The sequence below is a fragment of the Burkholderia perseverans genome (genome assembly GCF_022870505.1).
GTDB lineage: Bacteria > Pseudomonadota > Gammaproteobacteria > Burkholderiales > Burkholderiaceae > Burkholderia > Burkholderia plantarii.
The window spans coordinates 3077812-3133537 of the sequence record NZ_CP045093.1 but is presented as its reverse complement, the minus strand read 5'-3'; the positions used below and the strand labels follow the sequence as shown (position 1 = coordinate 3133537).

The following is a 55726-nucleotide window of genomic DNA, read 5'->3' as shown; positions in this document are numbered from 1 at the left end:
TGCCGGCGTCGGCAGCGTGGATCCCGGCGAGAATCCGGATCAGCGTCGATTTGCCGGCGCCGTTCTGGCCGATCAGGCCATGCACGGTGCCGCGCGGCACCGCCAGCGACGCGCCGCGCAGCGCGGCGGTGCCGTCGAAGCGCTTGACGATGTCGCGCAGTTCGAGCGCGGGCGCGGCGGCGGGCGGGGAAGCCGGGTCGGTCATTTCGATGCGGGCGCAACCGTTCCGGTCTGGCCGAGCGTCTGTTGCAGCGAGCCCGCGTTGTCCTTGGTGACGAGCAGCGACGGCACGTAGGTGTAGGGCGGCAGCGTGTGGTCGCCGGCCAGGTAGCGCGCGACGTTGTCCACGGCGGTCTTGCCGATCAGCGCCGGCTGCTGGGCCACCACCGCGCCCGCGCTCGACTTCGGATCCTTGACGAGCGCCACCACGTCGGGGCTGCCGTCCACCGCGTAGGTGCGGATCTCGTTGCGGTGCGCGGCGTCCACGGCCTGCGTGGCGCCCACCTGCGGCACGTCCCAGGCCGACCAGATCGCCGCGATCTGGCCTTTCGGGTATTTGGTCAGCAGCTGGCTGACCTGCGCGTAGGCGTTCTGCACGGTGTTCGGGATTACGTCGCGCAGTTCGGGCTCGACGATGTGGACCTTCGGGTAGTACTTGAGCACGGCCTTCAGCTGGTCGTAGCGGATCGCGCAGACGGGCACGCCGTAGAAGCCGTTGAAGACCAGGATGTTGCCCTCGCCGTGGATGTCGTTGACGAGCTTCAGCGCGAGCTGTTCGCCGATGAAGAAGTTGTCGGAGGTGGTGTCGTTGAGGCTCGCGGGCGAGGCCGTGTCGATCGTGAACAGCGGGATGCCGGCCTGGCGGATCTTCTGCAGCCACGGCTCCAGCACCGAGGCCGTGCCGAGCTGCTCGACGATCGCGTCGGGCTTTTGCGCGATCAGCGTCTGGATCTGCGCGATCTGGCGGTTGTCGTTGCGGCCCGCGTCGAGCGCGATCGGCGTGCCGCCGAGCCGCTTCACCTCATCGATCGCACCCTGGTAGGCCTTCAGGTCCCAGTAGTGATCGGTGCCGGCCGCCGTGATGCCGATCCGCTTGCCTTTCAGCGACGGCACGGGCGCCGTGTCGGCGGCGTGCGTGGCTTGCGCGGTGGCGATGGTGGGCGACAGGGCGAGCGCGGTGGCGAGGGCGGCGCTGAGCATGGCGGCCGGCGCGAGCGGTGCGAAGCGGGAGCGCAGGGCGTGGAAGCGAATGATCATCGAGGCGCGGAAGGAGTCGGGAAAACAGCGGGGCCGGCGGCTGGCCGACCGGATCAGCAGCAATCTAATCAGCCTGCCCGCACCCGCGAAACCATCGATTTGCGCTTTGGTTATCAGGGTGGGCGTGATGTGCTTTGCGCGTGAGGGGCGCGGTGCTTTTTCGAATCGGTGTGAAGCAGAGAACGGGATGAGGCAGGCGAGCCGGCGTTCCGTTCGCCTCGGTGCATGGGTTCGTGAATCGTGCGTCGGCCGGCCCCGGCCGTTGGTCCGCACCGGCATCCGCGGCTCGCGCGGCGCCGTGCGGGCCGGCGTGCCGCGTTATCGCGGCGGCATCGATGCACCGGCCGCCACGCGCCGCGCGGCGGCCTGCGCGACGCGGCGCGTGGTCCACTGCACCGTCATCGCCACGGCGGCGGCCAGCGCGAACGCGAGCGCCGTCGAGACGTGGCCGAGCGTGAACGCGAGCACGAGGCAGAAGCCGAGGAACGAGAAGCGGCCGAGCACCATGCCGCGCAGCAGCGCGATCACGAAGTCGCTGCCGTGGGCGCGATGCGAGGACACCGCCAGCACGCTGCCGAGCAGCGGGAACACGGCCAGCAGCCCGCTCCATGCCGGGCCGGCGCGGCCCGCGAGCGCGGTCACGGCCAGCGTCAGCAGCGCGCCTGCGGCCATCCGGCCGGCCAGGTCGCGGCGCGTGAGCGGCAGGCTGGCGGCGCCATGCGACGCGCGCGGCAGGAAGCGCTGGCCGAACGCCACGGCCGCGATCGCCACGCTCACCGCCAGCAGCGGCGAGCCGGGCAGCCGCGCAAGCAGCAGCGCGGCCGCGAGCCAGGTCGCCAGCGCGGCGGCGAGCGCCACCGGCCAGCGGCGGGTGCGGCAGGTCCAGGCGTAGGCGAAATTGAAGGCTTCGGAGGCGAGGATCGCGGCCAGCGACAGCACGGCCGCCTGCGCGCCGAACGCGGGGCCGTGGCCGAGTACCAGCAGGAACAGGATCGGCCCGGCCACCACCGGCAGCCCGGCGAGCCAGCCCGCGATCGACGGTCCCCACCACGAGCCCGACATCGAGACCACGAGCAGGAACAACGGGACCAGCGTGAGCTTGAGCGCGAGCATGAGGGCGGGCCGGGTAAAGCCCGATGATACCCGGCGTCGCGAGGTTTGCCGCTGCGTCTGGCGTGGCGCTTGCCGCCGGATTTGGCGACGGGTTTGGCGTGGCGCCGGCTGCTGCATCCGCTGTCGTACGGGCTGTCGCGATGCGCCATCTGCTGTCATGATTGCGGCCTGAAGCACGCGGGTCAGCCGTGCTCTCCCGGGCCGGCACGAGGTGCCATGCCGTGCCGCGTCGCCTCATCAAGGAGCCTTCTTCATGCCGCATCCGTCCCGGCTGCTGTTCCTGCCCGGCGCATCGGGCGATACCGCGTTCTGGCAGCCGCTCGCGCAGCGCCTCGAACACGGCGCCGAGCGCGAGGTCATCGCGTATCCCGGCTTCGGCGCCGAGCCGCCCGATCCGTCGATCCGCAACCTCGACGATCTGCTCGACCGCGTGCTGGCGCGCCTCGACCTGCCGAGCGCGCTGATCGCGCAATCGATGGGCGGCGTGCTCGCGATACGCGCCGCGCTGGCGCGCCCCGAACTCGTCACGCATCTGGTGCTGTGCGTGACGTCGGGCGGTGTCGACGTCGAGGGGCTCGGTGCCGAGGACTGGCGTACCGCGTTCCGGGCGGCCGGCGCGCCGCTGCCCGACTGGTTCGTCGCCTATCGCGGCGACCTGACGGACCGGCTGCCCGGCGTCACGCAGCCGACCTTGCTGATCTGGGGCGACGACGATCCGTTCAGCCCGCCCGCGGTCGGCGAGCGGCTGCTCGGCACGCTGCCCGATGCGCGGCTGCATGTGGTGCGCGGCGGGCGCCATGATCTCGCGAACGCGCATGCGGCCGCGCTCGCGCCGCTCGTCGACGCGCATTTGCGGCGCTGACCCGCCGGCCGGTTGCCGTTTCGTTTGCGGCTGTCGCGTCGATTGTCGATGCGGGCGTCATGTTCGTTTCGTGCCCGCCGGCATGCGTCCGCGAGCGGGTTCATTTTGTTTCCGCCGGCCGCGTGTGCCCGTGCGGATGCGCGTGTTTCGCGATTGCCTGCCACGCCCGCTCTCGTGAGCCGGCTCGTCTGACCTCCGGCCGCTGCGTGTGTCCCGGCGAATGGACGCGTTTCGCCGTTGCCTGCCACGCATGTTTCGCGAGCGGGGGCGTGTGGTGGTTACGGGCCCCGCATGCCTGGGTCGATGCGCCCGCGCCTCGTCTCCGCCGGCCATGCAGGTTCCTGAGAGCGCGCCATGCTCCGCCGTCTCCGGGCATGCATTGCGTCCGCGCCTCTCACAACCCCCTCGCCGCGCCACCGTCGCCACCTTCCACCAGCACGCCGTTTCGCCGGGCCCGGATCTTGCGCGATTCCCTGGCCGGCACGCGTCCGTCCCCACTGGACGCGCGCCGCACGTCATATCGATCGGCGGATTTGTAGTTTTTGCAGGCCCGAGGCACGCCTGCGGAAGATCGGCACCGCACCGGCGCCCGGTCACTGCCATCCGCCGCGATCGATACCGATTCGAGCGCCGACGGTGCGTTGCCGCGTCCGCTCGCCCGCAGCATGGCGAGCGAACGCGCGACGCGCGTGCCGATCGGCCGTTTTTGACCCCACAACCGGAAGTGGAGGAATCGCATGGCCAAATCGAAAGCGACCCAGGATGCCGATGTCATCGGCCACGGTGGCGAACTGCATCAGCAACACACGGGTCGCGGCAAGCAGGATCCCGACGTGTTGACGACCAACTTCGGCGTTCCGATCTCCGACAACCAGAACAGCCTGCGCGCGGGCGAGCGCGGTCCGACGCTGCTCGAGGATTTCGTGCTGCGCGAGAAGATCTTCCACTTCGACCACGAGCGGATCCCCGAGCGCATCGTGCATGCGCGCGGCAGCGGCGCGCACGGTGTGTTCAAGTGTACGCGCGCGATTCCCGAACTCACGCGCGCGAACCTGTTCCAGAAGGCCGGCGAGGAGACCGAGGTGTTCGTGCGCTTCTCGACGGTGGCGGGCGGCGCGGGCTCGGTGGACACGCCGCGCGACGTGCGCGGCTTCGCCGTGAAGTTCTACACGCGCGAGGGCAACTGGGACCTGGTGGGCAACAACATCCCGGTGTTCTTCATCCAGGACGCGATCAAGTTCCCGGACCTGATCCACAGCGTGAAGATGGAGGCCGATCGCGGCTATCCGCAGGCGGCCTCGGCGCACGACACGTTCTGGGATTTCGCGAGCCTGACGCCCGAAAGCACCCACATGCTGATGTGGGCGATGTCCGACCGCGCGATCCCGCGTTCGCTGCGCATGATGCAGGGCTTTGGCGTGCATACGTTCCGCTTCGTCAACGCGAAGGGCGAGGGCCGCTACGTGAAGTTCCACTGGACGCCGGTGCTCGGCGTGCAGTCCACCTGCTGGGACGAGGCCGTGAAGATCGCCGGGGCCGATCCCGACTATCATCGCCGCGACCTGTTCGAGGCGATCGAGGCGGGCGACTTCCCCGAGTGGGATCTCGGCATCCAGGTGTTCGACGAGGCGTGGGCCGCGAAGCAGCCCTACGACGTGCTCGATGCCACCAAGCTGATCCCCGAGGAGGAGATCCCGGTCGAGACGATCGGCCGGCTCACGCTGAACGCCAACGCGAAGAACTTCTTCGCCGAGACCGAACAGGCCGCGTTCCTGCCGTCGAACGTGGTGCCCGGCATCGACTTCACCAACGATCCGCTGCTGCAGGGGCGCCTGTTCAGCTACCTCGACACGCAGAAGTCGCGGCTCGGCACCACCAACTTCCACCAGATCCCGATCAACGCGCCGCGCTGCCCGTTCCACAACATGCAGCGCGACGGGATGATGCAGACCCAGGTGCCCACCGGCCGCGCCAACTACGAGCCGAATTCGCTCGCGCAAGCGGGCGAGGACGGCGGCCCGCGCGAGGCGCCGGCCGAGGGCTTCACCACCTTCGAGGCCAACGCCGAGCGCAACGATCCGTCGGAGAAGCTGCGCGTGCGCGCCGAGCTGTTCGCCGACCACTACAGCCAGGCGCGGCTGCTGTTTCGCTCGCTGGAGCCGATCGAGCAGGCGCATCTGGCCTCGGCGTTCGTGTTCGAGCTGTCGAAGGTGTCGCTCGAACACGTGCGTTCGCGGATGGTCTCGCGGCTGCGCAACGTCGACGAATCGCTCGCGCAGCGCGTGGCCGACGGCCTCGCGATTCCGCTGCCCGACGCCGCGCCGCCGGCACGCGAGCCGATCGACATGAAGCCGTCGCCGGCGCTGTCGATCGTCGCCAACGCGAAGCACACGCTGCAGGGCCGCAAGGTCGGCATCCTGTTCGACGAGGGTTCGGACAAGGCCGCGATCGAGGCGCTGGTGGCGTCGATCGAAAAGGCCGGCGGGCGCGCCATGCTGATCGCGCCGAAGGTGGGTGGGGTGCCGGTGAAGGGCGGCACGCTGACGGCGGACGGGCAACTGGCCGGCTCGCCGTCGGTGCTGGTCGATGCGGTCGCGCTGGTGCTGACCGAGGATGCCGCGCGCAAGCTCGCGCAGGATTCGGCGGCCGTGTCGTTCGTGCTCGACGCGTTCGCCCACCTGAAGGCGATCGGCCACACGCCGGGCGCGCAGCCGCTGCTGGAGCGGGCCGGCATCCAGCCCGACGCCGGCGTGACCGACCTCGGCGACGCGTTCGTGAAGGCGGCGGCCCGGCGCTTCTACGATCGCGAGCCGAAGGTGCGCGATCTGGCGTGACGAACCACGCGTGTTAACGAAAAAGGGTTAACGAAAAAGCGGCGCCCGGTGGAAACCGGCGCCGCCTTTTTGCTGCTTTCCTACGCTTGATTCAGGTCGCGCTTGCCGAACGGCAGCCTCAGATGCCGACCTGGATCACGCCGGGAATCTCGACGTCGGGATTGACGTCGGCGTCGTAGTCCACGCCGGCGATCTCGAAGCCGAACAGGCGCAGGAACTCGTGCTTGTAGCCGGCGAAATCGGTGACTTCGTAGAGGTTCTCGTTGGTGACGTGGTCCCACAGCGCCGCCACCTTGGCCTGCACCTGCGGGTCAAGTTCCTTGTAGTCGGCACGCAGGCGGCCGTCTTCGTCCACATGCGGGGTGTTACCGTACATCGTGTCGTGCAGCAGCCCGTACACCTGCTCGATGCAGCCTTCGTGCGTGCCGGTTTCCTTCATCACCTTGAACAGCAGCGACAGGTACAGCGGCATCATCGGGATCGCCGAGCTGGCCTGCGTGACCACCGCCTTCAGCACCGACACGCGCGCATCACCGCCGAGCGGCGCGAGCGATTCGCGCAGGCCGATCACGGTGCGGTCGAGATCCTTCTTGGCCGCGCCGATCGAGCCGTTCCAGTAGATGTCGTGCGTGATCTGCTCGCCGAGATAGGTGAACGCCGTGGTCTTCGCGCCTTCGGCCAGCAGGCCGGCCTCGCGCAGCGCGTCCACCCACATCTTCCAGTCCTCGCCGCCCATCACGGCCACCGTGTTGTCGATTTCCTCCTGCGTGGCCGGCTCCAGCACTGCCTCGCGGATCACTTCCTTGTCGGTGTCGAGGCCGCGGAACTGCACCGTCTTGCCGATCGGCTTCAGCGTGGACTGATGCACCACGCCCGTCTTCGGATGCGTGCGGCGCGGCGAGGCCAGGCTGTAGACCACCAGGTCCACCTGGCCGAGGTCGGCCTTGATGGTCTCGAGCGTCACGCGCTTCACTTCGTCGGAAAACGCGTCGCCGTTGATCGTCTTCCCGTAGCGGCCCTCGGCCTTCGCGAACTTCTCGAACGCGGCCGTGTTGTACCAGCCGGCCGTGCCCGGCTTGCTGTCGCTGCCGGCGCGCTCGAAGCACACGCCGAGCGTGTCCGCGCCCGACGCGAACGCCGCCGAGATGCGCGCGGCGAGGCCGTAGCCCGTCGACGAGCCGATCACCAGCACCTTCTTCGGACCGTTGGCGATCGGGCCTTGCTTGACCACGTAGTCGATCTGTTCTTTGACGTTGGCCTCGCAGCCGACGGGATGAGTGGTCACGCAGATGAAGCCACGCACGCGCGGTTTGATGATCATGAAAGCCTCTGAATGCGGGGAAGTCGTAGTTCGAAGAACGGAAACGCCGTGCATTGTAATGGATGCCCCGCGACGCCGCGAACGATTGCGGCCGATTCATCCGGCCCCGGCCGGGCGCGGGGCGTGGCGGTCGCGCCCGGCTGGGCATGGCGCGGCCGTGTGCGCGGTCGGTCTGCGAACCCGCCTCGCCCCGGGGCCGCGCGGCTGGCTCATTTCGTTATGTCGGGACTCGGTCCGGCGTCCGGTTCGCGACCGGATCGAGGCTGGGAGGGGGGCCCGGATGCGTCGCCGGTTTGGTGCCCGGGTGCCGTGCCGATGCCGCCCGCGCGCATCGCCGCGGCGATTTCGTGCCGGCCCTGCGCGTGCAGGCCCGCCGCGGCGCCTTCCCGGTCGCGCGCGTCCTTGTTCTGGCTCAGCTTCGCCTTGCCTTCGAGCCGCGTGATCTCGATCTCGATGCCGACGATCGCCGCGAGCAGCGGCTCCAGATAGTCGGCCGGCGCGTCGCCCATCCTCCACGGCACCGGCTGCGCGGCCTCGTGCGTGCGCGTGAGGCGGGCCACCACGCCGCGCACGTAGCGCGGGTCGTCGCGCACCGTGAGGCGGCCGTGGGCGTGGACCACCGCGTAGTTCCAGGTCGGCACCTGGCGATGCGCCTCGTGCTTGCCCGGATACCAGTTCGGCGAGACGTAGGCGTCCATCGCGCGGAAGATCACGAGCACCGGGGCGCCGTCGCGCAGCTGCTGCCAGACCGGATTGGCGCGCGCCACATGCGCGTGCAGCACGCCGTGCGGGCCGGCCTGCGCGTCGAGTTCGAACGGCAGGTGGTTCGCGTCGAGGCCGTCCGGGCCGTGCGTGACGAGCGCGCCGAACGGATGCGCGGTGATCAGCGCGTGCAGCGCCTCGGGGCGCGCTTCGGCGAAATGGGCAGGCAGATACATGGCGGCTCCGGGTGGGGAAGGGGTGGTGGCCCGGTTGGGAATGGCTGCATTCTGCGCCGCTGCTGGCTTATGATGAAGGGCCAGTTTTTTGATATTTCAGTAGACCAGAATCGATGGCACGCACCGCCAAGACACCTGAAATCCCGTCGCTCGGCCCGCTCGACCGCGCGGCGGGCCAGTTGAGCCGCCAGCTCGCGCAGCGCCTGCGCGATGCGATCGGGCGCGGCGAGCTGCGCGCCGGCGAACCGCTGCCGGCCACGCGGCCGCTGGCGGAGGCGATCGGCGTGGCGCGCGGGACCGTGACCGAGGCGTTCGAGCAGTTGATCGCCGAGGGGTTTCTGGTGGCGCGCGGGCGTACCGGGACGTGGGTGGCGGCGGCCGTGATGCCGACGGCGAGCGGTGCGTCGGGCGTGGGGGTGGTGCCGCGCGCGCCCGATGGTGGGCCGCATCGGCCGGCCCGGCGCGGGCGGATGGGCGGCCAGGTGGATTTTGCTTCCGGGCGAGAGTCGATGGTCGGCGGCGATCGGCTCGGCACGGCGGGATACGTCGCGCAGTCGGTTCACGCTGGCGGGGGAGAAACTGAGGCCGACGGCGATCGGCTCGGCGATACGGCGGCATATGTCGCGCCGTCGATTCACGTCGCCGGGCGGCTGGCAGCGGCTGGTGGCGGCGCATCGCTGGCTTTGCCGCCTTCAAGGGGCGAACCGGCGACACCCACTCGCCTGCCCGGCCCAGCCGCCGCGTTCGCGGCGATCGCCGCCGATTTCGAGCCGCTGCCGCCGGTGCCGTTCGCGGTGTCGGTGCCGGGCGGCCCGACGCTGCCCGACGCCGCGTGGCGGCGGCTCGGCAACCGCCTGCGCGCGCGCGGCGCCGCGGTGCCGTCCGGTTATGGCGATCCGCGCGGGGTGGCCGCGCTGCGCGAGGCGATCGCCGGCTACGTGCGCCGCTCGCGCTCGGTGCGCTGCGACGCCGACCAGGTGATCGTGACGAGCGGCACGCAGCAGGGGCTGTTTCTCGCGAGTCAGGTGCTGCTCGGCGCCGGCGATGCCGCCTGGGTCGAGAATCCGGCCTATCGCGGCATCACGGCGATCCTGGAGAGTACCGGCCGCCGCGACGCGATCGTGCGCGTGCCGGTGGATGCCGAGGGGCTCGACGTCGAGGCCGGCTTGCGCCTCGCGCCCCACGCGCGCGCGGCCTTCGTCACGCCCTCGCACCAGTATCCGCTCGGCATGCCGCTCAGCGTGGCGCGCCGTGCCGCGCTCGTCGACTGGGCGCGGGCGGCCGACGCGTGGATCGTCGAGGACGATTACGACAGCGAGCTGCGCTACGCCGGCCATCCGTTCCCGGCCATGCAGGGGCTCGACCCGCAGCGCGTCGTCTATCTCGGCACGTTCAGCAAGATCCTGTTTCCGTCGCTGCGGCTCGGCTACGCGATCGTGCCCGGCGCGCTCGCCGCCGCGTTTCGCGGCGCACGCGTGCTGATGGACCGCCACGCGCCCGAGGCCGACCAGCACGTGCTGGCCGCATTCATCGCCGAGGGCCATCTTGACCGCCACATCCGGCGCGTGCGCGGCGTCTACGCGGCGCGCCGCGCGCGATTGATCGCGACGCTCGACGCGGCGCTGCCGCCCGCGCTGGCATGGCGCGCGCCGAGCGATCAGGGCATGCATCTGGTGCTGTGGCTCACGCCCGGCTTCGACGATCGGCGCGTGGTGGCGCTCGCGCGCGAGGCCGGCGTGGCGGTGCGGCCCGTGTCGCCGATGTACGCGCCGGGCACCGCTCGGCCGGGGCTCGTGCTGGGCTTTGGCGGGTTTGACGAGGCGCGCATGGACGAGGCGGCGCTGAGGCTCGCGGCGGTGATCGGGCAGGCAGCGCGGGAGTTTGGCCTCGGCTGAGGGGTTGCCGGCGGCAGCCGCGCACGGGGGGCCGGGGCAAGCGGTGAGTCGGGCTGGCAAGGCGCGCTTGCTGCCGGCCTTGCCGCGTTTCCTCGAACCGGAGGGCCTCGAAATCAGCCGATGAAAACCGGCAAAGGCGGCACGCGGGACGAACCGCGCGCGGCCTCTACTCGCCGGCCGATTGGCGCCGGCCGAACACCGGCAGCCGCCAGCCGAAGTAGAGCGACGACAGCCGGATCGCCACGCATGCGCCGATCGCAAGCCACGGCGCGAACACCGGCAGCCAGTTGGTGCGCAGCGAGACTACCTCCACGGTGGCGCCGACGAGCGCGGCCAGCGCGTAGATCTCGCGCTGCAGGATGGCCGGCACGCGCGAGAGCAGCACGTCGCGGATCACGCCGCCGCCCACCGCGCTGAACATGCCGAGCAGGATCGCCACCTCGGCGCTGCCGCTGTAGGCGAGCGCCTTCTGCGCGCCCGACACGGCGAACAGCCCGAGCCCGATCGCGTCGAACAGCAGCACCGGATAGCGCAGCCGGCGCACCTTCTGGTAGGCGGCGATGGTCAGCGCGGCCGCGCCGAGCGAAACCGCCAGATAGCTCCAGTTCGCGAGGCCCGCCGGCGGCACGGCGCCGATGCAGATGTCGCGCACGATGCCGCCGCCGCACGCCACGATGAACGTGACGAACACCACGCCGAACAGATCGAGCCGGCGCTGGCGCGCGGCCACCGCGCCGCTGATCGCGAACGCGAACGTGCCCGTCAGGTCGAGCACGGTGTAGGCGACGTGGCCGTTCATGGGCGCGGGGCCGTCGTGGCGGCAGCCGTTTCCGCGTGGGCGGAGGCCGGCTGCGCGGACGTGCGGGGGCGGAGCGGGAGGACAGGCGGGAACATCTCGGTAAGCAGGTGGAGGCGCGAGGTAACGATGATAGGCAGATGTCCGAAAACTGCAACCGGAACCTTGCGCGCGATGCGATGGGGCAGGCGGTAACAGGCGACGACGGGGTGGCGACGCCGGCCGGCGCGCCGGCGTGACGATGAGGCGATGCGCGGCCGGGGCAACGCGGTGATGAACTGACGTGGCGAGACCGAAATCGAAAGTTGTTTAGCATCACTGGTCCACCGTCATTTCGGGCGGTCTGGAAAAGCATTAGCCATGCACCGCTCATTCACTTCGCAGAGGCTGCGGAAGCACAGCAAGCCGGCACCCCACCGGTATAATGAAGGGCTATGGAGCGCATACAGTCGATCAACCCCGAGCGGATAGCTTGGTGCTGTGCCGATCACGGCACGACGCCAGGCGAACTCGCGTCCGCAGTCGGCATCTCGCAGACGACGATGGAGCGTGTTCTGGCGGGGGAGCTGGGCCTGACGTTTCCTCAGCTCAGCAAGATGGCTAGCTTCTTCGGCCGAGGGGCGCTTTTCTTCCTGGAGCCAGGGCCAGTCGATGAAGCTCAGGTGCATACACCGGCTTTCCGGACCTTGGCAAACCAAAAGCCGGAGTTGACGGCCAGGCTGAAGATGCTCATAGAGCGTGTGGAGAGGCAGCGCGAGATATATCTGAGCCTTCGCGAGGACTTGGACGACGCCAATTTGCCTCGGTTCGATGAGCCGGATCTTCCCCGCGACAACCCCGTGGAGGCAGCGAGGATTGCGCGCCAGTGGTTGGGCCTCGGGGACGACAACACGTTCGACAGCTACCGGTCGGCGGTGGAAGCGCGCGGTGTGCTGGTATTCCGTAGCAACGGATACAGCGGCAAGTGGCAGATTGCCAAAGAGAGCCCGATTCTGGGCTTCAGCATTTACAGCCCTGACTGTCCTGTCATCGTTGTAAAAAAGCAGACCTATGAATCCCAGCAATCCTTCACGTTGATGCATGAGCTGGGGCACCTACTGCTGCATCGGAGCAGTTCGATCGACGATGAGCATGACATGCAGTCCCACCGAGGTAACGAGCGGGACGCGAACGCTTTTGCCGGTCACTTGCTTGTGCCTGCGGCATTCTTGGCTAGGGTGGACGATCTGGGCCGCCCACGACAAGTCGCTGAGTACGACGAGTGGCTCAAGCCACTGCGGCGTCAGTGGGGTGTCAGTACCGAGGTCATATTGCGTCGGCTGCTTGATGCGGGGCGACTGCCACAGGAGCAATACGCTGCTTACCGGCAGTGGCGGGTTGCCCAGCCTTGGCCCGAGCAAGATGGTGGGACTCGGATGTACCGTCATCGGGAGCCCTCGCATATTTTCGGCGACAGATTCGTGCGTACAGTATTGGATGCGCTGAATGGCCGATACATTACGTTGGCAAAGGCGAGTCGGTATCTCGATGGCTTGAAGATCAACGACCTGCATCAATTGGAACGTCTCTATGCAGGCGTTTGACGCATCTTCGATGATTTATGCCTGGGATAACTATCCCATAGCTCAATTTCCAGGACTGTGGACCTGGATAGCGGCTGAGATAAATGCACGGAGACTCATGATGTCTATCGTGGCTTACGGAGAAGTATGCGCAGGCACACCGGACTGTAGTGATTGGCTCGTGACGGCTGGTCTTGAGCGATTGGAAGTCACCAACGAAATTGTGCAGGATGCCATGCGCATCAAGGCGCTACTTGGAGTGGTGGGCGATAACTATCATCCGAAGGGCGTGGGCGAAAACGATTTACTCATTATTGCTACAGCTCGGGTCCATAGGAGAGAGCTGATATCAAATGAGGCTCAACAAAACAATCCACCGGACGTGAACTCGAAACGCAAGATACCGTCCGTTTGCTCCATGCGCGGGGTAGCCGTGCCTTGCATCGACTTCGTTCAATACATACGTCGATCAGGGGCCGTCTTCCGCTAAATATTAGGCTCATCGCAGAATTCCGGGGAGTGCGGCGCGGATCTTGAGGAAGAAGTATTCCTCGTCACGATATCCGTAAGCCCGGCGCTTGATGATCTCGATCATGTTGTTGATGCCCTAGACGACGCTGGTATTGAGCCGATGCTGGCAACGGGGCAGGATGCCGTGCCAGTAGCCTTGCAGACGCCGAGCGAATAATTGAAGCGTGGCGATTCCGCTTTGCCGAGCCGGCCTAACTACACTGCCTAAGCCGGCTTCCGGCAGAACCAGAGCCGTTTCAGTGTGTCGCGCAGTACGTAGATGCACAACAGCGGCTGATTAGTAGCCAGCAATTCCTTCAAATGCACTGACTGCTCAGGTTTCGGGGTGCGGCGATTGCGCAGCAGCCAGCAGATGGACTTCAGAACCTTGCGCGCTGGCCGGTCATGGCGAAGCTGTTTGGCTTGATGGACGCACACCCGGCCGATCGGGTCGACCACTATTGTGGCGTAGCGATGGCCTTTATGAAGCACGTACTCGTCCATCGTCAGATAGCGGATCGTCGACCAGTCCGGCTCGACGATTCTTTCACGGGCATTAATCCTCGTAATGAACAGTAGAACGTTAAGGCTAGTGACCTGTCTGATTTTTTCGGACCGTTCCAATCTTGGAAAACGGCCTCGGTCGCTTCAGGTAAACAGTATCGCTGCTTAAACTCGTTCGGTGTCAGGTAGGCCGGGCTCAAGTGCGGTCGAATGGCATTGTAGTGTCGCTGCCACTGGCGGCCTCGATCTTGCGATAGTGCTCCAACAGGTCTTCGTTCCCGGAAAGAACCTCCAACATCATTTGAAGCATCAGGACCGGACCAGGAACGATCTCCGTCTCATCGATCTCTCGCCCGTCAAAATCAGGATTGGCTGGAATTTCAACGTTCACCACCCACCAGATCCCGATTTTTCTTAAAATTGTGATCAAATCTTGAAAAATCTCTACGTGGTCAAATGTCTCCGTGCCCATCACAATAGACGGCAGTTCATGAGCTAACTTGTTTCGGATCGACTTGATACGTTCGAAGGTCTCAAGATCGCCGAGGTCGATTGCGTCATGCTCGATCAACCAATCGAGCGACGCGTACAGAGTGCTTTTGTTGCGAGCGAGAACTTTCGTGCGATATTCCTCGCTAAGCTGATACGTACCGGGCTCGAGACCAATGTTTTCGATGTTGAAAAAGTCGCGAATACGCCCAATGATTGATTCCCTCAGAAGTTCAAAGGCAGTGATGTAGAGCGACGCCGAGATGAGCTTTTCTTGCATGACAGCGGGCGTGAGCAGCTGTTCCCATTGCTCGTTAGCGGGCATGGTCGTGAACTCCGTTAGGTTAGCGAAGCTGTTTTGATCACCAAGCGTGCCGACAAGACCCTCGGCACGCAAGTGCGTGTCCCGGAGGAGCATCTGCATCGGCTTGTGCTTGCTGATCGAAGCCACTTCTTGATTGCTCAGACCCGCCTCCACGAGCCGACTGCCCGCTTCGTGGCGTAGATCGTGAAAGTGGAAGTCGATCAGGACTGTCTGATTTTTGATGGCGTTTCAGACCTTTGTGAATTGGTACGCTCGTCGTTTCCTATCGCGGCTGGGTTTCCCGAAAAATTGGGTTCGCAAGGCGGTTTGCAAGACTGATGCCGCGAGCTTGGCAGCATTGTTTTTGGCGTCGGTCAGGCGCACAACGTGGCGTTCAAGGTCGATATGGCTGCGGCCGCGGCCCAACTACTCCTGACAGACGCATTCCGGTTTCAATGGCCAGGCGCACGATCCAGCCTGGCATGGGCTTCGTGTGTTTATCGACAGCTGCGAGTCGCAATGTTTTGCTCGCGGCCCGACAGGCGCCGATTTTATCCTTCTCCGGGGCGGGGCTTGCGGATACCGGGTGATGAATCATCGACTCACCGACCAACCCTGCCTTCCACCATCACGCGCGCCGCATCGCCTGCCGGAACGCCGTCGGCGCGACGCCGTGCGCGTCACGAAACCGGTGGCTGAAATGCGCGGCGTTCGCGTAGCCGCATTGCGCGGCCACCTGCGTGAGCGGCAGCGCCGTGCCGCGCAGCAGCGAGCGGGCACGGGCCAGCCGCTGCTCGGCGATCCAGGCGTGCGGCGGGCTGCCGAACGAGACGCGGAACATCCGCGAGAAGTGGTATTCGGACAGTGCCGCAAGGTCGGCCAACTCGCCGAGCGTGATCGTCTGCGCGAGCCGTGCCTCGATGTAGTCGCGCAGGCGCCGCCGTACCGCCGGCGAGAGGCCGCCGGTGCGCGGCATGCCCGCGCGCAGGGCGCTCTGGTCGCGCATCAGCAGGCTCAGGACGTCGTGTGCGGTTTCGTTCGCGCGCAGCCGGCCGTCCACGTCGTCCCACGATTCCAGCAGCAGCGAGCGGCACAGCTCGGCGATGCGCGGGTCCTCGAAATAGGTGCGGTCGGCCAGACCCAGCTCGCGCGGCTCACGGTCGAGTTCGCGCACGGCGCGCCGCGAGAAGTGCTCGGGCAGAAAGTACAGATGCATGAAGTGCATCTCGCCGCGCACCCACCAGCGCGATTCGTGGTCGCCCGGTAGTGCGCAGAGCCGGCTCGGCGCGCCGTAGCGGCCCGGCAGCTTATGCCGCTCGGTGCGGTAGCCGCCCGCGAGGTAGCACGACAGCGTGTGATGGCCCGGCTGGTCGTAGGCCGTTTCGGCGATCTCGGTGTGACGCGTCCATTCGGCGACCGCGAGATGGTCGCCGAGCCAGGCGAAGCGGTGCAGCGTCGCGTCCGTCTCGGCGAGCGTGCGGCACACTGACTGCATGCCGAACGGCAGGTCGGCGGCGTTCGCGAGTTCGGCGGCGGTGGCGGGCGGCGTGAGGAGGATCGGCGGCGTGGCGCGGGCGGGCTTCATTGGCGCAGTATAGAGGCGCGCGCGCGAGCCGGCCCGGCTCATTTCATAAAGACCGCAATTCCGGACAAGCCCGGCGGCGCGCGGCGCGGCACAGTCGAGGCTGGGGAGCGCCCGGCGCCTTCCCGTTCTCGTCACCGCTACTGCCGCTCGCTACTCATGAATCTTCTGCTTTATGTCGTCACGGTGCTGATCTGGGGCACCACGTGGATCGCCATCAAATGGCAACTCGACGGCGTGCCGCCGTCCGTGTCCATCGCCTGGCGCTTCTGGATCGCCGCCGCCGTGCTGTTCGCGATCCTGCGCGTGTTGCGCCGGCCGATCCGGCCGCCTCGCGAGGCGTGGCGTTTCCTCGTCGCGCAGGGCCTCGCGCTGTTCTGTCTGAACTTTCTGTGCTTCTACTACGCCGAGCAGGTGGTGCCGAGCGGGCTGGTGGCCGTGGTGTTTTCGATCGCGCCGCTGTTGAACGCGATCAACGGCCGGATCTTCCTCGGCCGCCCGCTGCAGCCCACCGCGATCGCCGGCGCGCTGCTGGGGCTGATGGGGATCGGCTGCCTGTTCTATCAACAGATGGCCGGCCATCTCGGCGACGCCGCCACCTGGCGTGGCCTCGTGGTCGCGCTGGGCGGCACGCTGTGCTTCTCCACCGGCAGCCTGCTGTCGAGCCGGATGCAGGCGATGGGGCTGCATCCGCTCACCACCAACGGCTGGGCGATGCTGATCGGCGCCTCGGTGCTCACGCTCGGCTCGATCGCGGCCGGGCTGCCGCTCATGCCGGAGATGGCGCCGCGCTACCTTGGGGCGCTCGCCTATCTGGCGGTGCCGGGCTCGGTGATCGGCTTCACGTCGTACCTGATGCTGGTGGGACGGATCGGGCCGGAGCGCGCCGCTTACTGCACGGTGCTGTTCCCGTTCGTGGCGCTGACGGTGTCGACGATCTTCGAAGGCTACCGCTGGTCGCCGCTGGCGGCGCTGGGGCTCGTGCTGGTGGTGGCGGGAAATCTGGTGGCGTTCGATCTGACGCGGCGCGTGTTTGCGCGGCGGCGCTGCGCGGCTTGAGCCCGACTTGAGTCGTGGATTGAGTCGTGGGCGGCGGGATGGGCCATGTCGCGGCCATCCCGTCCGGGCGGATCGCATGACGCGGCACGCACATCGAGAGGGTTGATCAAATAGACGATGAAGCCTGATGTGGCTCAAGGCACCGGTTGATCCGGAGGTCAAACTTTCTAGTTGAAAGCAGAAACGCCGGCGCGAAACGCCGGCGCGAAACGCCGGCGCGAAACGCCGGCGCGAAACGCCGGCGCGAAACGCCGGCGCGAAACGCCGGTGGCAATCGTCGAGGTGATTTTGCGACTGGTTCCGTCGGGTTTCATTCAATCCTGTTTCTCCCGCCGGTGCGAGTCCATTCAGGACGCTCGCGATGCGCTTTTCCGGGCCTCCGCCTTCCTGCGCCGGATGCGAACGCGCGCCGCCGGCACGCACAAGATGTTGTCGGCCTGCTGCCTGCTGGGCCTGCTGGGCTTACTGGGCCTGCCGTTCGCGCAGGGCCAGGCCCATGCCTCGGCGTTGACGGTCACGGCGACCTACAAGGGCAGCCTGACGAGCACCGGCGGACAATTCACCAACACCACGCCGCAAAGCGGCATTTGCGTCGACCGCCCCGGCATGTGCCCGAAAGGCTATTTCAGCATCCTGTTTCCATGGGCCGGGAATCAAGGCAGGAACGTCGGCGCCTACGCCATTCACTACGGCATGCCGTCTCAGTCCTGGGACGATAGCGTGAACATGGAGATCGACGCCTACGACCGCACGGTGCCGGTCTATAACGATCACGGCATGGCGCGCACCGTCGTGCTCAAGGTGGATGCGATCGGGTTCCTGAACAATCCGGCATCGGGAAGTGTATACAGCGCCTATACGCGGCCCTATGGCACCAACTGCCGGGGCATCAACTGGCGAAGCACGAGCGAAGGCGGGGCTTATGCGATCTGGACCGGAACGAATCCGGGCTACACCCTCTGCTGGATCGGCCCACCCCGTGGCCAGCAAACGGTCACGCTGGGCTACGTCAGCTTTCGCTATCTCCTGAAGCTCGACAAGCCGTGGACCTGGCCGCCCGGCGTCTACCGCGGCACCTACCTGTACGGGTACGGGTCCGGGCGCGATCTCTATTTCGGGCCGAATTTTTCCGGAAGCGTGGACGACGTCTCGCTCAATTTCGTACTGACCGTGCTGCCCGACATGTACGTCCACTTTCCCGGCGATCATGGCGGCGTGGTCGGCGCCGATCTGGCGCCGCCGGGCGGCTGGTTCAACTGGCAGGGCAGGACGCCGCCCGCGCTCACGGCCGAGGTGCCGTTCGACTTCGCCGCGCTCGGGCCGGTGAGGATCTCGCTGCAGTGCCAGAATCCGGCGGGCGACACCTGCGGCATCGTCGATCCGGTGGGCGGGGCGCCGCTGGCGGTCGATGCATTGCTGACCGACAACCACCTGAGGGATGACAGCGGCAGGGCGGCGATCGACAGCCGGCTGACGACGACCGCGCGCGTATTTACGCCGCTGGCCGGGCAGCCCGTCGGCGTCGTGCCGGCGCGCTTGACGTTCCGGACCCAGCCCGGCGAGACGCAGCAAATGCAGGCCGGGCATCAGTACGGCGGCCTCGTGACCATCGTGTTCGATTCCGGCGTCAACTAGCCAGCCTGCCGATCAGTTGCCCAACGCCGCCTCCGGGCGCCGGCTCCGCTTTCTTCCCACCGGCACCGCGGGAGCGTGGGGACGCGACCGGTGCTGGTAGTGCTGCCGACCGTCCCGGCGCCATCATCGAACGGCAGGATCGGTTCGCCGGGATCGCGGCGAAGCATGGCGCCATGCCGCTCGCCGAGATCGGGCGGCACGCCGACGCGTCGTTTGAGCATGCGGGGGCCCTGTTGCGGCAATTCGATGGTGGGCTGGGGGCGAGCGCGGACGTGGGCGCGGCGGCGAGCGCCGTGGATACCCCCCTGAAGACTTATGGGCCCCGCTCATTTCCCTGAACCGGGAGTGAGAGTCGGGCGTCTGGGTTATTTGGACTATGCTAAGGTTCAATAACCTTGATAACCTGACGGGAGCACAACCATGAGCACCGCAGAAGACCATCCTGGCGTCTCCACCCTGGTTGGAACCCCGAAACAGGTTCAGGACCACCTCCGGAAGTCCCGTGCCGATCAGGTGTTGGTACTCTCGTTCGAGCATGTCGACGATCAGTTGCTTTCGGTCGTCGCCGAGAACATGTCCCATGTCGCGACGTCGATGCTGGAACTGTTGCTGGAACGGCAGGAGCGGCGGGTCGTCGAGCTTCTGGCCGAGGCTTTCGTACCGCCGAAGCCGGCGTCTCCGCAGCTTCTCAAGGAGGCGGCGATGCTGAGCCGGGCGCGCAAGGCCGTGCTGGAAAGCGGAGATTGGCTGACGGCGGCCCAACTGGCCGAGCTGGCCGGCCTGAGCGCCACCAACCCCAGCGCGCAACCGAACAAGTGGAAAAAGCAGGGGCTGATCTTCGCCATTCATCACAAGGGCGTCGATTACTTCCCTGCCTATGGGTTGGACCGGAATGCCGACTTTCGGCCGTTGAAGGCACTGGCCGAGATCGTCAAGGAATTTGACGGGCACAAGGACGCCTGGGGCATGGCGTTCTGGTTCCTGTCGTCCAACAGCTTCCTGGGGGGCAAGCGACCGCAGGATTTGTTGGCGACGTCGCCGGACCGGGTGATCGCGGCCGCCAGCGACGAATTGCGGGAAGTCGCGCATGGCTAAACGCCCTGGCCGGATTGCCGACCCCGTGCCGGTGTCGAAGCCGGCCGAGGCCGACGCCGCCACGCCGGCACCGCCCGAGGTCCTGCACGCCACCATGAAGACCATCGAGGCCGGGACGATGTTGCACCGCGTCCATCTCGATCGGTATTTAGCCGACGAATTCAATCCGGGCACGCAGGGAAATGCCCGCTTCAGCCCGATCCAGGACGCGCAAAGTGTGGCCATCCCCACGCTGTACGGCGGGGCGACGATGGATTGCGCCATGATTGAAACGATCTTTCACGACGTTCCGCATGCAGCCGGCTTGAAGACCTTCGACAAATCCAGACTGGATGGCCAGGTTCACTCGATGGTCGAAGTGACCGAAGACCTGACGCTCGTCGATCTGGCCAGCGTTGCGTTGCGCAAGCTGGGCGTGACCCGCCGGCAGCTCATCGACACGGAGAAGGATCAGTATCCGGCCACCCGCCGATGGGCACAAAAGCTTCATGAGCAACTGCCGGAGGCGCAGGGTTTGTCGTGGATTTCGCGGCAGGATGATTCCGCCCGCGCCGTGGTCCTGTTCGGTGATCGAATCCCGGACGGTGCATTGCGTCAGGAAGAAGTCTCGCGCAGCTTGACGGGCGATACGGGCGCGTATGACGCGGTCCTCGACCTTGCCGGCCGGCTGGACGTGCTCATCGTGCCGGGGAAGGGCTGACTTCGCCGACGCTGGTGCCTGGGCGCCCGCTCCCGTCCACCGAAATCCCCCGCAACTCCTCCACCAGATACTCCACCAGCGCCCGCGCCGCCGGCCGCACCGCGCGCCCCGCCGGGAACACCGCGTGGACTTCGACGGGATCGAGTTCCCAGTCCGTCAGCAGCGCCTCCAGCCGGCCGCTCGCGAGTTCGTCGCGACAGCCCCAGAGGCCGATCGTCAGCAGGCCGAGGCCGGCCACCGCCGCCGCCGTGGCGCCTTCGTTGACGTTGGTCGTGAAGCGTCCCCCGGCATCCAGCACCACTTCGCGCCCGTCCTTGCGGAACGTGGTGCCCAGCGATTCCGCGCTCGACGGGCCGTGGACGAACGCGTGCCCGGCGAGCTCCGACGGATCGGCGGGCCGCCCGGCGCGCGCCAGATAGGCCGGCGCGCCAACCAGCAGGCGCGGCGAGCGGCCGATCAGCCGCGCCGTCGCGTTCGAATCGCGCAGCACGCCGAACCGGATCGCCACGTCCACGCCCTCGACGATCAGGTCCTGACGGTCGTCGGCCATCCGCAGCTCGATGCGCAAGGCCGGATGCGCGGCCATCAGCCGGTCGAGGCGCGGGATCAGCTCGCGAATCCCGAAGCTGGTCGAGAGCGCGACGCGCAGCGTGCCGCGCAATTCCGCGGTGCCGCGTGCGATGCGGTCCGCTTCCTCCAGCGATTCGAGGATCGCATCGACGCGCAGCAGATAGTCCGCGCCGGCCTCGGTCAGCTTCACGGCGCGCGTGCTGCGCACGAACAGCGCGGTGCCGATCTCGGCTTCCAGCTCCGAGATCTGCCGCGACACGGACGGCTGGCTGATGCCGAGTTCGAGGCCGGCTTTCGTGAAACTCGAGGTGCGCGCCACACGCGTGAACAGCCGCAACACGGACAGTTTGTCATTCATTTGTCGGGTAAATAACTGATAGTCGCCGCCGCATTCTACCGCGAGCCGGTTGAATGAATCACCATGACTTCACGCGCCAATCACGGCGCACTCACACGGAGTCGATCATGAAACTGCAAGACAAGCTGGACGCCTTCAAGGCTCATTTCGAAACGAAGGTCGCGCCGCCGCACGTCGTCGAGCTGATCCATCGCACCACCGACGAACTGATCGCGACGGGGCAGGCCGGGCGCGCGCTGAAGGCCGGCGACGCGGCACCGGCCTTCACGCTGCCGGGCGCCAACGGCGAGCGTGTTTCGCTGGCCGAGCTGCTGGCGCAGGGGCCGCTGGTGGTCACGTTCTATCGCGGCGGCGGGTGCCCGTACTGCAACCTCGACCTGCAGGCGATCGAGGCCGCCGCGGACGAGATCCGCGCGACCGGCGCGCAGCTCGTCGCGATCTCGATGCAGACGGCCGAGAGCAGTCTCAAGTCGCAACGCGACAACAAGCTGAGCTTCCCGATCCTCGTCGATGCGGGCGGCGCCACGGCCGACGCGTTCGGCATCCGCTTCCGCATGCAGGACGAGCTGATCCACGCCTATCAGGGTTTCGGCATCGAGCTGCCGGCCGTGAACGGCGAGCCGAGCTGGACGCTGCCGATGCCGGCGCGCTACGTGATTCGCCAGGACGGCACGATCGTCTACGCGGAAGTCAATCCCGACTACACGCGCCGCCCCGATCCGAGCGAACTGCTACCGACGCTGCGCGCGCTGCAAGCGGTGGCGTGAATGGCACGGCGTGTTCGCGGCGGCACTCGCGCTGCCGCGAACACGATCCCGCCAGGCAGCCGTGCCCGCTCAGTGTCGCGCGCTACCCACGGGCCCCTGCGGCCGACACCGCCGCATCGCCTCGAAAAACGCCGCCACCAGCCGGCTATCCCGTCGCTCACGCAAACAGCACACATGGATATGCGTGCTGACCGGATCCCCCTCGATCCGCACCGGCCGCAGCCGCGCCTCGTCCGGCACGTACTCCGACAGCGACACGGTCCCCACCCCCAGCCCGCGCGCCACCGCCTCGCGCAGCGCCTCGCGGCTGCCGATCTCCATCGCCACGCGCGGCGTCGCGCCGAGTTTGGCGAGCGCGTCCTCGAGCGCGCGGCGCGTGGTCGAGCCCGCCTCGCGCATCAACAGCGGCGCGGTGGCGAGTTCGGCGAGCGTGATCGTGCCGCGCGCCGCGAACGGATGCGCGACGCCGACGAACGCGATCACCGGATAGCTCGCATAGGGCGCCATCTCGTAGCGCGCGTCGCTGAACGAGCGCGCGATCACGCCGACGTCGCAGGCGTAGTCGTCGAGGTCGTTCAGCACGCTCTCCGAGTTGCCGAGCGTGACGGCCAGCTGCATGCGCGGATGCGCGGCATGGAACGCCTCGATGATCTCGGTCACGTGGAACGGGCTCACGGCGCCGATCCGCAGCACGCCGCGCGTGAGCTCGCCGCTGTCGTGCAGCAGCGAGCGCGCGTCGTTCTCGAGGCCGTTGATCTGCCGCGCGAGCGGCAGGAAGTCGAGCCCGACAGCCGACAGCTCCACGCGCCGCCCGCGCCGGTGGAACAGCTGCACGCCATGTTCCTGTTCGAGCCCCTGAATCTGCGAGGTGACGGTGGTCTGGCTGGTGGCGAGCGCGCGGGCCGCGGCGGTGAAGCCGCCGTGCTGGACCACGGCGAGGAAGGCGCGAATCTGGGTCAGGGTCATCGACAGGGATCGATCGGATTTTTCGGTGGATGGATCGGCTTTCACCGGGTATTTCGATCATGGACCGGTCATGTTGCAAATTTATGCTGGCGTCCGTGATCCACTTTTCTTCGGAGCCGAGCATGCCGCAACGATCCGCATCCCTCGACGTGTGCCCCGCCGCCCACCCGAACCGCGCCTATCGCGGCCCGGTGACCACCGCGATCTTCGACTGGGCCGGCACCGTGCTCGATTTCGGCTGCCTCGCGCCGGTCCACGCGTTTCGCGAGGTGTTCGAGGCGGCCGGCGTGCCGATCAGCGAGGCCGAGGCGCGCGCGCCGATGGGCGCCGCCAAGCGCGAGCACATCGAGCTGATCCTCGAGGACCCCGCTGTGCAGGCGCGCTGGCGCGCCGCACGCGCCGCGGCCTCGACCGACGCCGACATCGACATGCTCTACGCCGCGTTCCTGATCGCCGACGAGCGCAACGTCGAGCGCTACAGCGACCTGATCCCGGGCGCGCTCGACACGATCGCGACGCTGCGCGCGCACGGCATCCGGATCGGCAGCACCACGGGCTATCCGCGCGAGGTGATGAACCATCTCGCACCGCTGGCGGCGCGCCTCGGCTATCGCCCGGACCACTGCTGCACGGTCAGCGACGTCGCGCGCGGCCGGCCGTTCCCGGACATGTGCCTTGCCAACGCGCTCGCGCTCGGCGCGCCCGACGTGCGCGGCTGCGTGGTGGTGGACGACAGCCCGACCGGCCTCGAATCGGGCCTCGCGGCCGGCATGTGGACGGTGGGCGTGGCCGCGAGCGGCAACGAGGTGGGGCTCTCGCTGGCGGAATGGCACGCGCTCGACGCCGCCAGCCGCGACGCACGCGTCGGCGCGGCGCGCGAGCGCCTCGCGCAGACGGGCGCGCACTACGTGATCGACAGCATCGCCGACCTGCCGGGCGTGATCGCCGCGATCGGCGAGCGCCTCGCCGCCGGAGAGCCGGCGTGAGCACGGCGGCCGGCTGGCAGTTCCACAACCCGGTGCGGGTGCGTTTCGGCATCGACGCGCTCGACGCGATCGGCGAGGTGCTCGCGGGCCGCCGCTACGCGCTCGTCACCTATCCCGACCCGGCGTTCGTCGCGCTCGCCGCGCGGATCGAGGCCAGCGCCGGCCCCGCGCTCGCGCGCATCGACTCGGTGGAGGCGAACCCGTCGGTGACGATGCTGGCCCGCGCCTGCGAGACGCTGGCCGCGCTGCCGGCGATGCCCGAGGTGCTGGTGGCGCTCGGCGGCGGCTCGGTGATGGATTCGGCCAAGGTGCTGGCGGCCGAGCACGGCCGGCTCGAACCGGTGCTGGCCTGGATCGCCGACGGCACGACGCGCGTGGCCGAACGCGCGCTGCCGATCGTGGCGATCCCGACCACGTCCGGCACCGGCAGCGAGGTGACCTCGTGGGCGACGGTGTGGGACCCCGTGCACGACCGCAAGCTCTCGCTCGCGCGTGACGACCTCTATCCGGAGACGGTGCTGGTCGATCCGCGCCTGGTGGTCGGCCTGCCGCCGGCGCCGACGCTCGCCAGCGGGCTCGACGCGCTGTCGCATGCACTCGAAAGCCTCTGGAACGTGAACGCGAACCCGGTCACGCGCGGCCTCGCCGTGAGCGCGGCGCGCGAGATCCTCGACGCGCTGCCGCGCGTGATGGCCGCGCCCGGCGATCTCGCGGCGCGCGCCGCGATGGCGCTCGGCGCGCTGCGCGCGGGCCTCGCGTTCTCGAACACGCGCACCGCGCTCGCCCACAACCTCTCGTATGCGATCACGCTGCGCCACGGCGTGGCGCACGGCGTCGCCTGCTCGTTCTGCCTGCCGGCCGTGATGCGCGCCGCGCTCGGCGCCGATCCGGACTGCGACCGCGCACTGGCCGAGGTGTTCGGCAGCGCCGAGGCCGGCCCGGCGCGGCTCGAGGCGTTCCTCGGCGCGCTCGGCATCGCCTGCGAGCCGGCCGCCTACGGGATCGGCGCGCGGGAATGGCACGACATCGTCGCGGGCGCGTTCGACGGTGCGCGCGGCCGCAATTTCATCGGCGCGCGTGCGCGCTTTCCGCAATTCGATTTCGCCGAAGCGGCGCATGCCGCGCCGCCGGTCTGATCGTCAGGAGAACTTCATGACTATGCCCGTTACCGTCAGGACCGACGCGCTGTCGCGTCTCGACAACATGCCGTGGACGCCGTTCCACACCTTGCTGGTAGCCGCGCTCGGCGTCGGCTGGGCGCTCGATTCGTTCGAGACCAACATCATCGGCAGCGTGTTCGGCGTGCTGAAGACCCAGTGGCACCTCGGCTCCGCGCAGGGCTCGCTCGCCGTGACGATCTGGGTGTTCGGGATGCTGGTGGGCGCGATCGCGTTCGGCTATCTGGCCGACCGCTTCGGCCGCAAGCGGCTGTTCCTCGCCACGCTGCTCTGGTACGCCTGCTTCAGCGTGCTGACGATCTTCTCCTGGAACTACGAGTCGTTCCTGTTCTTCCGCGCCATGACCGCGCTCGCGGTGGGCGGCGAATACTCAGCCGTCACCGCGACGATGGGCGAATTCATCCCGCGCCGCCATCGCGGCAAGACCGACTCGCTGATCCTGTCGGGCTTCCCGGTGGGCGCGCTGCTGTCGGCCGCGATCTCGTACTTCGTGCTGAACAACCTGCCCGGCGACGTGGCCTGGCGCGTCGGCTTCGGCCTCGGCACCACGATGGCGCTGCTGTTCTTCTGGATTCGCCGCGTGATTCCGGAATCGCCGCGCTGGCTGCTGCAGCAGGGGCGCGTGGCCGAGGCCGAGGAAATCGTCGCGCTGATCGCGGCCAGCGCCGAGTCGCCGCGCGTGAGCGAGGCCGATCGCGCGCAGGCGCGCCAGCGCCGCGAGCCGGTGGCCTACACGCCGCAGCGGCCGGCGTTCTGGCGCAACGTGCGCGAGCTGTTCGGCGCGTACCGGCTGCGCTGCGGCCTGGCCAGCGCGCTGAACTTCTCGCAGGCGGCCGTGGTGTACGGCGTGCTGTCGCTGATGGCGCTCGTGATCCTGCCGTACATGAAGGTGCCGGCCGGCGACATGCCGCTCTACTACGTGTACGGCAACGCGGCCGCGCTGGCCGGCGGCCTGACCGCCTCGGTGCTGGTCGAGGCGTGGGGGCGGCGCGCCTCGCTACTCGTCAGCTACACGTTCACGGTGGCCGCGATCGTGCTGATCTACCTGATGCATACGCTGCCCGGCATGGTGACCGGCTACTGCCTGATCCAGTTCGGCGTGACGTGGGCCTACATCTCGGGCTACGTGGTGTCGTCGGAGGTGCTGCCCACGCGGATTCGCGCCACCGGCCTCGGCGTCTCGGTGGCGGTGGGCCGGGTCGGCGCGATGGTCGCGCCGCTGATGCTGACCAACGTGTACGCGGCCACCGGCACGCCGTCGGCCGCGCTGATCGGGCTGCTGCTGCTCGCGCTGCCGGGGCCGCTTGCCGCGCTGCTCTGGCTCTTGAACGGCCGCGAGACGCGCAACGTCTCGCTCGAGGACGGCAGCGCCGACACCGGCTCGGCCGACGCCGCCGGCTGGACGCCGCGCCCGGCGGCGATGCAGTGAGGAAGACGGGGCGGCCGTGATGCGGCGCGCCCCGTAGCGATGAGCGTGTGCTGCCCGATGGCGGGCTTGACGGCACGACGCGGAACCTCGCGCCGTGCCGGCTTCAGGCCTTCGCGCACGCCTGGAACGCGTGATCGAGATCGGCGATCAGGTCGTCGCCGTGTTCGAGGCCGATCGAGATGCGGATCAATCCTTCGGACACGCCGTCGCGTTCGCGCTGTGCTGCCGACACGCCCGAGTGCGTGGTCGAGGCCGGATGGCAGATCAGCGATTCCGAGCCGCCGAGGCTGACCGCCGACTTGAACAGGTGCAGCGCGTTGATGAAGCGGAACGCCTGCGCGCGCCCGCCGTTCAGCACGAACGCGAAGGTCGAGCCGGCTCCCGTGCAATGGCGCCGGTACACGTCCTGATAGGCATCGTCGGTGATGCATTCCGGATGGAACACCTGCACGTCCTGGTGCGGATTGCCGGCGAGCCAGCGCGCCACCTGGCTGGCCGTGCGCGTGGCCTGCGTCATGCGCAGCACCACCGTTTCCATCGAGCGCAGCAGCATCCACGACGAATGCGGATCGAGCTGCGAGCCGAACGCGCTGCGGATCGAGCGCACCTTCGTCATCAGCGCGCGCCTGCCCGTCACGCCGCCCGCCACCAGATCGCTGTGGCCGCCCACGTACTTCGTCAGCGAATAGATCGACAGGTCGACGCCGTGCGCGGCCGGCTTCTGGAAGATCGGGCCGAGCAATGTGTTGTCGCAGACCGAGATCGGGCGATAGCCGTGGCGCTGCTCGAACGCGTCGATCTCGGCGACCATGCCGTCGAGGTCGATCAGCGAATTGGTGGGGTTCGCCGGCGTCTCGACGTAGACGAGCCGCACCGGGCCTTTTTGCGCGGCCGTTTCGAGCGCGTCGCGGATCGAGGCCGGCGCGAGGCCGTTCTGGATCGCGTGCGAGCCGATCCCCCAATCGGGGAAGATCTTCGAGATCAGCGTCTCGGTGCCGCCGTAGAGTGGCACCGACTGCACGAGCTGGTCGCCGGGGCGCAGGAACGCGAGGAACACCGTGGAGATCGCCGACATCCCGCTCGAGGTGACGACGGCCGCCTCCGAGCCGTCGAGCAGCGCGAGCCGGTCCTCGACGATCTCCAGGTTCGGGTGATTGAAGCGGCTGTAGACGAGGCCGGCGGCCTCGCCTTCGGGCAGCGGCTTGCGGCCCGAGACGATGTCGAAGAACTCGGCGCCGTCCTCGGCCGACTTGAACGCGAACGTGGAAGTGAGGAACACCGGCGGCTTGACCGCGCCCTCGGAGAGGAACGGGTCGTAGCCGTAGGACATCATCTGCGTTTCGGGATGGAGCGGGCGACCGTTCAGGTCCTTCTTGTGATAGTTGGAATACGCCATGTTTCTCTCCTCGACCTTGAATGATGGGAGCGCCGGCGGCGGGGCGCGCGGCTGCGCGGCGGCCTCGTGCGACGGCGGCATTGCCAGTCAGTGTAGAGTTGCCCGGCCAGAATATTCGTTCCTTTTCGTTCCCGCAAATCCTATACTTTGGAACGATCTTTCCCGTCAGGCCCATCGATGAAGAAAGCCAGTCGCCGCGTCGAGATCGACGCGACCGATATGAAGATCCTGCAGATCGTGCAGGACAACGGCAGGCTCAGCAACGCCGAGCTGGCCGAGCAGGTTTCCCTGTCTCCCTCGCCGTGCTGGAAGCGGCTGCGGCGGCTCGAATCGAGCGGCATCATCCGCGGCTACCGGGCCGAACTCGACCGGCACGTGCTCGGCTTCAACGTCGTCGCGTTCGTCAGCATCTCGCTCGACAATCACACGCAGAAAGTGTGCCGCGCGTTCGAGGCCGGCGTGATGGCGATGCCCGAGGTGGTGGCCTGCCACAACACCACCGGCGCGCACGACTACCTGCTGCAGATTCTTGTCGAGGATTTCGATACCTATTCCGAATTCGTGCTGGACCGCCTGCGCACGCTGCCGGGCGTGAAGGAGATGCTGAGCACGGTGTCGATGCGCGAGTTGAAATCGTCGAGCAAGCTGGCGTTGCGGTAGGGCGGGGCTGGGTTGTTTCTGTTGTTGCTTCTCTGATGATGCTGTGACGGAGGGGGCCGTGGGCGCTTTGCCTTGCTGCGTGGTTCAGCCGGGTTGCGAGGTCGTCGGGGCGAGGGCGTCGTCGAGGCGCAGCGTCCAGCCACGCGGCGAGCGCGTCAGCACGATGCGCGTGAGCGGCGCGATGTCGATCCGCAGCATCGCCTCGGGCGCCGTGCCGAGCGCATGCGCGAGCGCGGCGCGCAGCACCGCCGCATGCGTGACGGCGACGATCGCGGCGCCTTCCGGCGGCAGCGCATCGAGCCACGCGCCGACGCGTTGCAGCACGTCCACGAACGATTCGCCGCCGTGCGGTGCCGCGGCGGGATCGTTGATCCAGGTTTCCAACTGTTCGGGTGCGTCCTGCGCGATCGCGACGATTCGCTGGCCGCGCCAGCGACCGGCGTCGAGATCGGCGAGCGCGGGTTCGATTGCGGTTGCGTTCAGGCCGAGTGCCTCGGCTGTTTGACGCGCGCGCAGGGTGGGGGCGCTCACCACTATCGCGTTGCGCGGCCAGCGCCAGTGCGTGGAGGCGCTGGCCACGTCGGCGAGGCCGCGTGCGTCGAGCGCTTCGTCGGCGGGGAACGTGCCGGCGCGCAGTTCGGCGGTGGCGGCGTGGGCGATCAGGTGGAGTGTGAGGGGCATGGGGGGATTGTAATGCGTGCCCGTTTTCAGTCCGGGGGGTATTTCATTTCCCTCGCGTTTTCGCCGTCCATCTGTCCTTTGCGCGCTCAAACGCGAATTTCGTCGAATAGCCGAACATTTTCGTCAGCGGCTCGGCTCCATGCTTTCCGGCCTGGAGCAAGGGATCGAGGGCGCGGGCAAGGCGGACCTGATCGAGCAACGATCGAAAACTCAGCCCGGCCTTGCCGAATTCCCGCTGCATCGATCTGAGCGGCATGTTCAGCTCGGCCGCGAGACCATGCGCGTCGAGCCGGCCGTCGAGACGATGGAGCGTCTGGAGCGCTTTCGTGACAACCTGATCCGGCTGCCACGCCGCCATGGTTTGTTCCTGGCGCGCGCACTCGCCGCGAGCGATTTCGAATTCGATCTCGTGGTGAAACGGCAGTTCGAGGTCGAGGTGCTGTCTGAGAATCGACAGAGAGGTGGACGGCGCGTCGAACACCACCGGGCATCCCAGGATTCGGCACAATTCCTCGTGATCATCCGGACGCGGAAAATCGAACTCGGCCCGGATGAACTCCACGCGCGCACGCGTGGAGTCGAGTATTTCCCGCTGCACCGCGCCCACGCACATCAACGAGGAAAATACCCTGAGGTCCTGCCGGTAGGCATAGCCGTTCAGCAGGAAAACGGCCTCGTTGCCGATTTCGTGAAATGAAACCTTGAAATACGAAATGGCCAGCAACGGATGGGAGAAGCCGAGGCTCAGCGCGGCGCGCAAGGTCGGCGCCACCAGCATGGCGTGGCCGCGAACCCCGTAGGCGGTGATGGGGATGGCCTTGCCGATCAGGGCGCCGGTGATGTGGGTTCCCGTCAGCCGCTGTGCATTCGCGAAGATGATCATTTCCTGCTCGTGGGAAATGATCATGTTCGGCCGACTCAAGTCGGCTTCGGTGACGCCGCTTTCCGAAATCAGGTCGGCGACCGGGACACCGCGTTTCTGCAGCAGCCGGATCGCGATGATCGCGGTGTGAAGCGGGGCCGGGCGCACGCTGGCCAGATCCGCGCCGAGCAAGGGCCGGTTATGCATCGGCGGCATCCGTGAGCCGCTTGGTGAAGATGACCTGAGTGCCGTACTCGTCCAGCCCGCCGCGCGTCCATCCCTGCCGTTGATAAAACCCGTCGGCGCGGGATCCCGGATCGGTCACCAGGGTAAGCCACTCCACACCGGACTGCCGGCAGAGCGCGATGGCCTGGTCCAGCAACGCCTTGCCGATGCCGAGACCGTGATACTCGGGGCGCACGAACAGCGCCGAGATCATCGGCTTCGCGGTGAGCAGCACCATCATCGCGCCCACCGCCACGCCGGAATTGCGTTCGATGCAGATCGCCCCGCCCGACGAAGTGATGTTCTCCAGCACGACGTTTCGATGCAGCAGATGGATCTGGTGAGGATGAATGCGATTCTCGTCGACCGAGAACCGGATGTCGTAGTAGTCGCCAATGTCGCTCGGGGTAATCGGACGGATCAGGAAATTATCGGAGTTGAAGGTTGTCATCGATGCGTCCTGGGGGATTGCCTGTAGAAAATGCCAGCATGACCTTAATTCGAGCGGCGATCTGATTAAATATTATTGTGCCTGTTCTAGGTAATAATATCCCGAGTGGCGCAATATGTGTTGGCGCGCGCGGATGAGAAGCGATGACGTGGAGCGGGGCATATCTTATTCAACCTGCTTTTCGATTCGGATTGGCGAATAAAAAATGAGAGTGTTGATGAAAGCCGATATTCTGACCGGCTTGCCGTCATCGATTTGGGTGTCGCCGCGGGGCATTGTTTCCCGTTCGAGGCGGTGCCTGATGGCGAGCGTGACGCTTGCCCCGCGCCGCGCCCGGGCGAAACGGCGAGGTCGTGGCGCGATTTGTCCGGCCGGAGTGGTTGAAGTGTGAAGACGGTTCGAGAAGAATGGCGCCGCGGCCTGGTGTTGCGGGCGAATAACGAAAAGAAACACCGAAAGCGGTAATCAGTGTGGATCGAACGGAGAGATTCGATTTTCCATGGGCAGGATTGGTATCTGGCTCGTACTCGGGGCGGGCGTGCTGTACCCGATCGCGATCATTGCATTCGTGTCGTCATGCCAGCCACTCGATTTTGGCGGCATCGACTGGCATGCCCATTCGTGGGCGGCCTATGTGCGGGTGCTGTTCGATCAGGATTTCGATGGTCGGTGGATCTGGCAGGCGGGATATGCGCGCGTGTTCGCCCGGTCGGTCGTGCTCGCGTTGCTGACCTCGACGATTTGCCTGGTGGTGGCGTTTCCGACCGCGCTCTGGTTCGTCGGCTTGCGGGAGCGATATCAGCGCCTCTGCCTGCTCCTGCTGATCGTGCCGTTTCTCGTCAGCCTCGTCGTGCGCTGCTATGGATGGATGCTGCTGCTGGCCGACGGCGGGCTGCTGAATCGCGGGTTGAATGCGCTAGGGATTCGCGGCGAACTGGGTTTGCTCTACACCCACTGGGCGACGCTGCTGGGCTTGGCGAACGTGTTCCTGCCGTTCATGGTCCTGCCGATTTATTCGGTGTTGCGCCGGCTCGATTGGGATGCCGTCGATGCCGGCAAGAGCCTTGGCGCATCGCCCCGGGATCTGCTGGCAAGGCTGGTGTTGCCGGCCGCCATGCCGGGCATCCGGGCCGGCATGGGTTTGACGTTCATCCCCGCGCTGGGGTCCTACGTCGTGCCGGATTTACTGGGCGGCGCGAAGTCGCTGATGGTCGGCAACCTGATCCAGCTGGCGTTCGGTCCGAATCGGGACTGGCCCAAAGGCGCCGCGCTGGCGGTGGTCGTGCTGGTGTTCACGATGCTGACCGCCTATGCGACGCGCGCCAGACGCAGGGATGCGATGCGGGCCGAAGGCTCGGGATTTCCCACGGTGTTTCCGGGGACCCGGCTCGTTGGAATCGGCATGCTGCTGTTCCTGTATCTGCCGGTCATCGCGGTCGCGGTCATGAGCTTCAACGCCGGCCGGTCGGCATTGGTCTGGACCGGGTTCGACCTGCATGCCTATCGGCAGCTGCTATCCGATCCGACCTTGCAGGGCGCGACCTGGAACTCGCTGCGCCTCGCCGTGCTGACCGCCCTGACGGCCACCGGCCTGGCCCTGTCGGCGGCGTGGGCGATCCGGTCCAGGGCGACCAACGGTGCGCGCGCCCGAGTCATGGCCGCGGCAATCCAGGTGCCGCTGGTCGTTCCGGAAATCGTCATGGCCGTTGCGACGTTGCTGGGCTTTGCGGTCCTGTCGATCGATCTCGGTTTCGGGGTGGTGCTGTTTGCTCATGTGGTGTTCTGCCTGCCCGTGGCCTTCATCCCGATTCGCGCGAGCGTCGCGGAAATCGACGACGCCGTGCTGGATGCGGCGAAGGGGCTCGGGGCCACGCCGTATCAGACGCTCACGCGTGTCGTTGTCCCGATCATCACCCCGGCAATCGCGTCGGCCCTGATGCTTTCCTTCATCACGTCGCTCGATGATTTTGTCACCACCTATTTTCTCTCCGGCGCTGGAGGGACCACGTTGCCAACCTACATCTACAGCATGCTAAAACTTGGAATGACGACGGAAATCAATGCCGTTTCGACGCTTCTGGCCGTCGCGACATGCGCTGTCGCGGCGGCCGGATACTGGCTCGCGAATCCTGGCCTGCCCCGCGAGGCACGGCTCCCGAACAGGAAGGCGCCGCGGGCGAACCTGGGCTTCGTCATGGGAGGCCGGCAGTGAAAGGATTCCTGCTTTCGGCCCTGATCGCCGTTTCCATCCCGCTGCACGCCGCGGAATTGCACATCGGCAACTGGCCGGATTACTTCCCCGCATCCCTGCTCGAGAAATTCCAGAAGGAAACGGGAATCAAGACCACGCTCGATACCTATGACAGCGATGCGAGCCTTCTGACCAAACTGCAGGCCGGCGGCGGCACTTATGACGTGGTGGTGGCCGGTGACTACTACGTGCCGATTCTCGCGAAGGACGGCCTGCTGACCAAACTCGACAAGACGCGGCTTCCCAACGTCGCGAACATCAAGCCGGAATATCAGCATCCTTCGTTCGATCCGCACCGTGACTACGCGATGCCGTACACGATCGTATTGACCGGGTTCGCCTACGACGGCGCCCGGGTTCCGGGGGGCAAGCTCGATGATTCATGGGCGCCGTTCTTCAATCCGCCGGCCAAGCTGCACGGCGAGATCGCGGATCTGGACGTGCAGGAAGAGTTGTACATGGCGGCGAGCTGGTTCCTGGGGCAGGACGAATGCACCGAGAACGCCGACGACGCGAAAAGAGTCCTGGCGGTACTCGAGCGCCAGAAGCCGGCGGTCAAGCTCTACAGCAACGACGGCCCGGTGGATCGACTGGCCTCGAAGCAGGTCGTCGTGCAGCAGATCTGGAATGGCGCGGCGGTCCGTGCTCAACAGGCGCTGCCGACGGTCAGGTTCGTCTATCCCCGCGAGGGCGTGCGACTGTTCATGGACAGCCTGTTGATCCCGGCGAAAGCGCGTAATCCCGACCAGGCCTACACCTTCGTGAACTGGATGATGCGCCCCGAAAACATCGCGGTCGTGTCCAATACGTTCATGTACGGCAACGAGATCCGGGGATCGGAGCAATTCATCGATAAGTCGCTGCTGCGGAATCCCGCGTTCTCGACACCCGAGGCGCTCAAGGCGCGGCTCAAGCCTTACGAGACATGTTCGGTCAAGGCGATCAAGCTGCGAAACAAGGTCTGGGAAATGCTGAAGTCGAAGTGAGATCGTTGATTCGCATGCGGTCCGGGGTGCCTCGCTTGCCCCGGACGCGACAGGATGAGTGGGCCTTGGCCTGGATAGGGATCGATTGCCGGAGCCAGATGGGTGATTCGGCGCCTGACGTATCCAGACCGGCTCGGAAGTGAGCCGACCGGCACGGCAGGCCCTGGGTCGTGAAGAGGGCTCCCGGCATCGGTATCGACGTGGGCGCGCTTGTGCGAGGCGCCGCGGTTTTATCCGCCTGCAATCTTTCACGTGCCTCGCTGCGGGCGGCTTCGCGATTAGCGGTTACGCCGATCGCATTTTTTATTCAGGGCGTCGTCCCGGCTTCGCCTGACCGTTCCGAAGATTGGCGACGGGTGTCGGTCATTTGATTCGTCATGCGAACGATCTGGGTATCGGCTTCGAGGATCGAGGATCGAGGTTGCCCGGTGTGAGCGACGACGCGGCGATGGCCGGCTGACGCGCGAGCAAGCAGATGGTGAGCTTCATGCGCGAGAAACATGCGGCACGAGGCAGGGAGAACGGCATTCGAGCGTTCTATTGATTAACAGGTTAACAATAAATGGACCGTTCGGAGTCCATCGAGGATCAGTCAACATGTCAGCATGTAACGAGAGCGCGGCCGAGTCACCGTGCCGAGTCCTGCCGGCGGCACATCGTCCGCATGATCACGCGGCCAGCGAGTCGATGATCGATGTCGTCGGGATCGGACGGATCGGTGCGGCGATCGCGCGGGCCATGCATCGATGGCCGGGTTCGTTCGATCCGGGGCGGCAGCGAGCCGGGCTGGCACCGATACAGACGCCGACGACGGACTTCGCGGACGGGCCGGAACGCGAGGCGAGTCGAGCCGGTATCCGATCCGCTCCGGTCTTCCTGCTGACCGCCGCGCGCGAGCCCGATGCGCTCGCTGCCGGATTGCGTGCGAGTGCCGCGCAGCGGGCCGCCGGCAAGCGAATCATCGTGTTGTTGCTGCATCCGCCGGAGCCGGAACGGGCCGTGGTTCAACACGCCACCGCGCATCTGGCAGCGGAAGTCGACGCGATCGTCGTGGTGCCCGAATATCCTCACCTATCGTTGCTCGATTGCATCGTGCGCGCCTATCGGACCGCGTTCGGAGCGGGCCTGAACGGCCAGGGCGCGGCGGCCATGCCGTCCGGCAGCGAGTTCCTGGATCTGCGGGCCGTGTTCGACGGCACGAGGCGGGCCGACCTCGGAATGGGCCTCGCATCAGGTGCCGGGCGGATTTTCCTGGCGACCGACGCGGCCATCGATGCGATCGGGGAAGGCACGTTGTCTGCGGCGGAAGGCGTCCTCGTGATCGTCAGTGGCGCGGAAACGCTCAGGCTGGCGGAAGTCGCGTCGGCGCTCTACCAGGTGCATGCGCTGACGCGAGCGAATACGCAGGCGGTGCTGGCCGCGCACTACGACGAACGCATGGCCGCGGACGTCCGCGTGATCGTGATCGCGGCGGGATAGACGAATGCGTGCGATCCGACCACGAGCCGGCCGAAGGCTCCGGCGCTTTCGCCGTCGCGACGAGGCGCGCGGTGTCCACCGTGCGCGGCGTCACCTGTTTCCCTGCTATCGATGGTGCTGCTGCTCGTCTCGTTGAGCGGCGCCCGGTTCGACGTTGGTACCCATTTCCATGAACGTCACACACCATGAACAACCCCAAGACACTCGAAGCACTGCTCGCGGAACAAGCCAGACTGCAAGCGGAAATCCATACGCTGCGACTTCACCATCGACAACAGGCGCTCCACGAGATCAAGACGCTGATGGCGAAATACGGCATTACCGTCGCCGATCTCGGTGGGGTGCCGGCGCCGGCGGGCAGGACGGTCGGGCGCGCGGTTCCGGCGAAATATCGTGATCCGGTCAGCGGCCACACCTGGAGCGGCCGTGGCCGGTCGCCGACCTGGATCCGCGGGAAAGACCGTGACGCATTCAAGATCTGACGATGCATGCTGGTGCAGCCGCGGCCCGGCCTCCGAGCCATATTCAATTCCGTCCACCCCCCATCCCGCGTAGAATCCAGCCGTTGCGTCGTGCGGAAGCCGGTGTGAATCCGGCGCGGTCGCGCCACTGTCAGCGGGGCACTCCCATGCCCGCAAGCCAGACCCGCACGCGCGCGATCCTTTCATTCCATTGACGCTCATCGTCGAGCGGGGCGCGAATCCCCTGGAGAACCAAACATGTCCGAAGCCATCCTGAAGCCGGCCGCCGCGCCGGCGCCCATCCCCGTCCGCGAGCTGATGCCGTGGATCGTGTTCGGCGGCCTGCTGATGCTGCTGGCGGTCTACTTCGTGGGTGCCGAGGAAGGCGCGACCTCGATCGTGCCGGGTATGTACGTCCACGAGTTCGTCCACGACGCGCGCCATCTGCTCGGCTTCCCCTGCCACTGACCGGGAGCGCTCGATGGTCGGAAAACTGCTGGTGCGCGGGATGCTCGCAGGCATCGCCGCCGGTCTGCTCACGTTCGGTTTCGCCCGCATCGCCGGCGAGCCGCAGGTCGATCAGGCCATTTCGTTCGAAGAGAAACTCGACGCGGCCAGGGGCGAGGCGCCCGAGCCCGAACTCGTCAGCCGCCCGACGCAGGCCGGCATCGGCCTCGGCACCGGCGTGGTGGTATACGGCGCCGCGCTCGGCGGGCTGTTCGCGCTGACCTTCGCGTTCGCCTACGGCCGCATCGGCAGCACGCGGCCGCGCACGCTGTCGGCCTGCCTCGCGCTGGCCGCCTACGTCGCGCTGGTGATCGTGCCGAACCTCAAGTACCCGGCGAACCCGCCCTCGGTCGGCGATCCCGAGACGATCGGCTATCGCACCGGGCTGTTCTTCCTGATGATCGCGATCTCGATCGCGGTCTCGGTGTTCTCGCTGAACCTGCGGCGCTCGCTGGCCGCGCGGATGGGCCAGTGGAACGCGTCGATCGTCGCGGGGCTCGTGTTCCTCGCGATCATCACGGCCGTGCAGCTCGCGCTGCCGACCATCAACGAAGTGCCGGCCGCGTTCCCGGCCGTGGTGCTCTGGAAGTTCCGCGTCGCGGCGCTCGGCATGCAGGCGATCCTCTGGACCACGATCGGGCTGCTGTTCGGCGCGCTGGTCGAACGCAGCGGCCTGATGCCCGCTCCGCGTCGCGGCGGCGCGGCCGTGGCGCGCTGAGCATCCGGCGCACGCGATACGGCAGCGGTGGTCGCGCTGCCGCATCGCTGCTACGCGCCACCACGCCACCACGCGCCGACCGGCGCCAACCGCGCATCGACCCGCGTCAGCATGAACCGGCGTCGCGCGAGGCGGGCGACGGCATGACGGCCACTTCGGTGGCCGTTCGCCTTTATACTGAATCCGCCCTGTTTCTACGCGAGGTTCCCTGCCCGTGAAAATCCGCGCCGCCTTCGTTGCCGAGCTTGCCGTCAATTTCGTGCTGCCGTGGGTCGTCTATCGGCTCTCGCTGCCGTACTGGGGGGAGACGGGCGCGTTGTACGCGTCGGCGGTGCCGCCGCTCGCGTGGGGCATCGTCGAGTTCGCGAAGACGCGGCGCGTCGATGCGCTCTCGGCGATCGCGCTGCTCGGCATCACGCTGTCGATCGCGATGATGGCGATGGGCGGCAGCCCGCGCCTGCTGCTGATCCGCGAATCGTTCGTGTCGGGCGCGATCGGCATCGTGTTCCTGGTGTCGCTGCTGTTCGCGCGGCCGATCACCTACTACCTCACGCGCGCCACCATGGCGCGCGAAGGCGAGGGCGGCGTCGAACGCTTCGAGACGCTGTGGGACGAGAGCGCCTCGGTGCGCGCCGCGTTGCGTCTGATCACGCTGGCCTGGGGGCTCGGCCTCGTGATCGAATGCGCGCTGCGCAGCTGGTGCGCGTGGGCCTGGCCGATCGAGCGCACGCTGGTGATCACGCCGATCCTCAGCTACGTGATCTTCGGCGGCCTGCTGTGCTGGACGTTCTGGTTCCGCAAGCGCATGCGCGGCCGCGTGGCCGTGGGCGAGGCCACGCTCTGAGCGCTCCGGCGGCCCCATGCGGGCCGCTTTCTTTTTGTTCTTCCTCTTCCTCCCGCCTCACAGCCGCCTTTCGGCCCGTTGACGATTGCCATTGGTAGTAATCCGGCATTGACCGATCTTGCGGCGCAACACTAGAGTGTTCTGATCCGGAACTGAAGTTCGACATACGAATTTCTTTCCATCGAATCCCGAATTGAAGACGCGGCGCGATCCATCCGCCCGCCGCAGGAGACCCGCGATGAATCGCAGCCCCGTCGTGAACGTGCAGACGTTCATCAACGAACAGCCGTTCGGCGCGTTCCAATGGCTGATCTTCCTGATGTGTTTCGTGATCGTGCTGCTCGACGGCTTCGACACGGCGGCGATCGGCTTCATCGCGCCGTCGCTGCTGTCCGAATGGCATCTGGCCAAGCCCGATCTCGCGCCGGTGCTGAGCGCGGCGCTGTTCGGGCTCGCCTGCGGCGCGCTCGTCTCCGGCCCGCTGTCGGACCGGCTCGGGCGACGCTTGCTGCTGATCGGCGCGGTGCTGCTGTTCGGCGTGGCGTGCCTGGGTTCGGCGTTCTCGTCGAGCATCGGCGCGCTGACGGCGCTGCGCTTCGTGACGGGCGTGGGCCTCGGTGCCGCGATGCCGAACGCGGTCACGATGATGGGCGAGTTCTGCCCCGACCGGCGCCGCGCCACGGTGATCAACCTGATGTTCTGCGGCTTTCCGCTCGGCGCCGCGCTGGGCGGCTTCCTGGCGGCCTGGATGATTCCGCAGTTCGGCTGGCGCAGCGTGCTGCTGGCGGGCGGCATCGCGCCGCTCGTGCTGACCGTGGCGCTGGTCGCGCGGATGCCGGAATCGGTGCGCTTCATGGTGGCCACGCGCCGGCCCGTCGAGCGGATTCGCGCGACGCTCGCGCGCGTGTCGGCGCGCGCGCGGGAGGCCGGTTCGTTCGTGCTGACGGAGACGGCGCCGCGCACCGAGGGCAAGGGCACGGCGGTGGTGCTGTCGCGCCAGTACCGGGTGGGCTCGGTGATGCTGTGGATCGCCTATTTCATGGGGCTGGTGATCTTCTACGCGTCGATCAACTGGATGCCGATCCTGCTCAAGGACGCCGGGCTCGCGCCGAAGGCGGCCACGCTGATCTCGGCGCTGTTCCCGCTCGGCGGCGTGGGCGCGGTGCTCAGCGGCGTGCTGATGGACCGCTTCAACGCGAACCGCGTGGTGGCCGTCTGCTACGCGCTGACGGCGGTGAGCGTCTACGCGATCGGGCAGGCGGCCGGCAACGTCGGCGCGCTGGTGGTGGTGGTATTCCTGGCCGGCGTGCTGATGAATACGGCGCAGTCGTCGCTGCCGGCGCTGGCCGCCGCGTTCTACCCGACCTCGGGGCGCGGCACCGGCGTGGCCTGGATGCTCGGCATCGGCCGCTTCGGCGGGATCGCCGGCTCGTTCCTGGTGGCCGAACTGACGGCGCGGCACGTGTCGTTCTCGGGCGTGTTCGCGACCGTCGCGGTGGCGGGGCTGGTGTCGTGCGTGGCGCTGCTGGTCAAGCAGAGCGTGCGGCCGCAGGAGGCCGCGGCGAGCGGCGAGCAGGTGGAGTCGCTCGGGCACTGAACGAGGCACGGGCGGCATGCGGGGTTGTTGCGTGCGCAACGGTTTCGCGTGACGCCGCTGCCACCGGTTCGCGCGTGACGTTCCGCGTCATATGCGAGGTCAGGCGTCCGTGGCCGGCTTCGGCGCTGGCTTCGGTGCGTGACGCGCGAGGAAGCGGTCGAACTGCGAGGCGAACGCCTTGCTGTCGTGCGCGCCATACGGCGCCGGACCGCCGGTCTCGACGCCCGAGCTGCGCAGCTGGTCCATCACCTCGCGCATCGTCAGCCGTTCCTGGATGTTCTCGCGGCTGAACCAGTTGCCGCGCGGGTCCAGCACATGCGCGCCCTTGTCGAGCGCGGCGGCGGCCAGCGGGATGTCGGCTGTGATCACGAGGTCGCCGGCGTTGGCCAGTTCGACGATGCGCCGGTCGGCCGCGTCGAATCCGGCCGGCACCTGCAGCGCCTTGATGAACGGCGACGGCGGCGTGCGCAGGTACTGGTTCGCCACCAGCGTGACGACTATCCCGACCCGCCGCGCGGCCCGGAACAGCATGTCCTTGACCACCACCGGGCAGGCGTCCGCGTCAACCAGCACTTGCATCGCGTCGATCCGAAGCGTTAAGAGAGCCGTTATCTTATCGCCATCCGGCAAGCTGCATCGCAAGGGCGCGGCGCGAGGTGTTCATTCGAAACCGTGGCGCGCGCGATGGCGGGCCAAAAACTGGCGCATCTTCCTCGTCAGCCGTGACGGATCGGCGATGCGATAGCCGGAGGCGGGCAGTCCGAACAGTGCCTGCGTCCGCTCGTCGAGCTGATCACTGCACAACATCTCGCCGTCGTCCGCGAAGGCAACCAAGCCGCGGTCGAACAGCTTGTCGAGCGGCACCGAGAGCAGCAGGCCGTTGTTCGGATCGGTCTTCTCGGCTGCGGTGCTTTCCGCCCAGGGAAAGATATGCGACGCGACCAGCATGCCCTCGCAGGTCTCGCCCGAGACGGCGCACCGCCAGTTCCAGTGGCGCCGGACCGGATCACGGAAGCGATCGTGGTGTTTGCGCACCCAGGTCAAGCGCTGTTCCATGATGCCGGCGGGCGGCGTCGGCATCTCGTTGTCCTGCTGTGGCGTGTTGCCGTGCGCTTCCTCACCCGGCGGGCGGCTGCGGACGTGCTGCTTGAAATCGATGACGGACTGCACGTAGGCGATGACGGCGTTTTTCACGCCTCGTCCGCTGACCGGTGTCACGACGATGCCTTCGAACTGCCGGCCCGCGGTGTCGGTAATTGTTTCGGTCGGCCATTCCGCCCAAGCAAGGAACGCATCCTTGCTCACGCCTGTGGCGCCACCACCCACGCGTCCGGAGTGGAACAGGTAGACCTTGCCGGTGCGAGTATGCCTCGCGAAAAAGCCCGCCACGGCGCCGTTGCGTCCTTCATAGGGTGTGTTGATCTCGACCGCGATCTGCACGCCGCTGCCTTCACCGAAGGTGCCGAACCAGTTGAGCTGGCGTGGGTTCGCGGCGTTGCGCCGGAACGCTTTTGACCAGTACCAGTAGCGTCCGCTGGTATTGAGCGTGGCGTCTTGCTGCCGGCCGCCTTGCCAGCCGATATCGCGCGAGATGGTGCCCTTGAACGCGGCCTTGAGTGTTTCATCGAGTGTGCGGTGCGCCAGCGCGATGTCACGGCGCGATTCGAGCAGCTCGTACATGATTTCCCCGTTTTTCTGATGGCCCTGCTTGTTGTCTTCGACCGTATCGAGGCGTCGGGATGCAAGTCGAGTCTACTTTTTCAGCCGCCACGCCTCGAACGTCACCGGCCTGGCCCGGTCCGCGCGCTCGACCGTCGCGCGATCGGGCAGCAGCGCCTCGGCATCCGGGCTCGGGTCGGGATTCATCTCGCTGTTATGGACGATTTCCTGATGGAACAGCCAGGTGCGCCGCGCCGGATCGTAGTGGAACGTGACGTTGTCGCTCCAGTGGTTCGGGCCGGCCGCCACGCCGTTCTGCACCGAGAAGTAGCGATGCCGGATCGCGAGCCCGTCGCTGTCGAGGTCGAGGTACGGGTCGCCCGACACGCCGCCTTCGTCGGCGCGCATCACCACGTGGTCGTTGCGCGCGGCCAGCGCATAGCCGCCGTCGGCGCGCTGCGTGAAGACCAGTAGCGGGCGCGGCGAGGCCGGCGCGCCGGCGGCGGCGGCCTGCTCCACGACGACGAGGTAGTCGGTGCGCCCCGCGTCGGTCAGCGGGCCGGCCAGCTGGTCGAGCACGGTATAGCCGGCCGGCAGCAGCTGCACGATCGCGTCGGGCAGCGCCGGGTTGCCGGGGCAGCGCGACGGCGCCGAATCGCAGGCGCCGAACGCGCCGCTGCCGGCGCCCAAGGCGAGCGCTGCCACGGCGGCGCGGGAAATCCGTTTCATGGAGGCGGGCGCCGCGCGGGCGGGCTGGCGTCGAGTCAAGGAGCGGGGCGGCGCGTCGCTCAGCCGAGCGGTGCGTCGAGCCGGCGTCCGAAACGGTCCAGGCGCGGCAGGTAGTCGTGCGAGGGGTCGAGCGAGAACGCCACGCGGCGCGCGCGGCCCATGATCTCGTCGCGCGGGAAGAAGCCGAAGTAGCGCGAGTCGGCGCTGTTGTCGCGGTTGTCGCCGAGCATCAGGTACTGCCCCTTCGGCACCACGATCGGGCCGAACGAGTCGCGCGGGCTCGGCGCGTCGGGCGAGAGCCGCACGGTGCGCGCGCTGCCGTCGATGCGCTCGGCCAGGTATTCGCCGGGCGAGTCGGCGTCGCTGCGCAGCAGGTTGGTGCCCACCGGCCGGTAGGCGGCGCGCACGCCGTTGATCAGCAGCACGTTGTTGCGCAGCTCCACGGTGTCGCCGGGCAGGCCGATCAGCCGCTTCACCAGCAACTCATGCGCGGCGGCCGAATCGATCGTGACGATGTCGCCGCGCTGCGGCTCGTGCAGCCGCGCCAGGCGGATGTGCGTGAACGGCACGCGCAGGTCGTAGGCCATCTTGTCGACGAGGATCCGGTCGCCGATGCGGATGGTCGGCAGCATCGAGCCGCTCGGCACGACGTTCCAGTCGGCCACGGCGCTGCGGAAGATCACCATCAGAAACAGAAACGCGAGGAAGCCCTTGTTGGCTTTCCAGAGCCTGACGATCGTGCGCATGGTGTGGTGGGCCGCGTCGCGGCCGGTGTTTCAAGTAAGCGGACTATACCCGAAGCGCCCGCCGCGTTGCGTGACGCGGGCGTGCGTTGCGTCGACCCGCGCGCCATCAGGCGCCGCGTGCGGGATCGCCCGGATATGACCGGATCTCATAGCCCCGATCAGGAAACATCGCTTCAGCCGCCGCGACGGCGCTGCCGATAATCGCCCCAATCCAATCCTGACCGACGAGACACCGTGATGACCGCATCTCCCCGCAAGTCGCTCTACATCGGCGAAGGCTTCGAAGGCCCCGGCGCGAACCTGGCGCACATCAACGTGCTGATCGGCCCGCGCGACGGCCCGGCCGGGCAGGCGTTCGCGACCGCGCTGGCCACGCCCTCGGCCGGCCACGCGCCGTTCGTGGTGATCGCGCAGCCGGGCGTGCCGACCAAGCCGCTCACGCTCTACGTGAACAAGGCGCAGATCGACGGCGAGTTCCACGGCAACGCCACCTGGGGTGCGTCGCAGGCCGGCATCGCGAAGGCGGTGGCCGAGGCGCTCGAGGCCGGCACGCTGCCGCCCGAGGCCGAGAACGACTGGGTGGTGGTGTCGGCGAACTGGGTCAACCCGAAGACCGACGACCTCGACGCCGTGTTCGAGAACAACTACCGCGCCTGCCGCAACGCGATCGTCGCCGCGATGGAAGGACTGCCGCGCCGCGATCAGGTGTTCGCGGCCGCGCGCGCGGTATCGAACCCGTTCTACACGCCGAAGCAGGGCTGAGCCACTGCACGGGCACCCCCCGGCACCCCCCGGCACCCCCGGCACCCCCCGGCACCACCCAAGCCGCCCGCGCGGCGCCACCGATACGAATCTGCCAGCGGCCCGCGAGCGGCCGCGCCTGGAGTCAACATGGAATACGTCCGCCTCGGCCAGTCCGGCCTGAAGGTCTCCCGCCTCTGTCTCGGCACGATGAACATGGGCACCCCCCAATGGAAGCCGTGGATCTTCGACGAGGCGCAGAGCGAGCCGATCGTGCGCCGCGCGCTGGAGGCCGGCGTCAACTTCATCGACCTCGCCGATTTCTATTCGACCGGCGTGGGCGAGGAAGTGGTCGGCCGGATCCTCAAGCGCGTCGCGCGCCGCGAGGAAATCGTCGTGACCACCAAGGTCGGCTATGAGATGGGCCGCGACCCGAACGCGGGCGGCCATTCGCGCAAGCACGTGCTGGACGGCATCGACGGCTCGCTCAAGCGGCTCGGCATGGATTACGTCGACATCTACATGCTGCATTTCTTCGACGTCAACACGCCGGTGGAGGAAACCATGCGCGCGCTGCACGACATCGTGCGCGCGGGCAAGGCGCGCTACATCGGCGTGTCCACCATGTACACGTGGCAGTTCGCGAAGATCATGCAGGCCTGCGAGCGCCACGGCTGGGACAAGCCGATCAACATGCAGCTGCAGCTGAACCTGGCCTACCGCGAGGAAGAGCGCGAGATGGTGCCGTACTGCATCGACCAGGGCGTCGGCGTGTCGGTGTTCAGCCCGCTCGCGCGCGGCCTCCTGACCTGCGAGCCGCAATCGACGCGCAACCAGACCGACTTCTTCACGGCGCAGATGTACGGCGACGCGGCCTCGCTTGCGATCGCCGGGTCGGTGGCCGCCGTCGCGCGCCGTCGCGGCGTGGCGCCGGCGCAGATCGCGCAGGCCTGGGTGCTGAGCCGCCCCGGCATCGCCAGCATGCTGGTGGGCGCCGATTCGGTCGAGCAGTTCGACAGCGCGCTGGCCGCGCTCGACACGCGCCTGACCGACGAGGAACTGCACGAACTCGACCGCAACTACACGCCGTGCGACCTCATCAACGACTACACGGCCGGCCGCCGCATCACGCGCGAGGCACGCCCGGCGCTCGGCGAGTTCGCCGGCGATTTCCCGCCGGTGCCGGAAGCGGCCTGAGCACGCGATGGTATCGATCATGGCATCCCGCACGGAGCGAAACACGATGAACGAATTCCTGAAGACCGGCCATTACATCGGCGGCGAATGGTATGAAGCGGGCGGCGCCGACGTGCAGCCCACCGACGCACAGCCCACCTACGCGGTATTGAACCCGGCCACCGGCGAGACCATCGCGCGGGTCGCGAAGGGCGGCGCGGACGAGACGCGCCTTGCGATCGCGGCGGCCCGGCGGCCGAACGCGCATGGCCCGCGTGGCGCGCGCTGACGGCGAAGGAGCGCGGCGCGCGCGTGAAGCGCTGGGGCGAGCTGATGCTCGAACACCGCGACGCGCTGGCCGAGCTGCTCACGCGCGAGCAGGGCAAGCCGCTGGCCGAGGCGCGCGGCGAGGTGGCCTATGCGGCCAGTTTCCTCGAATGGTTCGCGGAAGAGGCCAAGCGCATGTACGGCGACGTGATCCCGAGCCCGCGCCCGGACTCGCGGATCGTCGTGACCAAGGAACCGGTGGGCGTGGTGGCCGCCATCACGCCGTGGAATTTCCCGCTCGCGATGATCACGCGCAAGGCCGGCCCGGCGCTCGCGGCCGGCTGCACGATGGTCCTCAAGCCGTCCGAGGAGACGCCGCTGTCGGCCTTCGCGCTGGCGGTGCTGGCCGCGCGCGCGGGCGTGCCGGCCGGCGTGTTCAACGTGGTGAGCGGCGACGCGCTCGCGATCGGCGAGACGCTGACGGCCTCGCCGGTGGTGCGCAAGCTCTCGTTCACGGGCTCCACGCGCGTCGGCAAGCTGCTCGCGAAGCAGTCGGCCGACACGCTCAAGAAGCTCTCGCTCGAACTGGGCGGCAACGCGCCGTTCATCGTGTTCGACGACGCCGACCTCGACGCGGCGGTGGCCGGCGCGATGGCCTCGAAGTTCCGCAACACCGGGCAGACCTGCGTCTGCGTGAACCGATTCCTGGTGCAGGACGGCGTCTACGACGCGTTCACGCGCAAGCTCGCCGACGCGGTGCGCCAGCTGCGCGTGGGCAACGCGCTGGCGGGCGAGGTCGACCAGGGGCCGCTCATCAACGCGGCCGCGCTCGACAAGGTCGAGCGGCACGTGGCCGACGCCACCGCGAACGGCGCGCGGGCACTGGTGGGCGGGCACCGCCACCCGCTCGGCGGCACCTTCTACGCGCCGACCGTGCTGGTGGACGTGGCCGCCGACGCATTGCTCGCCGACGAGGAAACCTTCGGCCCGGTGGCCGCGTGCTTCCGCTTCCACGGCGAGGAGGACGCGATCGCGATGGCCAACGACACGCCATTCGGGCTCTCCGCGTACTGCTACACGCGCGACCTGGGCCGCGCGTGGCGCGTGGCCGGCGCGCTCGAAAGCGGCATGGTGGCCATCAACGACGGGATCCTCTCGACCGAGGTGGCGCCGTTCGGCGGCGTCAAGCAGTCGGGGCTCGGCCGCGAAGGCTCGAAGTACGGCCTCGACGAATACGTCGAGCTGAAATACCTGCTGATGGCGGGGCTCGGCCGCTAGCGCGGCCTCGCTTCGGCGGGAGCGGCCCGCATGCGCGCGCCCGCCGAAGCCGTCGGCGCATCTCGCCGTCCGCGTACCGCGCGAGCCGCGCGGCACGCCACAAACACAACAATGTCGGAGGCAGCTTGAATCAAGTCAACATGCAAACGGGCGCCGTGGCCGGCGCCGTGCCGCTCGCGCGCAGCACCGGCGCGCCGCCGCGCGAGGTGGCGCTCGACGACGTGCCGCTCAACGCGTTCCATCTGAAGATCGCCGGCCTCACGTTCGGCGCGCACTTCACCGAGGGCTACACGCTCGGCACGATCGGCTACGCGCTCGCGGCGCTCGGCCGGCAGATGCCGCTCGACGCGTTCTGGATGGGCGTGATCGGCAGCTCGGCGCTGATCGGCATCTTCCTCGGCAGCCTGATCTTCGGCTGGCTGTCCGACCGCATGGGCCGCCAGAAGATCTTCCTCACCAGCTTCGTGATCATCACGCTGGCCGCCGCCGCGCAGTGCTTCGTCAGCTCGCCGGCCGAACTCGCGCTGTTGCGCATCGTGATCGGCATCGGCATGGGCGGCGACTTCACGGTGGGCCACGCGATCCTGGCCGAGTTCTCGCCGCGCCGGCACCGCGGCGCGCTGCTCGGCTCGTTCAGCGTGATCTGGACGGTGGGCTACGTGGTGGCCAACGTGCTCGGCCTCTATTTCGGCAATGCCTCGCCCGACGCGTGGCGCTGGCTGCTCGCCTCGGCCGCGCTGCCGGCCTTCGTGGTGCTGCTGGCGCGGCTGGGCACGCCCGAATCGCCGCGCTGGCTGCTCGGCAAGGGCCGCGCGAGCGAGGCGCGCGCGATCGTCACGAAGCACTTCGGCGCGCATGTCCTGCTCGATGGCGGCGGCGAATCGCACGCGAACCAGGGCTACGCGCGGCTGTTCCGCCCGGACCTGATCCGCCGCACGATCTTCAACTGCGCGTTCTTCGTCTGCCTCGTGATTCCGTACTTCGCGATCTACACGTTCCTGCCGACCATCCTGAAGACCATCGGCCTCGCCGAGGGCTTCGGCGCCGACATGCTGCTGAACGGCTTCCTCGTGCTCGGCGCCGTGATCGGCATCTGGCTGACGATCCGCCTGTCGCGGCGCGGCTTCCTGATCGGCTCGTTCGCGGTGACCTGCGCCTCGCTGGCGGCGCTGGCGGTGCTGCCGCATTCGGCGGCGCTCGCGATGATCGTCGCGTTCGGCATCTTCACGCTGACCATGTCGGCGTTCAGCAACCTGGTGGGCGTGTTCCCGCCGGAATGCTTCCCGACCGAGGTGCGGGCCTGCGGCGTGGGCCTTGCGATCGCCTGCAGCCGGCTCGGCGCGGCGATCGGCACGTTCCTGCTGCCGGTCGGGATCGCCACGCTCGGCTTCCACGCGACCATGTTCGCGCTGGCCGGCGTGCTGCTGGTCGGCATGATCGTCTCGATCCCGTGGGCGCCGGAGACCAGGCATCTGACGCTCGACCAGGCGTCGGCAGGCCACTGAGCGGGAGGGCGCGGCGGGCGCGCCGCGCCGCGAACGCCGTCGATATAATCCCCGCATCAGGCGCGCCGCCGCCGGCCCGAGCCACCCGGCCGGCGCGGCGCGCATCCGCTGTCCGACCCGCGCCCGTCGCCCGCCCACCGGTTCCCGCGCCATGCCCGATCTCCGCAACCTGACCTTCGAGCATCTGCTGATCTACATCGCGGTGATCGAGACCGGCTCGCTCACGCGCGCGGCCGAGCGGCTCGGCATCGGCAAGACGGCGGTCAGCAAGAGCATCCAGCGGCTCGAACTCGAACTGGGCGCGACGCTGCTCGCGCGCACCACGCGGCGCATCGGCGTGACCGAGGCGGGCGCCGCGTTCTTCGACGCGGCGCGCCGCATCGCGCAACTCGCCGACGAGGCGGTGACCACCGCGAGCCCGTCGCCGGACGCGCTGCACGGCACGCTGAGGGTGGCCGCCTCGGTGGAGTTCAGCGCGATCGTGCTGGCGCCGGTGCTGGCCCGGCTGCGCGACGCGCACCCGGCGCTGCGCATCGAGATGGTGTCCAACGACCGTCTGATCGACCTGATCGCGGAAGGCGTGGACGTGGCGATCCGGCTCGGCCAGCTGGCCGATTCGAGCCATCGCGCGGTGCGCGTCGGCCAGTACGAGAAGTGGCTGGTGGCGAGCCCCGCGCTGCTGGCGCGCCACGCGCCGCCGGCCGAGATCGGCGCGGCGGTGGCACTGCCGTTTGTCGGGGTGTCGGTGCTGGCGCATCCGTCGCGCTGCCGGCTTCATCATACGAATGGCCAGACCTGCGAACTCGAGTTCGACGCGGGGCTCACCGCCGATACCGTCTACGCGTGCCGCGCGGCCGTCGCCGAGGGCGCCGGGCTCGCGCTGCTGCCCGATTTCGCGGTGCGGGCCGACATCGCCGCGCGGCGGCTGGTGCGCGTGTACCCGGCCTGGGCCACCGCCACCATGTCCATGCACGCGCTGCTGCCGCCGGGCCGCCATATGGCGCCGAAGGTCCGCGCGCTGATCGAGCGGCTCCAGGCCCATCTCGGCGCCGCCTGAGCCGCGCCGCCACCCGCCGGCGCGAGCGATCCGCCCCTGAAAAACGGCACGATGCGATCACGCGAGTCTTGCGCCAGATCCCGATGCGAACTGAAATCGAAAGGTAAGATTTCATCGGTTTTTCATCGGCTCCCGGCCATCCTTCATCCCGCAGGCAAGGCCCGGAACCGGACCCGGACCTGATCCGAATCCCCCACCCGGGCCGCGGGCGGGCGTCGCGATCCGGCCGGCTCGCCAAGGCGGCCCCCTCGCCACGGCAGCCCGCCTCCCGCGCCACGCAATCGTCCGTCCCCATTGCCCGAGCGAGTGCAATCCGGCTAGGATTGCCCTTGCGGATAGCGGAAAGCCAGTTCCCGGGAAGACGCCGGTCGTCGGCATACCACCTCAAACAGGAGCCCTAACGATGAGCACATCTGAACATTCCCCGGCGACTCCTATCCCGAAAAAGCCGTTTCCGCTCAGCCTGCTGGCCGGCGTGGTGGTGCTGATCGCCGTGCTGCTGCTGCCCACCCCGGCCGACCTGCCCGTCGCCGGGCACCGCATGCTGGCGATCCTCGCGTTCGCGGTGGTGGTGTGGATCACCGAGGCCGTGTCCTACGAGGCCAGCGCGATCATCGTCACCTCGCTGATGGCGTTTCTCGTTGGTACCGCGCCCACCGTGCAGGACCCGGGCGTGGCCTACGGCACCTCGCGCGCCATCAGCATGGCGCTGGCGGGCTTCTCGAACTCGGCGCTCGCGCTGGTGGCGGCGGCGCTGTTCATCGCGGCGGCCATGACGCTGACCGGGCTCGACCGCCGCATCGCGCTCGTCACGCTCTCGCGGATCGGCACCAGCACGCGGCGCGTGATGATCGGCGCGATCGCCGTGACGATCCTGCTCTCGCTGGTGGTGCCGAGCGCCACCGCGCGCAGCGCCTGCGTGGTGCCGATCATGATGGGCGTGGTCTCGGCGTTCGGCGTGGACAAGCGCTCGAACGTGGCGGCCGGCATCATGATCATCGTGGCGCAGGCCACCAGCATCTGGAACATCGGGATCCAGACCTCGGCCGCGCAGAACCTGCTGACGGCCGGCTTCATGGAGAAGATGCTCGGCTCGCACGTGACCTGGGCCTCGTGGTTCGTGGCCGGCGCGCCGTGGGCGCTCGTGATGTCGGCGGTGCTGGTGGTGCTGGTGCTGAAGATGATGCCGCCCGAGGCGGACGCGATCGCCGGCGGCAAGGAGGCCGTGGAGGCGCAGCTGCGCGAGATGGGGCCGATGACGGGCGCGCAGAAGCGGCTGCTCGGCGTGTCGGTGGCGCTGCTGCTGTGCTGGGCCACCGAAGGCAAGCTGCACCACTTCGACACCACCTCGGTCACCTACGCGGGCCTCGTCGTGCTGATGCTGCCGCGCTTCGGCGTGATGACCTGGAAGGACGTGCAGTCGCGCATCCCGTGGGGCACCGTGATCGTGTTCGGGGTGGGCATCAGCCTCGGCACGGCGCTGCTCACGACGCAGGCCGGCCAGTGGCTCGGCCATCACGTGGTGGCCGCCACCGGCCTCGATTCGCTCTCGCCGCTCGGCGTGTTCGCCGTGCTCGCGGCGTTCCTGATCGTGATCCACCTTGGCTTCGCGAGCGCCACGGCGCTGACCTCGGCAATGCTGCCGATCCTGATCGCGGTGCTGCAGACGCTGCCCGGCGATTTCAACCGGCTGGGCATGACGATGCTGCTCGGCTTCACGGTCAGCTTCGGCTTCGTGCTGCCGATCAACGCGCCGCAGAACATGGTCTGCCTCGGCACCGACACGTTCACGGCCAGGCAGTTCGCGAAGGTCGGGATCGTGATCAGCGTGATCGGCTACGCGCTGCTGCTGGTGTTCGGCGCCACCTACTGGCGCTGGCTCGGCTGGCTGTAACGCATGGAACCAGAAAAGGAGGTTAACAACATGCAGATATCCCTCAACGATGCGATTACGTTCGGCAAGCAGGTGCTGGGCGCGCTGAAGGTGCCCGACGACATCGCCGACGACGTCGCCCGCCATCTGGTCGAATCGGACCGCGTCGGCTACACCAGCCACGGCGTGTCGATCCTGCCGACCTACCGCAAGGTGCTCGAGGACGGCCGGATCGACCCGGCCGGCCGCCCGAGCGTGCTGACCGACCACGGCAGCCTGCTGCTGTTCGAGGGCAACCGCGGGCTCGGCCAGCACGTCGGCAAGGTGGTGGTGGAGCAGGCGATGGCGCGCGCGTTCGACCGCGGCGTCTGCATCCTGACGCTGCGCAACAGCCACCACCTGGGCCGGATGGGCCAGTACGGCGAGATGTGCGCGCATGCCGGCCTCGTGTTCATGGCGTTCACCAACGTCACCAACCGTGCGCCGATGGTGGCGCCGTTCGGCGGTGCCGAGGCGCGCCTGACCACCAATCCGCTCTGCTTCGCCGGGCCGCTGCCGAACAACCGGCCGCCGCTGGTGGTGGACATGGCCACCAGCGCGATCGCCGTGAACAAGGCGCGCGTGCTGGCGGCCAACGGCATGACGGCGCCGCCGGGCTCGCTGATCGACGGCCGGGGCTACCCGACCGACGATCCGAACGTGCTGCAGGCCGATCCGCCCGGCTCGCTGCTGCCGTTCGGCGCCCACAAGGGCTACGCGCTCGGCGTGGTGGCCGAGCTGCTGGCCGGCGTGCTGTCGGGCGGCGGCACGATCCAGCCCGGCAACCCGCGGCAGGGCGCCGTGACCAACAACATGTTCGCGATCGTGCTGAACCCGCAGGTGGATTTCTCGGCCACCTGGCGCTCGCAGGAGGTGGAGGCGTTCATCGAATACCTGCTGTCCTGCCCGTCGCAGCCCGGCGCCGATCCCGTGCAGTACCCGGGCGAGTACGAGGCGCGCAACCGCCTGAAGTATCACGATCACATCGAGCTGAGCACGCCGATCTGGGCGTCGCTGACGCAGATGGCCGACGAACTCGGGGTGGTGCCGCCGGCGGCGCGGGGGTAGCCGGGATTCAGCGTTGGCGGTGTCGATGCCGGCCTTTGGGCCGGCTTTTTGCATGGAGTGGTCGGCGGCGAGCTGTCGGCGCTGCGTGCTCGGGGCTGAGTACGCCGATCGGGGAGTCGCTGACGCGGATGGCCGACGAATTCAGGGTGGTGCCGCCAGCGGCTCGGGCATGGCAGGAGGGCGAACGCCGTGTGTCGATGCCGGCCATGCACGCTCGATGCTCCGCGATCGGCGGCCCGGAGTCGGCTGTCGCGCGCGGGTTGATCCGCGGTCCGGCCGTGGCCCGCAGATGCCCGTGACGCAGCAGGATGACGGCCGGCGCGCCGGCGAACGGCGCGTGCCTCGCGCCCGGATGCAGGCGCAGCCAGCTGCCGGCCCGGTGTCGGGCGTCGCCGTCGCGCAGCTCGCCGCTCAGCACGAGCAGTTCCTCGCCCGCCGCATGCGCGTGATCGAGCGTGCGCGCGCCGGGCTGCCACGCGACCAGGCTCACGTGATGGCCGCCGCCCGCGAGCGTCGCCACTCGCAGCAGCGGATGGCGGCCGGGGCGCCAGACGCGCGACGCGGCGCGCTGCGTAGGCGGCATGTCGTGCCGCGGACTCGCGTGGTCCGCCGCGTCGCCCGCGTCGGTCGGCTCGCGATAGACCAGCAGCCGCGCGCCTCGCTCGCCGGCGCGAACCACGGCCGGCGCGAACCGGATCGCGAAGTCACCGGTGGCGAGCGGTTCGCCGTCCAGCCCGGCGTCGCCGGCCAACAGGTACAGGTCGTGGCGCTGGCCCGTGCCGAGCGGCCAGACATGCCGTGGCGCGATCTCGACGATGCCGGTCCAGCGTGCGTCGTGCGGGGCGCTCAAATCGATGACACCATCCGCGTGCCGCAACGGCGCGTCGAGATCGACCCAGCCGCGTTCAATCGATAGGTGTTCCATGAGATCTCTCCAGGAAACGGGCCGGCGTCAGTGCCCGTGTACTTCGTTCGCGGCGCTTTCCGGCGCGTCGAGCCCGACGGGAGAGCGTATAAACGGCACGAAGCCCGGCAGTGCCTCCACGCGGCGCAGCCAGCGGCTCACGTTGGCGTAGGCCGAGCGCTCGACATTGCCCTCCGGCGCCCGCTCCACATACGCGTACAGCGCGAGATCGGCGATGCTCGGCGCGCAGCCGGCGAGCCAGTCGTGCCGCGCCAGCTCCGCGTCGAGCACGGCGAGCGTCGCGTGCGCGCGGGCGATGGCTTCGTCGGGATTGCGCGGCAGCTTGAAGAGCACGATCTGGCGCGCCGCCGCGAGCCCGTGCGCGACCTCGCCCGAGGCCACCGACAGCCAGCGCTGCACGCGCGCCGCGCCGGCCGGATCGTCGGGCAGCCAGCCCGGCGGCGCGTAGCGTTTGGCGAGATAGACGAGGATTGCCGTGGAATCGGCGATCACGGTCTCGCCGTCGACCAGCACCGGCACCTGGCCGAACGGATCGAGGCGCAGATGCGCGGGCGTTTTCTGCGCGCGGGCCGGAAGGTCCACTTCGATCGTCTCGTGCACGAGGCCGAGGATCGACAGGAACAGGCGGACCCGGTGCGAATGGCCGGAAAGCCGGAAGCTGTGGAGTTGCATGGGCGTCCTTGCAGGAAGGGGCGCGGTGGCGCCGGGTGGGGTTGCCGCGATTCTGCGCAAGCGCGCCGCCGCGCGGAAGTCCGGGCGCGGCGACTCACAATCCGCGAATCGCGAACAATGCGCGGCCCGAGCGCCGGACAAGCGGGCGCGGCGCGTGCAATGCGCCGTGCATCGGCCGCTTGCCGGCGCCGGCGGTGGCCGCCTGCAGGCGCCGCGGCGTTCGCCTATGCTCTGCGGAGCGGGCCGGCGCGCGGCGCGCATGCTGCCCTCGCGCCATGGCCCGATCGCGTGCGCGCGTGCCGACGCGCGATCCCGCCGTTTTTTTCTTCCGGAGACGCCATGAACGAGATTCCGTACCGCAACGCCCTCATCATCGGGGGCGGCCCCGGCATCAGCGCATCGCTCACGCGGCAGCTGCGCGCGGCCGGGCTGCCGGTCGTGATCGCCGCGCGCGACACGGCCAAGCTCGCGCCGCTCGTCGAGCAGACCGGCGCGATCGCGCTGCCCGTCGATGCGGCCGACGCGGGCCAGGTCGAGCGGCTGTTCGCCGAGACCGAGGCGCGCATCGGCGCGCCGGAAATCGTGGTCTATAACGCGAGCGGGCGCCTGCGCGGGCCGATCGCCGAACTCGACGCGGCGGCGGTCGAGCAGGCGGTGGCGGTGACGGCGTTCGGCGCGTTCCATGCGGTGCAGCAGGCCGCGCGGCGCATGCTGCCGGCGCGCCACGGCGCGATCGTGCTGACCGGCGCGACGGCCGGCGTGAAGGGCTTCGCGCTGTCGGCGCCGTTCGCGATGGGCAAGTTCGCGTTGCGCGGGCTCGCGCAGAGCGCCGCGCGCGAACTCGCGCCGCAAGGCATCCACGTCGCCCACCTCGTGGTGGACGGCGGGGTGCGCTCGGCGAGCCGCATCGATCCGGCCGACGCGCCCGACAGCACGCTCGATCCCGACGCGATCGCGCAGGCCTGCCTCGATCTGCTGCGCCAGCATCGCAGCGCCTGGTCGTGGGAGCTGGAGGTGCGGCCCTGGGTCGAGAAGTTCTGACGCGGCGGGCGAGGCAAGCGGTGGCGGGCCATCGCGCGGGCCGCCACGGCATGGATTGCCGATGGGGTGCTGCTCGAGCCGTGCTTGAACCGCCCCGGCTCAGCCGCGCCCGGCCGCCTGTTCGCGCAGCCATGCGATGAACGCGGCCACGTGGTCGTCGCCGAGCCGCTCGGGCGCGACGTCGAGCCAGTAGCCGAACGGCCCGGCCGCCTCCACCGCCGACAGCGGCACGAGGCTGCCCTCGGCGATCTCCTCCTCGATCATGTTCAGGTCGACCACGGCGAGCCCGGCGCCCTTGCGCGCCGCGTGGATCGCCTGTTCGAGCGTCGAGAACTCGATGCCGTCGCCGATCCGCTGCACCGCCACGCCGGCCTGCTCGCACCAGTCGGCCCACAGCGTCAGCCGCCGGCCCTCGTGCAGCACGTGCAGCGACGGGATCCTGCCGAACAGCGTGTCGAGCGGCGCGCCCGTGTAGCGCGGCGCGCCCACCAGCGCATGGCGCTCCGTCATCAGCCGCTCGGACAGCATGTCGGCGCGCGCCGCGCGGCCGAAGCGGATATGGCAGTGGCAATCGTCGGCGGGCTCGGTGCGGATCGACAGGTCCACCTCGGGCAGCGTCTCGAACAGCGTGCCGAGGCGCGGCGAGAACCATTGGGTGGCGAAGGTGGGCGGCACCGACACCATCAGGCGGCGCTTTTTGCCGGGGCGCACGGCAGTGATTTCGAGCACGCCGCGCTCGATGGTGTCGAACGCCTGCTCGATGAACGGCAGCAGCATGCCGGCGGCCGTCAGGCGCACGCCCTTGTGGTCGCGCTCGAACAGGCGCGCGCCGACGCTTTCCTCCAGCAGGCGGATCTGCCGGCTCACGGCGCCCTGGGTCACGCAGAGCGAGGTGGCGGCGCGGTTGAAGCTCAGATGGCGGGCGGTCTCCTCGAAAAAACGCAATGCAATCAGCGAAGGCATCCGCCGCATGATTCTTTCCTTTCTGTCGTCTCGCTGCCGGCCCGCCCGGACGACGTGCGCGCCGCAATCGCCGGGCCGGCGGCTAATGCCGTTCAGTTAAGGTTCTTTCTGAGGAACCGAACGGCATAACGAGCAGGACGGGACTTGACGGCCCGATCG

General features: G+C 68.1%; 51 protein-coding genes and 3 pseudogenes (1 of these 54 cut by a window edge). 30 read left to right on the top strand and 24 right to left on the bottom strand.

Annotated elements, in window-relative coordinates:
• From BpN12_RS13115 to BpN12_RS13105, 3 genes are all read right to left on the bottom strand, one after another.
• On the bottom strand, window positions 1-205 hold the start of the coding sequence (locus BpN12_RS13115) for a sugar ABC transporter ATP-binding protein (protein ID WP_246793008.1). Its footprint begins 1427 nt before the window's first position; 205 of the gene's 1632 nt are visible here — the first part of the coding sequence; its start codon is at window positions 203-205; its stop codon lies off the left edge, out of view.
• A complete protein-coding gene (locus BpN12_RS13110) occupies window positions 202-1200 on the bottom strand; it encodes a sugar ABC transporter substrate-binding protein (RefSeq protein ID WP_246793007.1) in 999 nt (332 codons plus the stop codon). Before BpN12_RS13110 ends, BpN12_RS13115 begins: the two co-directional genes overlap by 4 nt.
• Window positions 1201-1575: 375 nt before the next feature.
• Window positions 1576-2370, bottom strand: coding sequence for a hypothetical protein (locus BpN12_RS13105; RefSeq protein WP_246793006.1), 795 nt, complete (start codon window positions 2368-2370; stop codon window positions 1576-1578).
• A gap of 253 nt (window positions 2371-2623) precedes the next feature.
• Between BpN12_RS13105 and BpN12_RS13100 the strand changes: the two genes are divergently transcribed.
• Entirely contained in the window at window positions 2624-3232 is a 609-nt protein-coding gene (locus BpN12_RS13100; protein WP_246793005.1) for an alpha/beta fold hydrolase, read from the top strand.
• A gap of 394 nt (window positions 3233-3626) precedes the next feature.
• Here the strand turns inward: BpN12_RS13100 and BpN12_RS13095 are convergent, their stop codons facing one another.
• Window positions 3627-3971: a hypothetical protein gene (locus BpN12_RS13095; protein ID WP_246793004.1), complete on the bottom strand. Its 345-nt coding sequence runs from the start codon at window positions 3969-3971 to the stop codon at window positions 3627-3629.
• On the opposite strand from BpN12_RS13095, the gene BpN12_RS13090 reads away from it, so the two are divergent.
• Window positions 3970-6066, top strand: a complete 2097-nt coding sequence (locus BpN12_RS13090; protein WP_246793003.1) for a catalase — start codon at window positions 3970-3972, stop codon at window positions 6064-6066. The two genes, BpN12_RS13095 and BpN12_RS13090, sit on opposite strands and share 2 nt — an antisense overlap.
• A gap of 118 nt (window positions 6067-6184) precedes the next feature.
• On the opposite strand, the gene fabV is transcribed toward BpN12_RS13090, so the two are convergent.
• Both fabV and BpN12_RS13080 read right to left on the bottom strand, forming a co-directional pair.
• Window positions 6185-7387 (bottom strand): enoyl-ACP reductase FabV, encoded by a 1203-nt coding sequence (gene fabV / locus BpN12_RS13085; protein WP_246793002.1) that lies wholly within the window; start codon window positions 7385-7387, stop codon window positions 6185-6187.
• A gap of 209 nt (window positions 7388-7596) precedes the next feature.
• On the bottom strand, window positions 7597-8325 hold the full coding sequence (locus tag BpN12_RS13080; RefSeq protein WP_246793001.1) for an FMN-binding negative transcriptional regulator: 729 nt from the start codon (window positions 8323-8325) through the stop codon (window positions 7597-7599).
• A 113-nt stretch (window positions 8326-8438) separates the two neighbouring features.
• On the opposite strand from BpN12_RS13080, the gene pdxR reads away from it, so the two are divergent.
• Window positions 8439-10220, top strand: a complete 1782-nt coding sequence (gene pdxR / locus BpN12_RS13075) for a MocR-like pyridoxine biosynthesis transcription factor PdxR (RefSeq protein ID WP_246793000.1) — start codon at window positions 8439-8441, stop codon at window positions 10218-10220.
• A 166-nt stretch (window positions 10221-10386) separates the two neighbouring features.
• Here the strand turns inward: pdxR and BpN12_RS13070 are convergent, their stop codons facing one another.
• Entirely contained in the window at window positions 10387-11019 is a 633-nt protein-coding gene (locus tag BpN12_RS13070) for a trimeric intracellular cation channel family protein (RefSeq protein WP_246792999.1), read from the bottom strand.
• A 431-nt stretch (window positions 11020-11450) separates the two neighbouring features.
• On the opposite strand from BpN12_RS13070, the gene BpN12_RS13065 reads away from it, so the two are divergent.
• Both BpN12_RS13065 and BpN12_RS13060 read left to right on the top strand, forming a co-directional pair.
• Entirely contained in the window at window positions 11451-12599 is a 1149-nt protein-coding gene (locus tag BpN12_RS13065) for an ImmA/IrrE family metallo-endopeptidase (protein ID WP_246792998.1), read from the top strand.
• Window positions 12586-13068 (top strand): DUF4411 family protein, encoded by a 483-nt coding sequence (locus BpN12_RS13060; RefSeq protein ID WP_246792997.1) that lies wholly within the window; start codon window positions 12586-12588, stop codon window positions 13066-13068. Before BpN12_RS13065 ends, BpN12_RS13060 begins: the two co-directional genes overlap by 14 nt.
• 9 nt (window positions 13069-13077) lie before the next feature.
• On the opposite strand, the pseudogene BpN12_RS13055 reads toward BpN12_RS13060, so the two are convergent.
• The 4 genes and pseudogenes from BpN12_RS13055 to BpN12_RS13040 form a co-directional block, all read right to left on the bottom strand.
• Window positions 13078-13658: pseudogene (locus tag BpN12_RS13055) on the bottom strand (ISL3 family transposase); the annotation flags it as partial.
• Window positions 13659-13711: 53 nt separating this feature from the next.
• Window positions 13712-13828: pseudogene (locus tag BpN12_RS13050) on the bottom strand (IS3 family transposase); the annotation flags it as partial.
• A complete protein-coding gene (locus BpN12_RS13045; RefSeq protein ID WP_246792996.1) occupies window positions 13789-14532 on the bottom strand; it encodes a hypothetical protein in 744 nt (247 codons plus the stop codon). The pseudogene BpN12_RS13050 and the gene BpN12_RS13045, both read right to left, overlap by 40 nt.
• Window positions 14533-15013: 481 nt before the next feature.
• A complete protein-coding gene (locus BpN12_RS13040; RefSeq protein ID WP_246792995.1) occupies window positions 15014-15970 on the bottom strand; it encodes a helix-turn-helix domain-containing protein in 957 nt (318 codons plus the stop codon).
• Window positions 15971-16126: 156 nt separating this feature from the next.
• On the opposite strand from BpN12_RS13040, the gene BpN12_RS13035 reads away from it, so the two are divergent.
• The 4 genes from BpN12_RS13035 (at window position 16127) to BpN12_RS13020 (ending at window position 20456) form a co-directional block, all read left to right on the top strand.
• Complete coding sequence (locus tag BpN12_RS13035; RefSeq protein WP_246792994.1) at window positions 16127-17026, top strand: DMT family transporter; 900 nt, start codon at window positions 16127-16129, stop codon at window positions 17024-17026.
• Between the two features lie 171 nt (window positions 17027-17197).
• A complete protein-coding gene (locus BpN12_RS13030; protein WP_246792993.1) occupies window positions 17198-18661 on the top strand; it encodes a hypothetical protein in 1464 nt (487 codons plus the stop codon).
• 420 nt (window positions 18662-19081) lie between these two features.
• Window positions 19082-19756, top strand: a complete 675-nt coding sequence (locus tag BpN12_RS13025) for a hypothetical protein (protein ID WP_246792992.1) — start codon at window positions 19082-19084, stop codon at window positions 19754-19756.
• Entirely contained in the window at window positions 19749-20456 is a 708-nt protein-coding gene (locus tag BpN12_RS13020) for an RES family NAD+ phosphorylase (protein WP_246792991.1), read from the top strand. Before BpN12_RS13025 ends, BpN12_RS13020 begins: the two co-directional genes overlap by 8 nt.
• On the opposite strand, the gene BpN12_RS13015 is transcribed toward BpN12_RS13020, so the two are convergent.
• On the bottom strand, window positions 20434-21384 hold the full coding sequence (locus tag BpN12_RS13015) for a LysR family transcriptional regulator (RefSeq protein WP_246792990.1): 951 nt from the start codon (window positions 21382-21384) through the stop codon (window positions 20434-20436). The genes BpN12_RS13020 and BpN12_RS13015 overlap by 23 nt on opposite strands.
• A 107-nt stretch (window positions 21385-21491) precedes the next feature.
• On the opposite strand from BpN12_RS13015, the gene BpN12_RS13010 reads away from it, so the two are divergent.
• Window positions 21492-22151, top strand: coding sequence for a peroxiredoxin-like family protein (locus BpN12_RS13010; protein WP_246792989.1), 660 nt, complete (start codon window positions 21492-21494; stop codon window positions 22149-22151).
• Between the two features lie 69 nt (window positions 22152-22220).
• Here BpN12_RS13010 and BpN12_RS13005 read toward each other — a convergent pair whose 3' ends face one another.
• Window positions 22221-23117 (bottom strand): LysR substrate-binding domain-containing protein, encoded by an 897-nt coding sequence (locus BpN12_RS13005; protein ID WP_246792988.1) that lies wholly within the window; start codon window positions 23115-23117, stop codon window positions 22221-22223.
• A 122-nt stretch (window positions 23118-23239) separates the two neighbouring features.
• On the opposite strand from BpN12_RS13005, the gene phnX reads away from it, so the two are divergent.
• The 3 genes from phnX to BpN12_RS12990 are packed head-to-tail and all read left to right on the top strand — an operon-like array spanning window position 23240 to window position 26710.
• Window positions 23240-24103: a phosphonoacetaldehyde hydrolase gene (phnX, locus tag BpN12_RS13000; RefSeq protein ID WP_246792987.1), complete on the top strand. Its 864-nt coding sequence runs from the start codon at window positions 23240-23242 to the stop codon at window positions 24101-24103.
• Window positions 24100-25239 carry an iron-containing alcohol dehydrogenase PsrA gene (gene psrA, locus BpN12_RS12995; protein ID WP_246792986.1) on the top strand — a complete coding sequence of 380 codons (1140 nt, stop codon included), beginning with the start codon at window positions 24100-24102 and terminating at the stop codon, window positions 25237-25239. Before phnX ends, psrA begins: the two co-directional genes overlap by 4 nt.
• 16 nt (window positions 25240-25255) lie before the next feature.
• A complete protein-coding gene (locus tag BpN12_RS12990) occupies window positions 25256-26710 on the top strand; it encodes an MFS transporter (RefSeq protein WP_246792985.1) in 1455 nt (484 codons plus the stop codon).
• A 103-nt stretch (window positions 26711-26813) separates the two neighbouring features.
• On the opposite strand, the gene BpN12_RS12985 is transcribed toward BpN12_RS12990, so the two are convergent.
• Window positions 26814-28106: a cystathionine gamma-synthase family protein gene (locus BpN12_RS12985; RefSeq protein WP_246792984.1), complete on the bottom strand. Its 1293-nt coding sequence runs from the start codon at window positions 28104-28106 to the stop codon at window positions 26814-26816.
• A 177-nt stretch (window positions 28107-28283) separates the two neighbouring features.
• Here BpN12_RS12985 and BpN12_RS12980 point away from each other — a divergent pair, with 177 nt between their 5' ends.
• Complete coding sequence (locus BpN12_RS12980) at window positions 28284-28766, top strand: Lrp/AsnC family transcriptional regulator (RefSeq protein WP_246792983.1); 483 nt, start codon at window positions 28284-28286, stop codon at window positions 28764-28766.
• 84 nt (window positions 28767-28850) lie between these two features.
• Here BpN12_RS12980 and BpN12_RS12975 read toward each other — a convergent pair whose 3' ends face one another.
• The 3 genes from BpN12_RS12975 to BpN12_RS12965 are packed head-to-tail and all read right to left on the bottom strand — an operon-like array spanning window position 28851 to window position 30985.
• Complete coding sequence (locus BpN12_RS12975; protein WP_246792982.1) at window positions 28851-29447, bottom strand: histidine phosphatase family protein; 597 nt, start codon at window positions 29445-29447, stop codon at window positions 28851-28853.
• Between the two features lie 43 nt (window positions 29448-29490).
• On the bottom strand, window positions 29491-30516 hold the full coding sequence (locus BpN12_RS12970) for an AraC family transcriptional regulator ligand-binding domain-containing protein (RefSeq protein WP_246792981.1): 1026 nt from the start codon (window positions 30514-30516) through the stop codon (window positions 29491-29493).
• The gene (locus BpN12_RS12965; protein WP_246792980.1) at window positions 30509-30985 is read right to left on the bottom strand and encodes a GNAT family N-acetyltransferase; all 477 of its coding nucleotides are present in this window, start codon (window positions 30983-30985) and stop codon (window positions 30509-30511) included. Before BpN12_RS12965 ends, BpN12_RS12970 begins: the two co-directional genes overlap by 8 nt.
• 499 nt (window positions 30986-31484) lie before the next feature.
• Between BpN12_RS12965 and BpN12_RS12960 the strand changes: the two genes are divergently transcribed.
• The 8 genes from BpN12_RS12960 (at window position 31485) to BpN12_RS12925 (ending at window position 39828) form a co-directional block, all read left to right on the top strand.
• Window positions 31485-33197 carry an ABC transporter permease subunit gene (locus BpN12_RS12960; RefSeq protein ID WP_246792979.1) on the top strand — a complete coding sequence of 571 codons (1713 nt, stop codon included), beginning with the start codon at window positions 31485-31487 and terminating at the stop codon, window positions 33195-33197.
• Window positions 33194-34222: an extracellular solute-binding protein gene (locus BpN12_RS12955; RefSeq protein ID WP_246792978.1), complete on the top strand. Its 1029-nt coding sequence runs from the start codon at window positions 33194-33196 to the stop codon at window positions 34220-34222. Before BpN12_RS12960 ends, BpN12_RS12955 begins: the two co-directional genes overlap by 4 nt.
• Window positions 34223-34909: 687 nt before the next feature.
• On the top strand, window positions 34910-35701 hold the full coding sequence (locus BpN12_RS12950) for an FtsZ/tubulin family protein (RefSeq protein WP_246792977.1): 792 nt from the start codon (window positions 34910-34912) through the stop codon (window positions 35699-35701).
• Window positions 35702-35886: 185 nt separating this feature from the next.
• A complete protein-coding gene (locus BpN12_RS12945) occupies window positions 35887-36183 on the top strand; it encodes an H-NS histone family protein (RefSeq protein ID WP_246792976.1) in 297 nt (98 codons plus the stop codon).
• A gap of 237 nt (window positions 36184-36420) precedes the next feature.
• Entirely contained in the window at window positions 36421-36630 is a 210-nt protein-coding gene (locus BpN12_RS12940) for a CbtB domain-containing protein (protein ID WP_042628941.1), read from the top strand.
• Window positions 36631-36643: 13 nt separating this feature from the next.
• Window positions 36644-37387, top strand: coding sequence for a CbtA family protein (locus tag BpN12_RS12935; protein ID WP_246792975.1), 744 nt, complete (start codon window positions 36644-36646; stop codon window positions 37385-37387).
• Between the two features lie 214 nt (window positions 37388-37601).
• The gene (locus tag BpN12_RS12930; RefSeq protein WP_042628939.1) at window positions 37602-38231 is read left to right on the top strand and encodes a VC0807 family protein; all 630 of its coding nucleotides are present in this window, start codon (window positions 37602-37604) and stop codon (window positions 38229-38231) included.
• Window positions 38232-38469: 238 nt separating this feature from the next.
• A complete protein-coding gene (locus BpN12_RS12925) occupies window positions 38470-39828 on the top strand; it encodes an MFS transporter (RefSeq protein ID WP_246792974.1) in 1359 nt (452 codons plus the stop codon).
• A 99-nt stretch (window positions 39829-39927) separates the two neighbouring features.
• On the opposite strand, the gene BpN12_RS12920 is transcribed toward BpN12_RS12925, so the two are convergent.
• The 4 genes from BpN12_RS12920 to lepB form a co-directional block, all read right to left on the bottom strand.
• On the bottom strand, window positions 39928-40407 hold the full coding sequence (locus tag BpN12_RS12920) for a YaiI/YqxD family protein (RefSeq protein ID WP_246792973.1): 480 nt from the start codon (window positions 40405-40407) through the stop codon (window positions 39928-39930).
• A gap of 81 nt (window positions 40408-40488) precedes the next feature.
• Complete coding sequence (locus BpN12_RS12915; protein WP_246792972.1) at window positions 40489-41508, bottom strand: HNH endonuclease; 1020 nt, start codon at window positions 41506-41508, stop codon at window positions 40489-40491.
• 72 nt (window positions 41509-41580) lie between these two features.
• A complete protein-coding gene (locus tag BpN12_RS12910) occupies window positions 41581-42216 on the bottom strand; it encodes a hypothetical protein (protein ID WP_246792971.1) in 636 nt (211 codons plus the stop codon).
• Between the two features lie 59 nt (window positions 42217-42275).
• On the bottom strand, window positions 42276-42962 hold the full coding sequence (gene lepB, locus BpN12_RS12905) for a signal peptidase I (RefSeq protein ID WP_246792970.1): 687 nt from the start codon (window positions 42960-42962) through the stop codon (window positions 42276-42278).
• 237 nt (window positions 42963-43199) lie between these two features.
• Between lepB and fae the strand changes: the two genes are divergently transcribed.
• From fae to BpN12_RS12870, 7 genes and pseudogenes are all read left to right on the top strand, one after another.
• A complete protein-coding gene (fae, locus tag BpN12_RS12900; RefSeq protein WP_246792969.1) occupies window positions 43200-43724 on the top strand; it encodes a formaldehyde-activating enzyme in 525 nt (174 codons plus the stop codon).
• Window positions 43725-43853: 129 nt separating this feature from the next.
• Complete coding sequence (locus tag BpN12_RS12895; protein WP_246792968.1) at window positions 43854-44900, top strand: aldo/keto reductase; 1047 nt, start codon at window positions 43854-43856, stop codon at window positions 44898-44900.
• A 46-nt stretch (window positions 44901-44946) separates the two neighbouring features.
• Window positions 44947-46424: pseudogene (locus BpN12_RS12890) on the top strand (NAD-dependent succinate-semialdehyde dehydrogenase).
• Window positions 46425-46564: 140 nt separating this feature from the next.
• Window positions 46565-47929 carry an MFS transporter gene (locus BpN12_RS12885; RefSeq protein WP_425306311.1) on the top strand — a complete coding sequence of 455 codons (1365 nt, stop codon included), beginning with the start codon at window positions 46565-46567 and terminating at the stop codon, window positions 47927-47929.
• A 151-nt stretch (window positions 47930-48080) separates the two neighbouring features.
• Complete coding sequence (locus BpN12_RS12880) at window positions 48081-48986, top strand: LysR family transcriptional regulator (RefSeq protein ID WP_246792966.1); 906 nt, start codon at window positions 48081-48083, stop codon at window positions 48984-48986.
• Window positions 48987-49389: 403 nt separating this feature from the next.
• Window positions 49390-50880: a DASS family sodium-coupled anion symporter gene (locus BpN12_RS12875; protein WP_246792965.1), complete on the top strand. Its 1491-nt coding sequence runs from the start codon at window positions 49390-49392 to the stop codon at window positions 50878-50880.
• A gap of 30 nt (window positions 50881-50910) precedes the next feature.
• Window positions 50911-51966, top strand: coding sequence for an Ldh family oxidoreductase (locus BpN12_RS12870; RefSeq protein WP_246792964.1), 1056 nt, complete (start codon window positions 50911-50913; stop codon window positions 51964-51966).
• 7 nt (window positions 51967-51973) lie between these two features.
• Here BpN12_RS12870 and BpN12_RS12865 read toward each other — a convergent pair whose 3' ends face one another.
• Together BpN12_RS12865 and BpN12_RS12860 are read right to left on the bottom strand one after the other, a co-directional pair.
• Window positions 51974-52891 (bottom strand): cupin domain-containing protein, encoded by a 918-nt coding sequence (locus tag BpN12_RS12865; protein ID WP_246792963.1) that lies wholly within the window; start codon window positions 52889-52891, stop codon window positions 51974-51976.
• A gap of 27 nt (window positions 52892-52918) precedes the next feature.
• Entirely contained in the window at window positions 52919-53563 is a 645-nt protein-coding gene (locus BpN12_RS12860) for a glutathione S-transferase family protein (protein ID WP_246792962.1), read from the bottom strand.
• Between the two features lie 339 nt (window positions 53564-53902).
• Between BpN12_RS12860 and BpN12_RS12855 the strand changes: the two genes are divergently transcribed.
• Window positions 53903-54604: an SDR family NAD(P)-dependent oxidoreductase gene (locus tag BpN12_RS12855; protein WP_246792961.1), complete on the top strand. Its 702-nt coding sequence runs from the start codon at window positions 53903-53905 to the stop codon at window positions 54602-54604.
• 99 nt (window positions 54605-54703) lie between these two features.
• On the opposite strand, the gene BpN12_RS12850 is transcribed toward BpN12_RS12855, so the two are convergent.
• Complete coding sequence (locus BpN12_RS12850; protein ID WP_246792960.1) at window positions 54704-55576, bottom strand: LysR substrate-binding domain-containing protein; 873 nt, start codon at window positions 55574-55576, stop codon at window positions 54704-54706.
• Between the last annotated feature and the right edge of the window lie 150 nt (window positions 55577-55726).

What these genes read in the sequence shown, in the direction of transcription:
- BpN12_RS13110 (WP_246793007.1), bottom strand. Translation starts at nt 1,200, where the DNA reads ATGCTCAGCGCCGCCCTCGCCACCGCGCTCGCCCTGTCGCCCACCATC.
- BpN12_RS12980 (WP_246792983.1), top strand. Translation starts at nt 28,284, where the DNA reads ATGAAGAAAGCCAGTCGCCGCGTCGAGATCGACGCGACCGATATGAAG.
- lepB (WP_246792970.1), bottom strand. Translation starts at nt 42,962, where the DNA reads ATGCGCACGATCGTCAGGCTCTGGAAAGCCAACAAGGGCTTCCTCGCG.
- BpN12_RS12915 (WP_246792972.1), bottom strand. Translation starts at nt 41,508, where the DNA reads ATGTACGAGCTGCTCGAATCGCGCCGTGACATCGCGCTGGCGCACCGC.
- BpN12_RS13095 (WP_246793004.1), bottom strand. Translation starts at nt 3,971, where the DNA reads ATGCGATTCCTCCACTTCCGGTTGTGGGGTCAAAAACGGCCGATCGGC.
- BpN12_RS13015 (WP_246792990.1), bottom strand. Translation starts at nt 21,384, where the DNA reads ATGAATGACAAACTGTCCGTGTTGCGGCTGTTCACGCGTGTGGCGCGC.
- BpN12_RS12975 (WP_246792982.1), bottom strand. Translation starts at nt 29,447, where the DNA reads ATGCCCCTCACACTCCACCTGATCGCCCACGCCGCCACCGCCGAACTG.
- BpN12_RS12895 (WP_246792968.1), top strand. Translation starts at nt 43,854, where the DNA reads ATGGAATACGTCCGCCTCGGCCAGTCCGGCCTGAAGGTCTCCCGCCTC.
- BpN12_RS12865 (WP_246792963.1), bottom strand. Translation starts at nt 52,891, where the DNA reads ATGGAACACCTATCGATTGAACGCGGCTGGGTCGATCTCGACGCGCCG.
- BpN12_RS12940 (WP_042628941.1), top strand. Translation starts at nt 36,421, where the DNA reads ATGTCCGAAGCCATCCTGAAGCCGGCCGCCGCGCCGGCGCCCATCCCC.
- BpN12_RS12855 (WP_246792961.1), top strand. Translation starts at nt 53,903, where the DNA reads ATGAACGAGATTCCGTACCGCAACGCCCTCATCATCGGGGGCGGCCCC.
- BpN12_RS12885 (WP_425306311.1), top strand. Translation starts at nt 46,565, where the DNA reads ATGCAAACGGGCGCCGTGGCCGGCGCCGTGCCGCTCGCGCGCAGCACC.
- BpN12_RS13025 (WP_246792992.1), top strand. Translation starts at nt 19,082, where the DNA reads ATGAGCACCGCAGAAGACCATCCTGGCGTCTCCACCCTGGTTGGAACC.
- BpN12_RS12960 (WP_246792979.1), top strand. Translation starts at nt 31,485, where the DNA reads ATGGGCAGGATTGGTATCTGGCTCGTACTCGGGGCGGGCGTGCTGTAC.
- fae (WP_246792969.1), top strand. Translation starts at nt 43,200, where the DNA reads ATGACCGCATCTCCCCGCAAGTCGCTCTACATCGGCGAAGGCTTCGAA.
- fabV (WP_246793002.1), bottom strand. Translation starts at nt 7,387, where the DNA reads ATGATCATCAAACCGCGCGTGCGTGGCTTCATCTGCGTGACCACTCAT.
- BpN12_RS13100 (WP_246793005.1), top strand. Translation starts at nt 2,624, where the DNA reads ATGCCGCATCCGTCCCGGCTGCTGTTCCTGCCCGGCGCATCGGGCGAT.
- BpN12_RS12935 (WP_246792975.1), top strand. Translation starts at nt 36,644, where the DNA reads ATGGTCGGAAAACTGCTGGTGCGCGGGATGCTCGCAGGCATCGCCGCC.
- BpN12_RS13035 (WP_246792994.1), top strand. Translation starts at nt 16,127, where the DNA reads ATGAATCTTCTGCTTTATGTCGTCACGGTGCTGATCTGGGGCACCACG.
- BpN12_RS12875 (WP_246792965.1), top strand. Translation starts at nt 49,390, where the DNA reads ATGAGCACATCTGAACATTCCCCGGCGACTCCTATCCCGAAAAAGCCG.
- BpN12_RS12990 (WP_246792985.1), top strand. Translation starts at nt 25,256, where the DNA reads ATGACTATGCCCGTTACCGTCAGGACCGACGCGCTGTCGCGTCTCGAC.
- BpN12_RS13020 (WP_246792991.1), top strand. Translation starts at nt 19,749, where the DNA reads ATGGCTAAACGCCCTGGCCGGATTGCCGACCCCGTGCCGGTGTCGAAG.
- BpN12_RS12970 (WP_246792981.1), bottom strand. Translation starts at nt 30,516, where the DNA reads ATGCATAACCGGCCCTTGCTCGGCGCGGATCTGGCCAGCGTGCGCCCG.
- BpN12_RS13090 (WP_246793003.1), top strand. Translation starts at nt 3,970, where the DNA reads ATGGCCAAATCGAAAGCGACCCAGGATGCCGATGTCATCGGCCACGGT.
- phnX (WP_246792987.1), top strand. Translation starts at nt 23,240, where the DNA reads ATGCCGCAACGATCCGCATCCCTCGACGTGTGCCCCGCCGCCCACCCG.
- BpN12_RS12965 (WP_246792980.1), bottom strand. Translation starts at nt 30,985, where the DNA reads ATGACAACCTTCAACTCCGATAATTTCCTGATCCGTCCGATTACCCCG.
- BpN12_RS12945 (WP_246792976.1), top strand. Translation starts at nt 35,887, where the DNA reads ATGAACAACCCCAAGACACTCGAAGCACTGCTCGCGGAACAAGCCAGA.
- BpN12_RS12920 (WP_246792973.1), bottom strand. Translation starts at nt 40,407, where the DNA reads ATGCAAGTGCTGGTTGACGCGGACGCCTGCCCGGTGGTGGTCAAGGAC.
- pdxR (WP_246793000.1), top strand. Translation starts at nt 8,439, where the DNA reads ATGGCACGCACCGCCAAGACACCTGAAATCCCGTCGCTCGGCCCGCTC.
- BpN12_RS12880 (WP_246792966.1), top strand. Translation starts at nt 48,081, where the DNA reads ATGCCCGATCTCCGCAACCTGACCTTCGAGCATCTGCTGATCTACATC.
- BpN12_RS12985 (WP_246792984.1), bottom strand. Translation starts at nt 28,106, where the DNA reads ATGGCGTATTCCAACTATCACAAGAAGGACCTGAACGGTCGCCCGCTC.
- BpN12_RS13060 (WP_246792997.1), top strand. Translation starts at nt 12,586, where the DNA reads ATGCAGGCGTTTGACGCATCTTCGATGATTTATGCCTGGGATAACTAT.
- BpN12_RS13105 (WP_246793006.1), bottom strand. Translation starts at nt 2,370, where the DNA reads ATGCTCGCGCTCAAGCTCACGCTGGTCCCGTTGTTCCTGCTCGTGGTC.
- BpN12_RS12950 (WP_246792977.1), top strand. Translation starts at nt 34,910, where the DNA reads ATGATCGATGTCGTCGGGATCGGACGGATCGGTGCGGCGATCGCGCGG.
- BpN12_RS13080 (WP_246793001.1), bottom strand. Translation starts at nt 8,325, where the DNA reads ATGTATCTGCCTGCCCATTTCGCCGAAGCGCGCCCCGAGGCGCTGCAC.
- BpN12_RS13005 (WP_246792988.1), bottom strand. Translation starts at nt 23,117, where the DNA reads ATGACCCTGACCCAGATTCGCGCCTTCCTCGCCGTGGTCCAGCACGGC.
- BpN12_RS13040 (WP_246792995.1), bottom strand. Translation starts at nt 15,970, where the DNA reads ATGAAGCCCGCCCGCGCCACGCCGCCGATCCTCCTCACGCCGCCCGCC.
- BpN12_RS13010 (WP_246792989.1), top strand. Translation starts at nt 21,492, where the DNA reads ATGAAACTGCAAGACAAGCTGGACGCCTTCAAGGCTCATTTCGAAACG.
- BpN12_RS13070 (WP_246792999.1), bottom strand. Translation starts at nt 11,019, where the DNA reads ATGAACGGCCACGTCGCCTACACCGTGCTCGACCTGACGGGCACGTTC.
- BpN12_RS12850 (WP_246792960.1), bottom strand. Translation starts at nt 55,576, where the DNA reads ATGCGGCGGATGCCTTCGCTGATTGCATTGCGTTTTTTCGAGGAGACC.
- BpN12_RS12860 (WP_246792962.1), bottom strand. Translation starts at nt 53,563, where the DNA reads ATGCAACTCCACAGCTTCCGGCTTTCCGGCCATTCGCACCGGGTCCGC.
- BpN12_RS13065 (WP_246792998.1), top strand. Translation starts at nt 11,451, where the DNA reads ATGGAGCGCATACAGTCGATCAACCCCGAGCGGATAGCTTGGTGCTGT.
- BpN12_RS12870 (WP_246792964.1), top strand. Translation starts at nt 50,911, where the DNA reads ATGCAGATATCCCTCAACGATGCGATTACGTTCGGCAAGCAGGTGCTG.
- BpN12_RS12910 (WP_246792971.1), bottom strand. Translation starts at nt 42,216, where the DNA reads ATGAAACGGATTTCCCGCGCCGCCGTGGCAGCGCTCGCCTTGGGCGCC.
- BpN12_RS12925 (WP_246792974.1), top strand. Translation starts at nt 38,470, where the DNA reads ATGAATCGCAGCCCCGTCGTGAACGTGCAGACGTTCATCAACGAACAG.